This window comes from Cupriavidus sp. GW823-FHT07B10 (genome assembly GCF_058794355.1).
Map to the genome: position 1 here is coordinate 1 of NZ_JBXAGS010000028.1, position 55,363 is coordinate 55,363.

Annotated in this window: 60 protein-coding genes (1 of these 60 cut by a window edge); 29 read left to right on the forward strand and 31 right to left on the reverse strand. The window is 64.1% G+C overall.

Annotated elements, in window-relative coordinates:
- Positions 1-23: 23 nt before the first annotated feature.
- The 7 genes from AC1Q6V_RS32765 to AC1Q6V_RS32795 form a co-directional block, all read right to left on the reverse strand.
- Positions 24-2,534: an SNF2-related protein gene (locus AC1Q6V_RS32765; RefSeq protein WP_284495060.1), complete on the reverse strand. Its 2,511-nt coding sequence runs from the start codon at positions 2,532-2,534 to the stop codon at positions 24-26.
- Positions 2,535-2,600: 66 nt separating this feature from the next.
- A complete protein-coding gene (locus tag AC1Q6V_RS32770; protein WP_284495061.1) occupies positions 2,601-3,308 on the reverse strand; it encodes a hypothetical protein in 708 nt (235 codons plus the stop codon).
- A gap of 62 nt (positions 3,309-3,370) precedes the next feature.
- Positions 3,371-4,156: a hypothetical protein gene (locus AC1Q6V_RS32775; RefSeq protein ID WP_284495062.1), complete on the reverse strand. Its 786-nt coding sequence runs from the start codon at positions 4,154-4,156 to the stop codon at positions 3,371-3,373.
- Between the two features lie 119 nt (positions 4,157-4,275).
- On the reverse strand, positions 4,276-4,758 hold the full coding sequence (locus tag AC1Q6V_RS32780) for a hypothetical protein (RefSeq protein ID WP_284495063.1): 483 nt from the start codon (positions 4,756-4,758) through the stop codon (positions 4,276-4,278).
- A gap of 82 nt (positions 4,759-4,840) precedes the next feature.
- On the reverse strand, positions 4,841-5,083 hold the full coding sequence (locus AC1Q6V_RS32785) for a hypothetical protein (protein WP_284495064.1): 243 nt from the start codon (positions 5,081-5,083) through the stop codon (positions 4,841-4,843).
- A 126-nt stretch (positions 5,084-5,209) separates the two neighbouring features.
- Positions 5,210-5,416: a hypothetical protein gene (locus tag AC1Q6V_RS32790; protein ID WP_284495065.1), complete on the reverse strand. Its 207-nt coding sequence runs from the start codon at positions 5,414-5,416 to the stop codon at positions 5,210-5,212.
- Between the two features lie 157 nt (positions 5,417-5,573).
- On the reverse strand, positions 5,574-6,053 hold the full coding sequence (locus AC1Q6V_RS32795; RefSeq protein ID WP_284495066.1) for a hypothetical protein: 480 nt from the start codon (positions 6,051-6,053) through the stop codon (positions 5,574-5,576).
- A gap of 188 nt (positions 6,054-6,241) precedes the next feature.
- Here AC1Q6V_RS32795 and AC1Q6V_RS32800 point away from each other — a divergent pair, with 188 nt between their 5' ends.
- The 9 genes from AC1Q6V_RS32800 to AC1Q6V_RS32840 all read left to right on the forward strand — a co-directional run bounded on the left by AC1Q6V_RS32800 (position 6,242) and on the right by AC1Q6V_RS32840 (position 12,727).
- Positions 6,242-6,685, forward strand: a complete 444-nt coding sequence (locus AC1Q6V_RS32800; RefSeq protein ID WP_284495067.1) for a hypothetical protein — start codon at positions 6,242-6,244, stop codon at positions 6,683-6,685.
- A gap of 1 nt (position 6,686) precedes the next feature.
- Entirely contained in the window at positions 6,687-8,147 is a 1,461-nt protein-coding gene (locus AC1Q6V_RS32805; protein ID WP_284495068.1) for a 3'-5' exonuclease, read from the forward strand.
- A 24-nt stretch (positions 8,148-8,171) separates the two neighbouring features.
- On the forward strand, positions 8,172-9,377 hold the full coding sequence (locus tag AC1Q6V_RS32810) for a DUF1173 family protein (RefSeq protein WP_284495069.1): 1,206 nt from the start codon (positions 8,172-8,174) through the stop codon (positions 9,375-9,377).
- Between the two features lie 192 nt (positions 9,378-9,569).
- Positions 9,570-10,055 (forward strand): hypothetical protein, encoded by a 486-nt coding sequence (locus tag AC1Q6V_RS32815; protein WP_492344770.1) that lies wholly within the window; start codon positions 9,570-9,572, stop codon positions 10,053-10,055.
- On the forward strand, positions 10,055-10,450 hold the full coding sequence (locus AC1Q6V_RS32820; protein ID WP_284495071.1) for a DNA translocase FtsK: 396 nt from the start codon (positions 10,055-10,057) through the stop codon (positions 10,448-10,450). Before AC1Q6V_RS32815 ends, AC1Q6V_RS32820 begins: the two co-directional genes overlap by 1 nt.
- 12 nt (positions 10,451-10,462) lie before the next feature.
- A complete protein-coding gene (locus AC1Q6V_RS32825) occupies positions 10,463-10,783 on the forward strand; it encodes a hypothetical protein (protein ID WP_284495072.1) in 321 nt (106 codons plus the stop codon).
- Positions 10,784-10,961: 178 nt separating this feature from the next.
- Positions 10,962-11,570: a Lar family restriction alleviation protein gene (locus tag AC1Q6V_RS32830; protein WP_284495073.1), complete on the forward strand. Its 609-nt coding sequence runs from the start codon at positions 10,962-10,964 to the stop codon at positions 11,568-11,570.
- 52 nt (positions 11,571-11,622) lie between these two features.
- Positions 11,623-12,558, forward strand: coding sequence for a DNA/RNA non-specific endonuclease (locus AC1Q6V_RS32835; protein ID WP_284495074.1), 936 nt, complete (start codon positions 11,623-11,625; stop codon positions 12,556-12,558).
- A gap of 13 nt (positions 12,559-12,571) precedes the next feature.
- Complete coding sequence (locus AC1Q6V_RS32840) at positions 12,572-12,727, forward strand: hypothetical protein (RefSeq protein WP_284495075.1); 156 nt, start codon at positions 12,572-12,574, stop codon at positions 12,725-12,727.
- 61 nt (positions 12,728-12,788) lie between these two features.
- Here AC1Q6V_RS32840 and AC1Q6V_RS32845 read toward each other — a convergent pair whose 3' ends face one another.
- Positions 12,789-13,946 carry an integrase domain-containing protein gene (locus AC1Q6V_RS32845; RefSeq protein ID WP_284495076.1) on the reverse strand — a complete coding sequence of 386 codons (1,158 nt, stop codon included), beginning with the start codon at positions 13,944-13,946 and terminating at the stop codon, positions 12,789-12,791.
- 1,129 nt (positions 13,947-15,075) lie between these two features.
- On the opposite strand from AC1Q6V_RS32845, the gene AC1Q6V_RS32850 reads away from it, so the two are divergent.
- Complete coding sequence (locus AC1Q6V_RS32850) at positions 15,076-16,080, forward strand: PRTRC system protein D (protein ID WP_284495077.1); 1,005 nt, start codon at positions 15,076-15,078, stop codon at positions 16,078-16,080.
- Between the two features lie 12 nt (positions 16,081-16,092).
- On the forward strand, positions 16,093-16,518 hold the full coding sequence (locus tag AC1Q6V_RS32855; protein WP_284495078.1) for a hypothetical protein: 426 nt from the start codon (positions 16,093-16,095) through the stop codon (positions 16,516-16,518).
- A gap of 242 nt (positions 16,519-16,760) precedes the next feature.
- Here the strand turns inward: AC1Q6V_RS32855 and AC1Q6V_RS32860 are convergent, their stop codons facing one another.
- The 6 genes from AC1Q6V_RS32860 to AC1Q6V_RS32885 all read right to left on the reverse strand — a co-directional run bounded on the left by AC1Q6V_RS32860 (position 16,761) and on the right by AC1Q6V_RS32885 (position 20,545).
- Positions 16,761-16,979, reverse strand: coding sequence for a hypothetical protein (locus AC1Q6V_RS32860; RefSeq protein WP_284495079.1), 219 nt, complete (start codon positions 16,977-16,979; stop codon positions 16,761-16,763).
- A 111-nt stretch (positions 16,980-17,090) separates the two neighbouring features.
- Positions 17,091-18,164, reverse strand: coding sequence for a DUF7146 domain-containing protein (locus tag AC1Q6V_RS32865; protein ID WP_284495080.1), 1,074 nt, complete (start codon positions 18,162-18,164; stop codon positions 17,091-17,093).
- A gap of 231 nt (positions 18,165-18,395) precedes the next feature.
- A complete protein-coding gene (locus tag AC1Q6V_RS32870; RefSeq protein ID WP_284495081.1) occupies positions 18,396-18,911 on the reverse strand; it encodes a single-stranded DNA-binding protein in 516 nt (171 codons plus the stop codon).
- A gap of 18 nt (positions 18,912-18,929) precedes the next feature.
- Positions 18,930-19,703, reverse strand: coding sequence for a hypothetical protein (locus AC1Q6V_RS32875; RefSeq protein ID WP_284495082.1), 774 nt, complete (start codon positions 19,701-19,703; stop codon positions 18,930-18,932).
- Positions 19,704-19,711: 8 nt separating this feature from the next.
- Complete coding sequence (locus AC1Q6V_RS32880) at positions 19,712-20,140, reverse strand: hypothetical protein (protein ID WP_284495083.1); 429 nt, start codon at positions 20,138-20,140, stop codon at positions 19,712-19,714.
- Positions 20,141-20,239: 99 nt separating this feature from the next.
- Positions 20,240-20,545 (reverse strand): hypothetical protein, encoded by a 306-nt coding sequence (locus tag AC1Q6V_RS32885; RefSeq protein WP_284495084.1) that lies wholly within the window; start codon positions 20,543-20,545, stop codon positions 20,240-20,242.
- Positions 20,546-21,311: 766 nt separating this feature from the next.
- Here AC1Q6V_RS32885 and AC1Q6V_RS32890 point away from each other — a divergent pair.
- From AC1Q6V_RS32890 to AC1Q6V_RS32905, 4 genes are all read left to right on the forward strand, one after another.
- On the forward strand, positions 21,312-22,481 hold the full coding sequence (locus AC1Q6V_RS32890; protein WP_284495085.1) for a coiled-coil domain-containing protein: 1,170 nt from the start codon (positions 21,312-21,314) through the stop codon (positions 22,479-22,481).
- A gap of 10 nt (positions 22,482-22,491) precedes the next feature.
- Entirely contained in the window at positions 22,492-23,676 is a 1,185-nt protein-coding gene (locus AC1Q6V_RS32895; protein ID WP_284495086.1) for a FlhC family transcriptional regulator, read from the forward strand.
- Positions 23,677-23,741: 65 nt separating this feature from the next.
- The gene (locus AC1Q6V_RS32900; protein WP_284495087.1) at positions 23,742-24,071 is read left to right on the forward strand and encodes a hypothetical protein; all 330 of its coding nucleotides are present in this window, start codon (positions 23,742-23,744) and stop codon (positions 24,069-24,071) included.
- A 237-nt stretch (positions 24,072-24,308) separates the two neighbouring features.
- Positions 24,309-25,340 (forward strand): CAP domain-containing protein, encoded by a 1,032-nt coding sequence (locus AC1Q6V_RS32905; RefSeq protein WP_284495088.1) that lies wholly within the window; start codon positions 24,309-24,311, stop codon positions 25,338-25,340.
- Between the two features lie 48 nt (positions 25,341-25,388).
- On the opposite strand, the gene AC1Q6V_RS32910 is transcribed toward AC1Q6V_RS32905, so the two are convergent.
- The 17 genes from AC1Q6V_RS32910 to AC1Q6V_RS32990 form a co-directional block, all read right to left on the reverse strand.
- Positions 25,389-26,714: an IS4 family transposase gene (locus AC1Q6V_RS32910; RefSeq protein ID WP_284495089.1), complete on the reverse strand. Its 1,326-nt coding sequence runs from the start codon at positions 26,712-26,714 to the stop codon at positions 25,389-25,391.
- Between the two features lie 619 nt (positions 26,715-27,333).
- A complete protein-coding gene (pilV, locus tag AC1Q6V_RS32915) occupies positions 27,334-28,581 on the reverse strand; it encodes a shufflon system plasmid conjugative transfer pilus tip adhesin PilV (RefSeq protein WP_284495090.1) in 1,248 nt (415 codons plus the stop codon).
- Positions 28,582-28,588: 7 nt separating this feature from the next.
- Entirely contained in the window at positions 28,589-29,068 is a 480-nt protein-coding gene (locus AC1Q6V_RS32920) for a hypothetical protein (RefSeq protein WP_284495091.1), read from the reverse strand.
- Positions 29,069-29,103: 35 nt separating this feature from the next.
- Entirely contained in the window at positions 29,104-29,604 is a 501-nt protein-coding gene (locus AC1Q6V_RS32925; RefSeq protein ID WP_284495092.1) for a prepilin type IV pili, read from the reverse strand.
- A gap of 92 nt (positions 29,605-29,696) precedes the next feature.
- Positions 29,697-30,197: a prepilin type IV pili gene (locus AC1Q6V_RS32930; RefSeq protein ID WP_284495093.1), complete on the reverse strand. Its 501-nt coding sequence runs from the start codon at positions 30,195-30,197 to the stop codon at positions 29,697-29,699.
- A 34-nt stretch (positions 30,198-30,231) separates the two neighbouring features.
- Positions 30,232-31,272 carry a type II secretion system F family protein gene (locus AC1Q6V_RS32935; RefSeq protein WP_284495094.1) on the reverse strand — a complete coding sequence of 347 codons (1,041 nt, stop codon included), beginning with the start codon at positions 31,270-31,272 and terminating at the stop codon, positions 30,232-30,234.
- The gene (locus AC1Q6V_RS32940) at positions 31,269-33,071 is read right to left on the reverse strand and encodes a GspE/PulE family protein (RefSeq protein WP_284495095.1); all 1,803 of its coding nucleotides are present in this window, start codon (positions 33,069-33,071) and stop codon (positions 31,269-31,271) included. Before AC1Q6V_RS32940 ends, AC1Q6V_RS32935 begins: the two co-directional genes overlap by 4 nt.
- Entirely contained in the window at positions 33,068-34,315 is a 1,248-nt protein-coding gene (gene pilO2, locus AC1Q6V_RS32945; protein WP_284495096.1) for a type 4b pilus protein PilO2, read from the reverse strand. The genes AC1Q6V_RS32940 and pilO2 overlap by 4 nt, the downstream gene beginning before the upstream one ends.
- Positions 34,316-34,318: 3 nt before the next feature.
- Positions 34,319-34,972: a type IV pilus biogenesis protein PilP gene (pilP, locus tag AC1Q6V_RS32950; protein WP_284495097.1), complete on the reverse strand. Its 654-nt coding sequence runs from the start codon at positions 34,970-34,972 to the stop codon at positions 34,319-34,321.
- 16 nt (positions 34,973-34,988) lie between these two features.
- Entirely contained in the window at positions 34,989-36,662 is a 1,674-nt protein-coding gene (locus tag AC1Q6V_RS32955) for a type II secretion system protein GspD (protein ID WP_284495098.1), read from the reverse strand.
- Positions 36,662-37,162, reverse strand: a complete 501-nt coding sequence (locus AC1Q6V_RS32960) for a toxin co-regulated pilus biosynthesis Q family protein (RefSeq protein ID WP_284495099.1) — start codon at positions 37,160-37,162, stop codon at positions 36,662-36,664. Before AC1Q6V_RS32960 ends, AC1Q6V_RS32955 begins: the two co-directional genes overlap by 1 nt.
- Positions 37,163-37,190: 28 nt before the next feature.
- Positions 37,191-37,622, reverse strand: coding sequence for a lytic transglycosylase domain-containing protein (locus AC1Q6V_RS32965; protein ID WP_284495100.1), 432 nt, complete (start codon positions 37,620-37,622; stop codon positions 37,191-37,193).
- Positions 37,619-38,905, reverse strand: coding sequence for a TrbG/VirB9 family P-type conjugative transfer protein (locus tag AC1Q6V_RS32970; RefSeq protein ID WP_284495101.1), 1,287 nt, complete (start codon positions 38,903-38,905; stop codon positions 37,619-37,621). The genes AC1Q6V_RS32965 and AC1Q6V_RS32970 overlap by 4 nt, the downstream gene beginning before the upstream one ends.
- Positions 38,902-39,669: a lysozyme family protein gene (locus AC1Q6V_RS32975; protein WP_284495124.1), complete on the reverse strand. Its 768-nt coding sequence runs from the start codon at positions 39,667-39,669 to the stop codon at positions 38,902-38,904. Before AC1Q6V_RS32975 ends, AC1Q6V_RS32970 begins: the two co-directional genes overlap by 4 nt.
- A 43-nt stretch (positions 39,670-39,712) precedes the next feature.
- A complete protein-coding gene (locus tag AC1Q6V_RS32980) occupies positions 39,713-40,969 on the reverse strand; it encodes a TraB/TrbI/VirB10 family type IV secretion system protein (protein WP_284495102.1) in 1,257 nt (418 codons plus the stop codon).
- Positions 40,970-40,998: 29 nt separating this feature from the next.
- Complete coding sequence (locus AC1Q6V_RS32985) at positions 40,999-41,883, reverse strand: TrbG/VirB9 family P-type conjugative transfer protein (protein ID WP_284495103.1); 885 nt, start codon at positions 41,881-41,883, stop codon at positions 40,999-41,001.
- A gap of 28 nt (positions 41,884-41,911) precedes the next feature.
- A complete protein-coding gene (locus tag AC1Q6V_RS32990) occupies positions 41,912-42,619 on the reverse strand; it encodes a VirB8 family type IV secretion system protein (RefSeq protein ID WP_284495104.1) in 708 nt (235 codons plus the stop codon).
- Between the two features lie 384 nt (positions 42,620-43,003).
- On the opposite strand from AC1Q6V_RS32990, the gene AC1Q6V_RS32995 reads away from it, so the two are divergent.
- From AC1Q6V_RS32995 to AC1Q6V_RS33060, 14 genes are all read left to right on the forward strand, one after another.
- The gene (locus tag AC1Q6V_RS32995) at positions 43,004-44,053 is read left to right on the forward strand and encodes a TadA family conjugal transfer-associated ATPase (protein WP_284495105.1); all 1,050 of its coding nucleotides are present in this window, start codon (positions 43,004-43,006) and stop codon (positions 44,051-44,053) included.
- A 17-nt stretch (positions 44,054-44,070) separates the two neighbouring features.
- A complete protein-coding gene (locus AC1Q6V_RS33000; protein WP_284495106.1) occupies positions 44,071-44,421 on the forward strand; it encodes a TrbC/VirB2 family protein in 351 nt (116 codons plus the stop codon).
- Between the two features lie 6 nt (positions 44,422-44,427).
- Positions 44,428-44,757 carry a conjugal transfer protein gene (locus AC1Q6V_RS33005; RefSeq protein ID WP_284495107.1) on the forward strand — a complete coding sequence of 110 codons (330 nt, stop codon included), beginning with the start codon at positions 44,428-44,430 and terminating at the stop codon, positions 44,755-44,757.
- Positions 44,751-47,198, forward strand: a complete 2,448-nt coding sequence (locus AC1Q6V_RS33010) for a VirB4 family type IV secretion system protein (RefSeq protein ID WP_492344768.1) — start codon at positions 44,751-44,753, stop codon at positions 47,196-47,198. Before AC1Q6V_RS33005 ends, AC1Q6V_RS33010 begins: the two co-directional genes overlap by 7 nt.
- Before the next feature lie 75 nt (positions 47,199-47,273).
- On the forward strand, positions 47,274-47,981 hold the full coding sequence (locus AC1Q6V_RS33015; RefSeq protein WP_492344767.1) for a conjugal transfer protein TrbJ: 708 nt from the start codon (positions 47,274-47,276) through the stop codon (positions 47,979-47,981).
- Positions 47,947-48,969 carry a TrbL/VirB6 family protein gene (locus AC1Q6V_RS33020; RefSeq protein WP_284495110.1) on the forward strand — a complete coding sequence of 341 codons (1,023 nt, stop codon included), beginning with the start codon at positions 47,947-47,949 and terminating at the stop codon, positions 48,967-48,969. Before AC1Q6V_RS33015 ends, AC1Q6V_RS33020 begins: the two co-directional genes overlap by 35 nt.
- Positions 48,969-50,255: a TraI domain-containing protein gene (locus tag AC1Q6V_RS33025; RefSeq protein WP_284495111.1), complete on the forward strand. Its 1,287-nt coding sequence runs from the start codon at positions 48,969-48,971 to the stop codon at positions 50,253-50,255. Before AC1Q6V_RS33020 ends, AC1Q6V_RS33025 begins: the two co-directional genes overlap by 1 nt.
- Positions 50,256-50,259: 4 nt before the next feature.
- A complete protein-coding gene (gene traD / locus AC1Q6V_RS33030; protein ID WP_284495112.1) occupies positions 50,260-52,116 on the forward strand; it encodes a conjugative transfer system coupling protein TraD in 1,857 nt (618 codons plus the stop codon).
- Positions 52,117-52,123: 7 nt separating this feature from the next.
- Positions 52,124-52,630, forward strand: a complete 507-nt coding sequence (locus AC1Q6V_RS33035; RefSeq protein WP_284495113.1) for a hypothetical protein — start codon at positions 52,124-52,126, stop codon at positions 52,628-52,630.
- Positions 52,602-52,847: a hypothetical protein gene (locus AC1Q6V_RS33040; protein WP_284495114.1), complete on the forward strand. Its 246-nt coding sequence runs from the start codon at positions 52,602-52,604 to the stop codon at positions 52,845-52,847. Before AC1Q6V_RS33035 ends, AC1Q6V_RS33040 begins: the two co-directional genes overlap by 29 nt.
- 1 nt (position 52,848) lies before the next feature.
- The gene (locus AC1Q6V_RS33045; RefSeq protein WP_284495115.1) at positions 52,849-53,466 is read left to right on the forward strand and encodes an IncC plasmid conjugative DNA transfer DtrJ family protein; all 618 of its coding nucleotides are present in this window, start codon (positions 52,849-52,851) and stop codon (positions 53,464-53,466) included.
- 79 nt (positions 53,467-53,545) lie between these two features.
- On the forward strand, positions 53,546-54,397 hold the full coding sequence (locus tag AC1Q6V_RS33050; RefSeq protein ID WP_284495116.1) for an ATPase: 852 nt from the start codon (positions 53,546-53,548) through the stop codon (positions 54,395-54,397).
- Between the two features lie 68 nt (positions 54,398-54,465).
- Complete coding sequence (locus tag AC1Q6V_RS33055; protein WP_284495117.1) at positions 54,466-54,648, forward strand: hypothetical protein; 183 nt, start codon at positions 54,466-54,468, stop codon at positions 54,646-54,648.
- Positions 54,641-55,363 carry the 5' end (the start) of an ATP-dependent helicase gene (locus tag AC1Q6V_RS33060; protein WP_284495118.1) on the forward strand. 984 nt of this gene lie beyond the right edge of the window, so only the first 723 of its 1,707 coding nucleotides appear in the window; it begins with the start codon at positions 54,641-54,643; the stop codon falls past the right edge of the window. Before AC1Q6V_RS33055 ends, AC1Q6V_RS33060 begins: the two co-directional genes overlap by 8 nt.

The window sequence follows — 55,363 nt, forward strand, 5'->3', positions numbered from 1 at the left end:
CGGCCGGCAAATCATCCGCTTAACTATGCATGGTTAAGGTACAAGTCATGCTGCGGGTAGTTGGCGGCGAAATGCACGGCACGGATGCGGGCCAGAATGGCGATCAGGTTGTTCGGCCGGCCATCCTTGCGGATCTCCCGGTACCACTGGGCAAACTCGTCGGCGGTGCGCAGGTACAGCGACAGGTGCGCTGGATCCCACGGCGTCTCGACAACTTCGACCGCGGGCGGCTCGATGCGGATATAGCGGGCCACGTCGGGCTCGCATACCAACCGGCGCTTCACGTGCGGTGCCAGCATCTGCCGGTACCGAGGCAGGTTGCCGATCTTGGGCACTTCGCGCTTGGCCCCATCCTGCAGGCTTTCGGCGAATTCCCAGGTCACCCACTCCAGCACCACGAAGTCGCTGCGGAAGCGATCGATGCCGCGCTCGGCGTGCTGCACCGTCGCCAGCCAGTTCGCTTCCAGGTAGCCGCGCCGGTAGCCGTAAGGCTGGGCTGCCGTGCCGTCACCACCGGTGAACGCGATCAGTCCGAAGATATCGCGCGCATAGTTGGCAATCGGGCTGCCGGTCAGGATGAAACGCCGCTTGGCCGACAGCTGCCAGAGCGCGCGGCTCTGGTCGCTGGACGGGTTGGACAGGCGCTCGCCCTCATCGGCCACCAGCAGGCCAATGCGACGACGCAACCGATGCGCGTAGGTGACGCGGCGCGAAGCCTGCCGGTCGACGGGCATGCGCAAGCGCTCATAGGCAATCAGGTTGATGCGGCCAAGCCGCACCAGATCCTCCGGCGACTGAATCACATGCACGTCCGACGCTGGCATGACCTGCTCCAGCTCGGCGCGCATCTCGGCAATGAGGCGGGCCTCCACCACGATCAGCCCGTGCTTGACGCCGGACAGCAGGATCAGACCCGCCGCTAGCCGCGACTTGCCACACCCCTGCTCCCACGCCGCCACCGCGCCGTTGGGCTTGAGCAGCAATTCAACCAGGTCTTCCTGTTGGAATTCCCAGTCCAGCCACCGGTCGATCCCCAGCGCCAGCAGCCGCTTGCGCAGCCGCTCGGCCTGCTCGGGGTAGCGCCTGGCCAGTCCCTCATGGACGATTTCCCACGCCTGCGCCGATTTCTCGACGCTGTAGCGGGTGGTGATCTCGTCCAACGAGACGACGTAGCTCTTGTCGCGCACCGTGTACTGGTACCGGCCATCGGCCTGGCGCTCGAAGCGAACTTCCTGGCCAGCCTTGATGACCGGGCTGCCCCACACCGACGAATCCACGAGGTGCGTCTTCGTCGCCGTGCCGGTGATGGTATCGGCGGCGCCTACGCCGGTCGTCCAGACCGCATGGCGCAACGGCAGCGCCTGCCGCATGCTGCGTCGCAGACGCTGGCGGAAGTGCTCGAGGAAGCCCGGCGCAAACTCCGGCTCGCCGCCGGCGGCTTTCACCATGCCGACGAGTTCACCCAAGGCCCCGATCGGATCGGGCTGCACCAGATAGGCTTCCAGATCCAGCCGGCCCGTGCCCGCGTAGCGAAAGCCACGCGGCAGGCGCTGGCCTTCCAACGACACGATACGACGCTCCAGCACGCGGTTGAGCACCATCGCTTCGACGAACCCGCAGTCGAATCCAAGCACGATGCGGCGCCCGTCGACGGAGAAGCGTACCCGTTTCTGCGAGGTCACCGGACGCGTGATCGCTGGCCCCTCGTCGTCCAGCAGCTGGTGGCCGAGCCGCGGCTCGCCGTAAAGGCGATCCTCAGCTTGCAGTTCCAGCGCGGGCAGCGGTTGGGTCAGATCCGACACGGTTTGCCGCTCGAAATGGCTGGCCCGCATGCGGTAGCGCGCGAACACCGCGATCGAGGTACGCACTTCAGCCCCTTCCTCCCGGAAGGCGCTCGATGGCAGGTCGAACACGCCGACCACACGCCTTGCGGCATCGCTGAACGGCTCGCCGTGAGCGATGACCCGGCCGGCGAACTTGTCGACGAAGGTCGTCGGCAGCAATGCCACCACGACCTGCGCCGCGTCGAGCGCCTGTGCGAGCGCATATTCATGGCTCAGGGCGCTGGTGTTGGCTCCGAACCGGCCCCAGGTGGTGCAGTCGTAGGGCTTCAGGTGCGGCGATTCGAGGTGGATTGAGAACGGCGGGTTGATGACGGCCGCATCGAAGCGCTTCGGATGGATTTCCTCCATGCCGGCGTGCCGGAAGCTGCCGTCAAAACCCGCCGCCTCGACGGCTTGCTGCACCGCCTCGATCGTTGGTTGGTGCACGTCCACTCCATACAGGCTGTGGGTGGCCGGGTCCGCGAACTGCAGCAGGCGGGCCGAACCGACCGAGTTGTCGAGAATCGACACCTTCCGGTTGGGCTGCCAGCTGGCCACCACGCCCCACATCAGGCGGGCAATGGCATCGGGCGTGAAGAACTGGGACAGATGGCGCTGACGCGCCGCATGTAGCTCACCTTGGTGGGCGATCTTCTCGGCCTGAGAGCCAAGACTGACGATCGCCCGCAAGGGCGCGTACCAGATAGACATGATGGGTTCCAGAAAAGAAAAAGCCCCGTCAGTGACGGGGCGTTGAGGGATGCAAGCCGTGGCCGGCTATGCGAACTGAAGTGATATGCCGACGTGCCGCTGGACAAACGCCAGCAGCGCGTCCGCCAACGGCGCGGCGAAGCGCAACTCCCAGTGCTCGTTGTAGTGAATGACGTCGAGGCCTGGGAAGGTGCGCCGCTGCAACCACAGAAACTCATCGGCCGGATGAAACTGCGCAAGGCAGCTCGCCAGCTCGGTATGGCCATTGCTGCGCGCAAAGACGGCGAGCGCGGCGAATGCCTGTGTGACCGGCTCCAACGAGCCGAAATGCAGTTGCCGCATGGGCTGCGTGGCACTGCTCACCGTCTCGGACACCGCCATGAGCCTGAGCCGAACGAAGGCGGCAGAGCGGCGCACGGCCGAACTGCTGGCCAGCCCAAAGGCACGGGCGAGCGTGGTCGCCGTCTGCAACTCGGCCCTCGCCGGCCCATCGGCCTCATAGGTTTTGCGCAGCAGGTTCCAGAAACGATCCAGGTCCGGCACGACACCGGCCCGGATGGCTTCCCAGATATTGGGATAGCCGTCGATGGGCAGGCGTGTCTCGTCGATGGCGATGGGCGCACCGGCGATGCCGAACTCGATCCCGGCCCGCTGGATGATCTCGGCGACCTGCTTGCGGCAGAACCGCTTGAGTTCGGCCGATGCTGGTCCAATAGGCTGGGCTCCGGCCGCTGTTTCCCGGGCGCGGAATGCCCCAATGCGTGCGTTGTACATGTACTGCTACTCCCTGATGACGGAGCGCCCTCAGGCGCTCCCACTGAAAGTTTACATGGCAACTACACGGCTTCCTGCATGAACGCCTCGCCGTACTCGCCGAGGAAGAGCATCAAGTCGTCGGCGACCTGGTGGGAAAATCGAAATTCCCACGCTTCCTTAAAGAACACGATGTCGAGACCGGGGTAGCTGTGCTTCTCGCGGTAGTTGTACTCGACCTGGTGCACGTTCACGCGGTTGAGGCCGCCCGCCAGCATGTGATGGCCGGCCTTGGCCGCAAAGGTGGCGAGGCCAGACAGGCAGTCCGCCGTGCTCTGGCAGCTGTAGTAGCCAACCTTGCGCGCCGAGCGGCCGTAGCAGGCCTCGGAAATGGCGTGCTTGCGCAGCACCACCACCGAGGCGGTGCGCTGGACTTCGCGCTTGCGGTTGAGGCCGAACCCGGAAACGATGCGTTGGGCGGCCTGCTGATAGGCCAGCTCCGCGCCGCCATGTCCACCATAGCGGCGGGCCATCGACGTCCACAGCCCGTCAAGGTCCGGAATCTTCCCGGCCTTCAGGGCCTCGCCGATATCCAGCCCGGCGCGCTCATACTCGTCCTGGTTGTCGATATCGAGCCGGGCGCCAGCGGGGGCGAACTCGCGGCGGGCGCGATTGACGACGCCGCCTGCGACCGAACGGCAGAAGCTCTGCAGCTCTCTCTCCGTGCGGTATTCGCTGCGAAGATCGACCGACAGGTAGTGGTCGGGAACCGCGGCCACGGTCTCTCGTTCGAACGCTGCGGCCGCGGCGTACGCGGCGTGGGCCGCTTTCTGCGCGGCGATGAACTGCTCAATGATTCGGTTGTACATGGAAGGTCTCTCAAGAAAACATGGGAGACCCCCCATCGGGAGTCTCCCGAAGGGGTTGAAAGTTGGGTGACAGGTCGATGCGACCGGCTATGCAGAGGTCGTCGTCCTATCCTCTCGGATCAGTGGAAAGCCAGTGCCGGGCCGCAAGGCATCGGCACGACACCAAGGGCGAGCCAGTGCGCGACCGGATGATCCGGGAACTCCGGAATCGACCCGAGGCGGTACAGCGCCGGCACGTCCTGCGGCTCGCACTCGCCATCCCGCAACAAGCGGCGGTAGCGATAGCTCAGGCGCAGCCAGGCCAGCTCGGCCCGGGCGACGTGATCCCATTGCGCGGGCAAGCGCGATTCATCGAACAGCGCATGGCCTGCCACATTCATGCAGGCCACCACTTCGTGATAGCGACCGAAATCGTGAGGGAAGCTCCTGCGCACGAACGACAGCACTTCGGGCGCGTGCACACCGAAGATCCGGCCCAGTTGGCGGATATATACCGCGCACTCGATGGGCGAGCGCTCGGCGTAGTCATCGCTGCCAACCTGGGCGCAATCCTCCTCGCACGGTGTGGGTCCAACTTCGATTTCGAGGAACTTCTGGAACATGGCATTTCCTTGAATGAGGCAGGGAAACGCCCCACCGGGGAACGTTCCCCAGTGGGTAGGTGAAGAATGACGCGCGTGGCGCTCAGCCTGCGATGCTTGATTCGGCTTCCTGCATCGGTCGCAGCAAACTTTCATCGCGCCGCATTGCGTAGCTGGTGGCAAGCAGCCAACCAACGAACAGTAGCGCGATGAGCAGGATGCAGATGAAGAGTTGGAACGAAAGCAGCCATGCATCCTCGGTGGTCAACAAGAACGCAAAGGCCAAGGCAACGATGAGTCCAAATGCCGAAAAAGCGACAGCGGAAAGACGGTTGATGGTGAACATGAGACAGGCTCCAAAGGGTGAAGACGGAGCCTGCCCATCGGGGACAAGGCCCCAATGGGTGAGAGTGTCGACCGGCAACGCAAGCGCACAGGTCGAGAAGGAGGGCCGCAGAGGCGGCCCGAGGCGTCAGCCCAAAGCTTGGACGGAACGCGTATGCGAGGAATAGGCGACCAACCAGGCCGTGACGATCAGGCTACCGATCATCGCGCCGCAGGCCAGTTGCACGTACAACAGACCTGAGTCGACGGTTGTGACCGTGAAACCCAGTGCGGCAAACAGGTTGAAGATCATGGCCAAAACAGCCATGGGGGTGCCGCGATAGTGGATAAACATGGTGGCTCCTACGAAAGATGGAGCCGTGCCCATGGGGACAAGGCCCCAATGGGTGAGAGAAAAAACTGTGCCGAGGAGTCGGCGGTGTCGATGCGTCAGAGACGCTGAAGTAGCCGGCAGGATACCGCAAAGCGCGCCGACGAGAAAGGCTTTGACGCTACTTCAACTCGATCCCCGCCTTGCGCAGCCGGTTGACGACATTCCAGCGATAGCGCGCCGCCTCGGCCGGATCCTGTATGGATGCGTAGTCGGGCATGCGCTCATTGCCCGGCTTGCCGCCTGGCTTCTCAAAGCTCACGACTTCCACGTCGTGTATCGCCGCTTGAAACTCCGTGAGCGACCAAGACACCTCGTACGTCGCGATGGCGTCCCAACGCGCGGGGATCGAATCCTTGTCGAACCAGGCTTCGCCAATGCCGTCCAGGATGGCCGTGACCGTGTATTGGGTGCCGTCGCCGGTCGGGACGGCGCGGATCTCGAAGCGCAGCACGTCGGCCGGCGGATGCCAGAACACCCGGTCCAGCATCCGCCGATAGGCCTGCGCTTCGATGGTGGCCAGCTCGCGGTAGTACTGCTCACCGGGAGCGGCGAATGCCCGCTCGTCGTGGGGCCGGGTGCCGAGGTCGATTTCCATCATGGAATGCGGTACAGGGGCAGGTTTGCCGGTCAACCGGCGTAAGAGAGGCGAAATGATACGTCATTCGCCGAGTTAGACTGCCCGATTCGCCCCGACAATGGTGACTGCCGCAATGGGTCCGCCCGCCGCCTTGACTTTGCGCAGGGGCGGGTAAGCTGGATTCATTCAGCATCCACCCGATCCAGACCATGCGCTTCACCCGCTACGAACGCCACAACCCGATCGACTTCAACGCCCGCCGCCAGGCCGCCTTCGCCCGTAAGCAGGCACGCGAGCGCGACCGCTATCCGCTGCTCGCCGACCACGTGGCCGCCGAACAGCATTCGGTGGACGACGAGATCGCACGGCGCACGGTGCGCGCCGATTCCTTCGAGCAAAGGATGCGCGCCTTCCAGGCCGGCTGCTGGCGGGACGCCCGCCGCATCTATTTCGCGCAGCCCGAGGCGGTACGCGTCGTCATCCGCACCAAATGGGCCGCCTGGGTCGGTCCGACCACCTCGACCTACTTCGCGTGGATGGTTGATGTTCAAAGCGGCAACCAGGCACGCCGCGTCGCCGCGTGCCGGGCCCGTGACGCCGCGGCACGCGCAGCGCGCCCACCGCAGCCGGTGCAGGAACAGTTGGCGGTCTGACATGCGTCCGACTGAAGAACAACAGGAGGCGGTGGCCGCGGTCACCGCTGGCGGCCCGGTCAAGGTCAAGGCCTACGCCGGCGCGGGCAAGACCACGTTCCTGCGCATGGCCTCCGAAGCGCGCCCGCGCTCGCGCGGCCTGTATCTGGCCTTCAACAAGGACATTGCCCAGGAGGCGCAGCGCAAGTTTCCGGCGAACACCCGCTGCCGCACGGTTCACTCGCTGGCGTTCGGATCGACCTCGCCCGAGATCACCCGCAAGCTGAAATACCCGGTCGAGCCTGCCCACACACTCGCGATGCGCTACGGGCTGGGCCCACTGAAGGTACCGACCACCATCGGCAAGACCGTCGAACTCACCACCGGGAAGTTGGGCCGCATGGTGATGGACGGCGTCGCCCGTTTCTGCTCGTCGGCGCAGGCCGAGCCGCAGGCGTGGCATATCCCGGTCGATCCGCTGATCGACGAGGAACTGGCCGATGCCTTGCGCGACGAGCTGCTGCCGCACGTCCAGACCCTCTGGCGTGAGAGCATTGACCCCAAGGGGGTCGCATCGATCAGTCACGCCACGTACGTAAAGCTTTGGCAGTTGAGCCGCCCGCGCATCCCAGCCGATTTCATCCTCTTCGACGAGGCGCAGGATGCCGACGGCCTGATGCTGTCGGTGCTGCGCGGCCAGTCCGCGCAGGTGGTCTACGTGGGCGACCCGTACCAGCAGATCTATGAATGGCGCGGCGCGGTCAACGCGATGGACCACATCAAGGCGCCGGAGAAGGGGCTCACCGAGTCCTTTCGCTTCGGGTCGGCCATCGCCGGCCTCGCCAGCCGCATGCTGCGCCTGATGGACGAGGAGGTGCCGGTGCGCGGCCAGGCGTCCATCGCCTCGCGCGTGGTGCGCCACGCCGCTCCCGGCGAGATCCGCCCCGACGCCATCCTGTGCCGCAAGAACACGACCCTGCTGGCCAAGGTCGCCGAAGGGTTGCAGCGCGGCCACAAGGTGGCGGCCCGTACCAAGAAGGAAGAACTGGTCGCCTTCATCGACGGCGCCGAGCGCCTGCTCGCCGGCCAGCGCACCCACCATCCCGCCGCCCTGTCGCTGTTCGAGACCTGGCTGGACGTGCAGGAATACGCCGAATCGTTCGCGGGCCGTGACCTGCAGCCGCTAGTGAAGCTGATCGACGAGCAGGGGCCGACCTATCTGCGCCAGCTGCTGGCCGCAGTCGCCCCCGAGGATCAGGCCGACTACGTGGTGTCGACCGTGCACAAGGCCAAGGGACTCGAATGGCCCACCGTCACGCTGGCGGATGACTTCCGCTTCCGGCGCGAGGACAACGGCAACCTGACGCTGCCCAACGACGAAAAGCGCCTGCTGTACGTCGCGCTCACGCGCGCACAGGGCACCCTGGACATTTCCGAAATCGACAGCAGCCTGCAGGCCGTCTTCCGCGATGGCGGTGTCTGACACTATAGATAGGAGTAAAACTGCATGATCACCGTTCGCATTGGCAGCGAGGAACACGACCTGGAACGCGTGCTGGATTCGCCCGCCGACTACGCCCGCGTGCTGGACCGCGCCAAGACCCACCAGGGCTATGCCGAATGCGGCTGCTCCATGGTCTCGCCGCGCCCGAAGCTGGTGATCCGCCGCCACGGCAAAATCTTTATCCTCGCCCGTTGGCCGGACGATCCGCGCCAGCACCGCGATGGCTGCCCGTTCCTCAACCGGTTCAACCGGTTAAACGGCGCAGCCACTGCGCACGATGCCTTCCGGGCCGCCGACGGCACCCACGACGTGCGGCTCGATGTGTCCCTGAAGGTCGCGACCGCCAGCAAGCGCCAGCCGTCCACGTCCGCCTCGCGCAGCCAGCGCCGCGCCGCCCCGCTGCTGGCGTTCCTGCAGTACGCCTGGCAGTCCGCTGGCCTGCACGTCTGGCCGGGCTATGGCCGGCGCGGCTGGAATGCCTGCTGGTCGCGGGTGGTGGCCGAACTCGCCGAGTGCAAGATCAACGGCCGCCCCGGCAGCGAGGTCCTGCATGTGATGGAGCGCTGGGATGAGGCTCGCAAGGCCGAACTGGCGGCCGAACTCGAAGCCTTTCACGACCGCGCCAGTGCCAGCAAGGACGGCTACCAGCGCGGCCTCATCATCGGCGAGGTCGATGCGCTGCAGCCGAGCCCGCACGGTGGCCGGCTCAAGCTGCGCCAGGCGCGCCACTGGTATTTCCTGTCCAACGACCTGTACGAGCAGTTCCAGCGCAAGTACGCGATGGCGCTCACCGGGATCGGGCGGGAGGACAGCCGCTGCGTGGCCGTGCTGGCCTTCGAGAAGTCGCGCCAGGGCTATCTGAACGTGATGGACGTGGCCGCCATGCTCGCCAACGCCCAGTTCATTCCCTGCGATTCGTCCTACGAGGTGGCGATGGCCGACCGCCTGATCGCCGCGGGCCGCGCCTTCGAAAAACCCCTGCGGCACGTCGATGATGCACCGGTGCATCCCGATTTCCGGCTCACGGACACCACGCCAGAGACCGTGATCGAGGTGCTTGGCCTGGCCGGCAATCCGGAGTACGACCAGCGCATGGCCAAGAAGCGCGCCTACTACCGGAAAGCCGGCATTCCCCTCGTTGAATGGGTGCCCGGCACGCAGCCGCTGGACGCGCTCAAGTTGCCGCCGGCGCTGCGCGGCCAGCGGTAGGCCGTGGCCACGGCGACTTGACTTCCGTGCTGGGGCACTACGCTGGTTCAGCCACTTCCCGATGGCAGTGCCCCCGGCGGGCCGCGCCCAACACAACATTGCAATCCATATGCCTCCACTCACCCCCCCCCCGCGGCCACGGCGCTGACGGACGAAGAAATCATCAGTATCGCCATCGATGCAGGCTATGCCGTGCCGGAAAACGAGAGGCATCTGGCGTTCGGGCGGGCCGTAGTCCGCGCCCAGCTCGCCAAAACCGCCCCGAGCGCCATCGCGCAACATGATTGCGGATCGTGCGGATACACCGCTGACCCGTGCGGCCTGCGCCGCGAGGGTCCGGGGCCGAACCCGCTGCGCGCGCCGAGCACATCGCCCGCCACCGACAAGGACGAGGAAATCAGGTTGCTGCGGAAGGATTTGCAGCAGCAGCGCGAACGCAACGATGAGCTGTCGCATGAGCTTGTCGTGCGCACCGTCGCTGTGACACCGCTGGGTCCGATGGCCGCATCGCCCGCCGCACTGACGGATGAGCGGATGGAGGCTGCGGCGTCTATCATCGCCGCGCACCTGCTCGGCCAGCCGCAGCGTGACGACGTCGAATGGGTAGCGCATTCGATCCGCGCCCTGCTCACCGCACCGCCTGCCGACCAGGAAGAGGCTTCGCAGGAGGTCAAGTGATGGACGCCCAAGTCACCAAGCGCGACCTCCACCTATCGACGCCCGAGGCGTTCGATGCCGCCTACGCCGAGGCGATCAGCCTGGTCCACGCCCATCGTGCGGCCTCGGTCCCGCTGGTCCAGCGTCACCTGCGCATTGGCTACGACGCCGCGTGGCGGCTGCTGGCCCGCATGGCCCGCGAAACCACCTTCGTGCGGCCGATGCTGAGCGGCCTCTATATCTATGCCCCCGAGCCGCTGGCCAACGAGCTGAAGTCGCTGCACGGCTTCATCTCCGAAGTGCTGGCCCGCAGCGCCCAAGGCTCGCTTGATCCCGACACCATCCGCGCGCTTGGCGACAAGCACGCGCTGCAGGACTACCTGCACGCCAACGGCAACCAAGAACACCCGGCCTGAACCAATCTGACCATGAATGCCCTCTCCGACGATGATTTCCCCCAATCCGAAACCGTGCTGGCGATCCGCGGCGCCATTGCACTTGGCCGACAGGGCGGGCCCCGGCCTCCCGATGGTTCATGGCTTGCCGAGTTCTGGGAGGTTGGCCACCTCGCCCGCAATGCGTCCGACGCGATATACGAGGCGATCGAGCCGTTCCAGCGCCTGGTCGGCGACGCCACCGCGCACCTGCAGGACCATGTCTGTGCGCTGGAGCGCGTCGCAGCTGCCATCGACGGGATCTACCCTGCCCGGGTTGAGGATGAGCCAATGTCTGCCGATAACCACGGCTGACATGCAACAACTCGCGAACCGATCCATGCAACACGCTATTGCCAGCCTGCTCGCCACGACCGAGCAGTACCTGCAGCTTCCCCTCGTCGCCAGCTGAGCGGGCCGAACCTGCGCCGGCGCGGGCGAGTCGCGGATCTTGGCATAATGCCGGCCAGATTCCCCGCCAACCCGCCCCACTATGGCCGACGACCTTCTTATCTGTGCCCACTGCGGCAGCCAGCCCCGTTTCATCGCCAACCGCTTCGAGGCTGTCATCGCCTGCACCGGATGCGGTATGTCCACCCCGCCCGAATCCCTTGATGCCGGACGCGACCAGGCTCACGCCATTCTGCGCGGCATCTGGAATACCCGCTTGACCCCGCGCCCGACCGAGCAGCACGAGCTATCCGCCATCGTGCGCAAGGAACTGTCCAGCTCCGACCTCGGCACCGTGCTCGCCCTCATTGCCCGCAACGAGGGCGACTGGGAAGCGCGTGGGCCGCTCTTCGCCGCCATGGCCGAGAAGCTGTTGCAGCCCGAACCCTTCCTGCAGCAAATCGTGCCGGCCGAGGCCTTGCTCAAGGATGCCAACCGCTACCGCAAACTCATGCGCCGCGCCAAGATAGTCCACATTGACGGCCGGCCCTGGGTTCACATCGAACCGCTCGACGCACTGCCCGCCACCGTCTCCGAGGAGCTGTTCGGCGGCACGACCATCCTGGAGGAGTTTCTGGGGCGCGTGCTGGATACCACGCCGGAGCCCGGCGAAGCCGTGTTGCCGCCGCTGGGGAAGCAGCCGAAGCCTTGACTTTGGGCGAGCCTTGGCAAGATAGGGGTATCGCCTTTCCGATAAGCCAACCATGCACAAGCCCCTGTTCCTTGCCGCGGCCATCGTCGCAACCTTTGTCGGCAGCACCATCAGCACCGGCCTCAGCACGGCCGCCTACGCCAAAGGCCCCGCGACCGAGTGTCCGCACATCTTCGGCACCAACGGCAAGCCGAGCGTCGCCAACAGTGCCACGGCCAGCCGGACTCAGTTCCTGTGCTTCCGTGGCTATGCCGTGCAGACGTCGGCCACCACCCGCACCGCGCTGTGGTCAGCCGAAAACCTCACGGCCCAGGCGGTGCTGGCCGCCCGTTCCGTCCCGCGTGATAGCGACTTCTACGAGGAAGTCGAGATTCCCGCCGCCGACCGTGCGCGCCTTTCCGACTACGGTCGCGGCACCGGCCTTGATCGCGGGCACCTCGCGCCATCGGGGGACTTCCCCGACCTGGCCTCGCAGGCCGAGAGCTTCAGCCTCGCCAACATCGTGCCGCAGGCCGCAGCCAGCAATCGCCGGCTGTGGAGCCATATCGAAACCTCGACCCGGCGCATGGTGCGTGAGTATGGCCAGGCCTTCGTGGTCACCGGCCCGGCCGACCCCGCCCAGGCCGCCCGCCTCAACGGCCGCATTTCGATCCCGACCTATATGTGGAAGGCGGTCTACGTGCCCGGTGTCGGAGCAGCCGCTTATGTGGCCCGGAACGACGCAACGCCCCGGTATGCCGTCGTGAGCGTCGCCGAGCTGGTCAGTTTTGCCGGCGTCGATCCGTTCCCGCGCCTGGACAGATCCTACCGGGATGCACCGATGACGCTCCTGGCACCGACCCCGCACCCAGGCGAGAAATCGGGCCGCAAGGTCAGCCTCGCCACGCTGACGTCGACGGCCGTTGAGTGGCCGGCCCAGCGCGAAGCACAGGAGCCGCGGCATTCCGGCGTACTGCCATTCGTGCGCGCCGTCTTCACCCACTATTAATCAGGAAACCGCCATGAACCGCATCAAGCAAATCATCCACGTCCTGCGCACCGACAAGGAAGCGCGCATGTACGTCGCCGGCTGCATCGCCCTTGTGCTGTTTGTGTGCTGGTGGGGCGCCACCGGGCACTTTGATAACGACCCGTGGCTGCCGAACTTCCTGCGCTGAGAGCCATGCCGAGCCCATTTAGCCGGTTAAATGGGCGCGGCTTGCCTCCCCCTGTACGGACTTAGCTGCCGGCCGGCAGCTTTGCCAACAGCCGGTACATCGCCTGCCGGGAGATCCCCAACGCCTCTGCGGCCTTGGCCTTCACACCGTCGGCATCCTTCACCGCCTGAGCGGCCATCTCCGGGGTGACAACTGGACGCTGCGCGGCAGCCTGTACTGAGTAGGTCGACAGATATGCGTTGGCCTTCGTCTGCCGGCTATGGCCGGCTGCCTCGACAATCTTGCGCATCGCTTCCTCATGGCGCTCGCGGTCAATGACCTTTCCGCCGCCCTTGATTGCCGCCGCCTGGCCCGCCGTCCGCTCATACATTTGGTGGAAAAACTGGTGCCGCAGGCCGTGGGCCGTCACGCCACACCCATCCTTGGTGACACGGTGTTTTTCCAGCACCGCATAGAATCGTCGTCGCCACTGATCTTGGGTGAACGTCGCGGGTATCAGCGTGCCCCGCTCCGGGTTCGTTCGTACCGCAAGCTCCGCCGCCTCCACCAGCAAGTCGTACTGCCAGGTGAACTCGATAGTGACATGGCGCGGCCTCCCGCCCTTAGTCCCATCCTGAACGTGAAGATGTCCAGATGGCAGCACGTCCCGAATGGGTCGCAGCCGCCAGCTTTCCCTCGCCCGCAAGCCGAACGCCGCCTCCAGCTTCAGCTGTAGCGCCACATGCTTGTCGGTGCCGGCGATCTCCGCGATCTTGGCCAGCGCATCCACCCCGTTACCCTCCCACGACCGATCCTCGCGGGCGATGTAGCTGCGCTTGTAGTTCGCGGGCCGCTGAACATGGTCGTCGATCGATCCGACCATGCTCGCCTTGCCCATCCACGACGCGAGCGCGCGCAGATGTGTCAGGCGCAACTCTACTGTCCCGACGTTCAGCTTCTGCTCCATCACCCAGAATTGGACCAGCCACTGAATATGCTTCTGTCGAAGGCTGTACGGCGAAGTGACAGCGAAGCCGCCCTTGCGCAGGTCGACGAATGCCTTCAGCAAGGCCTGGGCGCGTTGACGTTGCGACAGCTGCGACAGCGACCGGCCGCTGACGCGCGTACCGCTGTGCGGCATATGTAGGTGCTCCGCCGCCAACACTGCGAACGCGGCTTTGAAACTCTCGGGGAGGTTGTACGCGGCCAGTACCGCGCGCAGGTCGATTCCCTTGCTCATTCTCATCGTTGCTCCAACCGCAGGCTCCCGCCACCTTTGCGAGTTGCCCACCTTGCGCCCGCCGGGCGACTTGCTCTGCTCGGTGAGATGCCGCCCCGTACGACACTCCACCACCTGGTGCGCCGGACTACCACATCCAGCTAACCGGCCACCATGCCGGAGTCCACTTCTTCCCGTCCTTTAGCGATGCCAAACCGATCAGCCCTGAGCATGGAAGCAATGCGTCGTGACTGTCCGCTATGCGAACACGCGGGCCTTTGCCTTGCGTGCCGCTGCGCGGCCATCCACCCGGTGCATCGTTTCGATGCCAGCCGTCGTTCGGAGGATTGTTGTCCTCGCGCCCGTGGCCGCTGCCGTGGTGGGTGATTCCTGTTGCGCCGTTCTGGTACCGGTAGCGCCCCCCGGATCGTCATGCTCTCAGAAGCTTGCGTCAGTCACGCTCGTGACCCGCAAACAGCTCCCCGTCCCAAAGCCAGATCATCTCCGCCGCGGTGTGTCGGGCTTCGTGATCCGTGCCCAGCCTGTGGCTGTAGGGACGTGTCTTATCGGCGACGATTCATCGAACACTGTCCAGTGTCCGGCTTCGGAATCGTTCGCACTATGGTCTATTTTCGGAAACAGACCGCCAATCGGCTTGGTATCGCGGTGTCCGGTGTCCTCACTATCCAACACTGTCCACTTGATTTGATTGAAAAAAAACCGGAGCAATTTCCGGCTTGTACATAGAGGCGACCGATGCCCCAATTCTGGCACTGTCGGTGCTTGGTGATGGCCGCCAACGTGGCGGCAAGGTCGATGCGTCGGGGACGCGAGAAGTACGCCAAGCATAGCGAGCCAGGCCTGCCTGCGCAACCCCACGAAAACGCGAAACGTGCATGAAACTGGCGAGCTTTCGATCGTCGCGCAGCACCGAAACAGCCATACAGTAGCTAGGCGGACGATCTGACAGACAGTGGCACTCACGGCGAGTATCTGACACTGTCGGATAGAGGGTTCCACGCCGTGCCCACTAGCAGTATCTGACACCGTCTGACAGTTTCGGTGAGTCACTGCCACAGACTGACAGTGCCCAGATCGCTGCCGCGGCCACCGTTCACCTTGTTATTGCTCTTCAGGAAGCGACCTCTACATGAAAGCCACAGTTTTTGCTACCGACGTTGGATATGGCAACACCAAGAGTGCATTTGCACGCGGCGCCGAGATCGGCCTGCAAATGTTTCCATCCCTCGCCCCCCCTGCAACAAACTCGACTCTCTCCCAACACGGCGGAGGATACCTGAAGGCGCGCGACGTCATCACCGTCACGGTCGATGGGTCCCGCTACGAGGTCGGCCCGGACATCACGCTCACCACTGCCTACGGCGACACGGGCCGTACGCTCTCCGAAGACTTTGTGACGACGCCCAACTACACCGCACTGCTGGCTGGCTCCCTGCAATATGCCGGCGTCACCGAGGTGGACCGTCTGGTGCTCGGTCTGCCGGTGCACACTACCCCGAAATACTCGGACTACCTGCGCGACCGCTACACCGGCGAGTTGGACTTCGGCGACATGCGCATCGTGGTGCGCAACGTCATGCCGCTGCCCCAACCGCTCGGCGCGCTAGTTTCGTTTTCCCAGTACGGCGGGGACCAGTTCGACCCACGCAACTCCCATCTGATCGTGGATGTGGGCTACTTCACGACGGACTGGGTGGTGGCCCGCGGCTTCACCATGGATGACAGCCGCAGCGGCGGCGTCCCAGGTGGCGCAGCGAAGATCTACCAACAGATGGCCGCGCTGATCGGCAAGGCCGAAGGCGAAGCGGTCTCCGGCATCGAACGCATCGACGAATGCCTGCGCGAGAACCTGCCGATGCTCTTCTATGGCAAGGATCTCGACCTGCGCCCCTATTTCGAGGAAGCCCGGTCGCTTTGCCATGCCACGGTTAAGGAGATGCAATCTCGTGTCGGCCGCGCCGAGGACATTCGATCCATCGTCCTGACCGGCGGCGGCGCCGCCATCTATGCCCCGTTCATCAAGGCCGCTTTCCCGCGCACAACGGTGCACATGATGGAGTCGCCCTGCTATGCCAATGTCCGCGGGTTCTACCTGATTGGCTCGGCGCACCAGGCGCGCGGTGGCGGCCGGTAGCGGAGAGAGGTTGTGGGAAAGCTCGAAATCAAAGTCACGATCTCGCCAGCGGCAACACCTGCTCTGTACCGGCGACTTGCCGCCATGGGCGACCCCCGGCAACGTGCCTTCTTCCTGAAGCAGCTCGCCGAGTATGGTGCATGCAATGTTGCCGAGGTGATCGGCATGGCCGTGACGCCTTCCCCCACAGCTTCGTCGGCGCCGACCGTGTCCACCCCGCCGCATCGTAGTACAGCTGAGCCGGTGACCGTGGCGGTGCCGGTGTCGGACGTTCCAACCGGCGAAGCGCCAGCTCCCTCGCTCCCGTTCGCGCCCCCCGACGAACCGACCAACGAGCCGCCAGCACTCGGGGCGTCTGCGCCGGCTGCAGCCGCTGGCGGACTCTCCTCTCTCACACTAGACGCGCTGGTGGCAGCGACAAGTCGCTTCAATGGCTAGGTGCGCGGGCTTGACTTCGCGCGCAGGCGGGTACAGTAGAATCAACCGCAACGCACCAAGAGGGGCCAGAACAATGACCGAATACGAAATCATCCGCTTTTTCAAGTTTCTGCTGACATTCGGCATCGGCTTTTGCCTGTGGGAAGCGGCGCTGAGAGTTGTCATGGCGCTCCGCCAGAAGTGAGCGGACAAAAAAAAACCCGGCAGAATTCGCCGGGTTTTTTCATATGGGGTAGGCACGCTCAGTGCAGCGTAGGCCGGTGCTGGCCGGCGCAGTAGGTAAAAGCGGCATCGAAATCCATTTCGGTGTGCTGAAGCTGGGTGGACCCATCGGCATTGCGACGGTAGACATGGTAGGTCTCGGCATCCGACTGACAGGCCGGTACGGTGCCGGACGCCAGTTCCCGCATGGCGCGGATTTGCAGGCGACCGACGATGACACTGAACCCTTTGAACGACATAGCAGAACTCCAAGAGATGAGCTGCCGCGAGGGTTCTCCCCGGCGGGCAGAACCCGCGGGGCAGTATGAGAAAGAGGTACCGCCCCGAGAGGCGGCAATCACAACGACTGGTTAAGCGCAGACTGCGCGCTCGCCAGCAATGCCTTGCAACCGGTTGGCAGTCAGCCACTGGTCGCAAAAGTCCGTGCCGCGCACCATCGGGCGATGCACGTGAACCGTCAGCCCTTCGTTGCGCACGCGCTTGCCCAGAGCCAGCGCATCAGCCATGCCAGGCGATTTGCGTGTCTTCGGATCGATTGCATCGAAGTCAGCGAAGATATGCAGCGTATGGATGCCCAGACCTTGCGGCACCACGAACCGATTGAGCAGCACGCGATTCAGGCAGTACCAGGTCGGCACGCCGAACAGCATGTGGGCGGCGTATGCCGTTTCCAGCCCCTCGGCCACACCCAGCACTCCATCGCGCGGCGGCATGAGGCGTACTGCCCCGCCGGCGATAGGGAGCGCGGAGACGTCATTGCGCTTGGCCGGCAGGATTTCGCCGTCAGCGCTCACGATGTACGCCTTGGCCGGCTTGACCGGGTCCAGCGCCGTGCGGTGCACCGTGGCCATGCGGCCATCGGGCAGCGTGAGCTGCGCAACGATCGTCGGGTAGCGCCCCATCACCTTGTCGTCGTGGCGGTAGTCCATGGTGGCCAACCGCAGCGCACTTGGGCGAGGGGCAACAAGACCTGGCACCCGAGCGGCGAGATACCGCATCGCGGCATCGCCCGGCACTAGCGGCGTCGCAGTATTCCAGACTCGCTGGATTCGCTTGGCCTTCGCTTCATCCGACATGGCAGCCTTCGGCGACGCCGGCCGCGCTGCTTGCGGCAACGCGCGCGGCGGCCGATTGCCCTCCAGCTCCCTGGCCAGCTCGGCGAAAGACATGCCTGACGAGCGGCGGATAAGTTCCAGGCCATCGCCAGCCATGGGATGGCCGTCATTGCACTGGCGGCAGACCCAATCGCCTCGTCCACGCTTGTTGTCGTAGGTAAATCGGTCATGCCCAAGGCAGATGGGGCACGGGCCTGGCTTGCCGCGCCAGAACTTGTCCGTCAGGACGTTCGCCGGCAGGTACTGCATGATCAGGGCGTCCCATTGGGCGGGCGTCCAATGCTTCACGATATCACTCAGTCTTGTCATGGGATGCCTCCGAACTGGAGTGGTTGGTCGATGCCTGAGACAGGCGGGGAAACTCGCTTGCTCAAAGGACACCCCGGCCGAGCCAGAGGGTCTTTTCAGCATGGCGCATCGCGGTAGGGATGGGGGATGGATGGCCCGGGGCCGGGCTGAGAGAGGAAGGGACCACTGCCGCCGGCGCAAGCCGGCAGCAGTAACGATACAACGTGAGGATGAGGCGCGAAGAATCCCGAGTTAAAACGGAATATCGTCCGAATCCTCATCGAATCCGACCGACGATGCGGGCTGCTGCGGCGGCGCACTCCGGCGCTGCTGGCCACCCTGGTCGCCCTGCGACTGACGAGCCGGCTGCTGACCTTGCGACTGACGCGACGACTGTTGGCCGTAGCCATCATCATCACCGGTGCTACCACCCTGGCGGCTGCCAAGCATCTGCATCTGATCGGCGACGATCTCGGTGCTGTACTTGTCCTGGCCGGACTGGTCCTGCCATTTGCGGGTACGGATGCGGCCCTCGATATAGACCGACGAGCCCTTCTTCAGGTACTGGCCCGCGATCTCCGCGACTTTGCCGAAGAACGAGATCCGGTGCCACTCGGTGGCCTCCTTCATCTCGCCGCTCTGCTTGTCCTTGTAGCGGTCGGTGGTAGCGATGCGAATGTTGGTGACGGCGTCACCGCTGGGCATGTAGCGCACTTCGGGGTCGGCCCCGAGGTTGCCAACGAGAATGACTTTGTTGACGGATGCCATGGAAAATTTCCTTGTTGATTAATGTGAACGGGTAATCGACCACAGCCACTTGTCCCACAGGACTTGCTGGCCGTTGTCATCGAGCTTTGGCTTTCCCGATCTACGGTGGAAGGCAGGAACCTTTACCTTCTGCAGCCGCCGCACTTCCACCTGGTCGCCGAGCTGGCAACCGGCTTCCGCGATGGCGTCCTTGAGGCCCTCGCCTTGCAGCGTATCAACGCCTGTCGCCGTGTCCAGCTTCAGTGCGAACGAAGTGTAGGTGCGGCCGGGGCGATTGCGGTCAGGGAATTCTGCCTCGCCCCAGAAGGAGATCGTGCCACGATGCACCGCGGAGCCTGGCTCGCGCCGCGCCGATGCCTTGGGCGTCGCGGGTGCCGCTTGCTGGGAACCGGGCTGGGCCTCATGCGTGGACTGGCCTGCGCCGTTGTCGCCCTGCACGTCCAAACGCGCCGCCGGCGAGGCGTGAGCGCGGATAGCCGCGGCGATGACGCCGGATATTTTCGCGCCGGGATGCTCCCCTGCCACGCTCCAGTAGGGAACCGGGTCGGGCAATAGCTTCTGGCCGAAGCGCGTGGCGGTCGGGCGGGGGTCGAAGGCTGCGACAAAGTGAACGATGCGTTCGCCTTCATCGCGGAAGAGATTCGGCACGCCGCCGATCTCGATGTGAACCTCGTTGCGCGAGCCGGTACCGACCGCTTGCGCGCTCGCCGGCGCTGACTCTGCCGGAGGTGGGTGCAGGGCGTCCTGCAGGGCGTCCTGCAGGGCGCCAAGGAGTCGCTGGATGAATGCCACGGCAGCTCCTACAGCAGCGTGCCACAGCGCATCCGGCGAACTTCCTCCAGGTCGCGCTTGAGGCGGGGATGATTGAGGATGATGTCCTGCAGGACTTCGGGATCGACGCCGGTGACGGCGCAGACATAGGCATAGGGCAATGCCCCATCCCAGTAGCCGAAGATCCAGCCAAGCGTCATATCGAAGTCGTCCTTCTCGACGGCTTTGCCTTGCATGCGCGCTCGCAGCAGATCGGCGCAGTCAGCCAGCGACTCGGGCAGGTTGTCGCCGCGACGGCTGTCGCAGGCCAGACTGATGAGCGCGTCGATCATCTGGTCGCGCACGGACTCGCTCCAATATATCGGGTCGGGCAGCGGGTCGCGCTTGGGGGGATCGTTCACAACAGGCGCGGCGTCCCCGAAGAAATCGAGTTGCCAGCCGGCGGGTTTCATTTCCATTGGGTTCTCCGAGCGGGAACCCTATTGCCCACCTGCCGGTGGGAACGAGGTTCCCACGACAGGTGGATAGGGCCGCCCTCATCACGAGGGCGGTACAGGTCAGGCGCTGCGACGGGCAGCGTCCTGACGTTTCAACGGTACAACAACAGGGGACTTCGCATACACAGGCGCTTGCGGCGACTGCGATTGCGCAGATTCCGCGGCATCAGCTTGCGACTTGGGCATCACCACATCCCGCGGCGTCGGCACAGCGTGCTTACGGCCGAAGACCTTGTGATAGCACCACGACACCCCGACGATTGCGAGGAAGAGACTGCAGACTACGGATTGTGTTGCCACGTAAATCGCCATCAGCGTGAAAAACAGGCGGACGGGCGAGCGCAGCAGATTGGCCAAGGATTCCATGGTTTTCTCTCTTGAAAACAGTAAATGGGATTTCCCGACAGGAAGGTCGGGCGATTATTCGATGCTCAAGTGAGCAAGGAATCCTTGGAGCGGCAACGCGCTTGCCGGATGCAGGGGCATCGAGCAAAGGCGCTGAGCAAAGGGATATCGCAAGGGAAGGAACTACGGGACGAAGCAAGCCCAGGTAGGCGTGGCACTGCTTGTCGGAGTCGATGCGTCAGGGACGCGAGAAGTGGGGCCCATAGTAGCGCGAAACCCGGGCACCAGCAAGGGCTCGCCGGCAGCGACGCGGGATCACGGCGGCCGCGCATGGCCCGCCCCCCCCGAGCACATGAGTCCACCCTATTTGCGGTAACGCAGGCGAATTCGCTCTGTTATCACTAGTAGGGTGGACTCATGTGCTCGCCTCCCTCCCTCCCTCACGTGCACGCAATGGCGGCCAACGCTCGATCCATCACGTACACAACTCCGCTTCGCGATTCGCCCACTCCATACCCCACGAAAGTCGTATGAGTGTTAATACCTATACAGGTTGAGTCGTTAAAAGAGAGGTGAAAACTGCCTCGTTTCACCCATTGACTTCGTAAGGAATGCGAAATACGTGAGCTTATGACGGCAAAGTGCGCGGAATTTGACGCTAATCTCTTGCCACTCACTTCCCTTGCCGGCCATGCAGCCAGCGTTGCCTTGACATCGTTTGCTTGCCGCTAGGCTCGGTGGAGGGTCTTGCTCACTTATCGGCCCGCCTTCCTCGAACAAAAAAATCATGGACAAAAAAAGCAAATTCGAACTCACTGATAGCCCCCGCCAGCCGTCCATTCTGGACCTCGCACGCGAGCAACTAGCGCCATTCCTTGACCAGACCGCAATCGCACGAATCGTCCAGGCGGGCGAAGAGATTGCCATTGCGCGCGAGCGAATCTTCTCAGAGCACATCATGATCGGCTCGCGGCTCGTACAGATTCAGCACATCATGTGCACGTCGCTGACCGCTCACCGCGCCGACCCGGCTCAGGCTGCAAACGAAGCCCGGACGCTGCTGTACCGTTTTGCGGATCACTCACTCAAGATCCCCAAGTGGTCGGCCAAGCGCTATGTGCAGATCTACGAGCGGTTCATGCACAACAACGATGCGCTGACTTTCCTGAATGTCGGCGAGCTGAGCATCCTCAAACGGCATGACATCACGGCGGACGAAGTTGCGCTCGTCGTCAAGGCTAAGAAGGCAAACGAGTCGTTCAGCCGGACCGAAATCCTGCCCTTCATCGACCGCTACCGTGCGCTGGCCGCGGAAATGGAGACGCTGGAGACCCAGCTGGCGGGCACCGAGGAAGAGCTTTCGGCCAGCATGGCGCAGCAGGATCAATACCAGTTCGAGCTGAAGTACCTGAAGGAGCAAATCGCCGCCGCCAGCAAGAACACGGACGCCCAGCAGGCGGCACTGGTTGAAGCGCAGTCCGCCCTCGCCTCGCAGAGCGCCAACGTTGACGCCCTGCTGATGGCAGTCGACAAGGTCAACCGAGAGAAATCCGAACTGCAACGGCAGATGGCAGAGATGAAGATCCGCGTCGACGTCAAGGAGGTGCCGGTGGTCCCGGAGGGCTATGCGTCCGTGACCAAGGCCATCGAGGACGCCCAGGCCAGGCTACAACAGGTAACCAGCGAGCTTAAGGCGTCCGAGGCCCAACTCGCCAGCGCGCGGGAGGCCATCGCTGCCAACGAATCTCCTGCTCCGGCGCACACCACACCGCGTGCGGATCGCCATATCGGCCTGCGCCTGGACGGCCTCGTTGCCGACTTCGACGCGCTCCGCGGAAAGTTCCAGTCTTGCCAACAGGCTCGCGAGCTGCGCGACCATCGCGGCACACTTTCCTCGCTGGCCGCTTCGGTGGCCACCTTCCACCAGGAACTGCTTGCCGCAGCAAAGACCGCTTGAGAGAGATAGCATGACACGACGCCACACCAGAAAGGTTCACGAACAATTCCTGCATCCCGCATGGGTGCAGGATCGCACTCTGTCGGCGAACCTGCGCCTGTCCACGGCAATGGTCAATACCCTCACCGTAAAGCCGATGTTCGAGGCGATTTTTGGCGCCAGGAAGGACGACATTCAGGCATTGCGAGACAGCGTCGAACTGTCTTCGACAGTGTTCGGCTCGCCGTTTCTCGCCTTCGCGCCTACCCTGGAGACTGCAGCAGACTGGGCATCTTTTACCGAAGGATCCACGTCAACGCTGAGCTTCGACAGGTTGGCGATGGCGACGCCAGATCTGACGCCGGTAGACCGGATGCTGCTGGAGCAATACAACCGGCTCTACGTGGGCGCCCTGTACGACGTACTCAATATGTCGGTGCTCGCCGCGCCACTCCTGGGTATCTCCAACGACCTGGCCGACTACCTGCGCACGCTGCCGCAGCACCGCGTGGAACTCGCGATCTCGTCTCGGGCGATCCCGCTGTTCAAGTGGCGCTTTCCCAATCCCACGTTCTGGACCGAAGCCGGCGCTGGTCGCCTGTCCAGTGAACTCATGGCTCACTACCTGATGGAGCACTCTCCAGTGAAAGCCGACAAGCTGCCTCACTCCGGCGCTTGGGGTGGACTCAGGATGGCGCGTCCGCTGCAGGAAGCCTATGCCGAGACGTTCGTCTATTTCAAGTGCCGGGCCAAAGGCGTAGCGTCGTTGTTTAACATGAACGTCACGACAGTGCGCCAGATGTATCTGCGCATCCATGGCGAATCCTCACCGTCCGGGCATTCGCCAACCTCCTCCGGCTGGTACCTAGATTCGGCTGGCAAGCGATTGCAATCAACGTTTCATCTCTTGCTGTTTCGTTCGGCTTTGGCGACTGAAGCCTCTATCCCCGAAGCGTTCATTGCCGCTGTCGATATCGCAAAGCGCATGTTCGGCGAGGAGGCGAAGGTTCCCGCCGAGCGGGCATTCCACCTGTTGCGCTCAATGGCAACCGAGCATGATCTGGACGTGCGCGCGTGCCGCACCTGCGGCACCGCATACCTGACGGCGAACGGCGACCTGGCGCATTCTGTGCTGTGCCCATGCTGTAGCGGTACACTCTCGTCCCCGAACGTGGGGCGGGTCGGGCGGCTCCGGCCGCGCAAGAAGAAGCGCTGACACCCTCCCCAACCAACATGGCGTGCCCTGGCACGCCGTGTCACCAGCATACGAAGCGAGGTCTCTTGAACTACGGATTCTGGGTCTTTCAAGGCCTGTGCATGCTCTGCACGGCTTATCTTGCCCACCGGCGCGGCAGGAATCCCTGGATTTGGGGCGCACTGGCGTACGTGCTGACCTTTCTGACGCCCTTTGTGCTCCTGTTTGTCACCCGCCAGAAGCGCGTCTTGTTGAAGGACTATCTGGCGAAGTACCCCCATTGCCGCACGAAGCGGGGAATCGCCTGCGCCCACTGCAATTCCGGGAGCATTCGGATGTGGCGCAACAGTGGACTGCTGTCCAATCGCGACCAGCACCTTTGTAACCACTGCGGCTCCTACCTGTACGACAGCTAAGGCCAACCGTGGAGATTTCCAACGAGGCGGGCAAGCGGACTTGACTCGCCCCGTTCTCAAGTCTTGCAGCCATGGCGCCGTTATGCCGATCAACTCCAATTGTCCCGCCACGGCTGCCGGCGTCATTGGCTCGCGGCCGGTGCCGTGCCCTTGACTTCTGATTCAGGTCGGTATTATGAAATCACACGCTCCGATGTGAGCGCGCCACTCAAAAATCAAGTGAAGGAAAATACAACAATGAAAACGCTGATGAAGCCTGGTCTCTCCGCACTCGCCCTCGCCTCGCTGCTCGCTCTGGCCGCATGCGGCGGTGGCGGTGGTGGTGACGGTGGTTCCAAGCAAGAGCCGAGCACTCCGCCCACGACGCCGACGACTCCTCAAGATCCAGCCTCGGTGCCGCCATCCACCACTGCACCGCCCTCGTCCTACCCGGCCGGAGATCAGCGGCTCGCAGCCCTTGATGCTATGAATGCTGTTCGCCTCAAGATGGGGGTTGGCGCTCTCAAGCAAGACGAAAAACTTGACACTGCCGCCGACAATCACCTGGCCTACATGAAGGCGAATAGCGCAACCGGGCACCTGGAAATTGCCGGGAACCTTGGATTCACGGGCGCCAATCCCTATGACCAAGTGGTTGCAACTGGAGGGTCGAAGAGCCAATGGATCGGCCAGGAAGTCTCAAGCGGCGCGCCGGACGCACTTTCCTGCGTCGGAGGATTTATGCGGTCCGTTTATCACCTTCAGGGCATCTCCAGCAATCAGGAAACCGTCGGTATCTCGGTGCGCGACAACCGCTGCGTAATCAACTTTGGCGTAGTTACGGGAGCTAAGGGCGGGGGTTACGGCCTTGCACAATGGGGTGGCCAACAGATGGCAGCAAGTGCGATGGCATATTACCCCGCGGACAGCGACAGGGTATTCGGGACCTTCTTCCCCGGTGCTGAATCGCCCAATCCCGCGCCCGACCTTTCTTCAGCAGGTCACCCCATCATGTTCCGCGTGCCGGCACCGGAAGCCAATGATGTGCTAACGGTCACCAGCTTCACACTAATTGGCCCCGGCGGCACGTCTATCCCCGTTCGGGTGTTGGTTCCGTCAAAGGCTAAGGCCGGCTCCGTGGCCAGCGCCATTGAAGACGTGAACATCTACGCTGGCGTTGCCTTCATGCTTCCGACGCAACCCCTGGGCGCTGGAACTTACACCGCCACCTTCAACGGCGCCCGAAATGGCGTCCCAGTTACTAAGTCGTGGAGCTTCACGGCTTTCTAAGGCAGCAATCACACGTAAGAGAAAGGCCCGCTTCGGCGGTAATGCCGTTCAGTTATGGTCCCTGTTGAGGAACCGAACGGCGTAGCGTGAAGGGCGGGACTTGACGACCCGGCCGCATGAGCGGCCGGGTCGTTTCACATTGGGCAGCGACTTTAGGCGCTCGCGTAGGCGCCGCAGGCAGGCGGGCAATTTTGCGTAGGCTGGCGTGACGGCTGCCCACATCATCTCGTGCTGGATGACATGGAAGGCGCGCACGAAGCTCATGTCGGTCGGCGCGAGCTTCGCTTCTCGGGCGGCGCTGGCCATCTCACGGCGAATCAGGTTGTAGGCGATCAAGGCGCCCCAGATCTCCTGGCATACCCCATCGACGGTCCGGCTGCGCAAGGTCAGCTCCATGCCAAGCATCGACTGCTTCAGTTCCCGGTAGCTTGTTTCGACCTGCCAGCGACGTTCGTAACAGGCGACGATGTCAGCAGGTTTGAAGCGTCGGCGATCGAACAGCGACGTCAGCAGAATTCGGCTACGTCCGCGTGCATCGATCGTGCGGATCGCCCGCGCCTGCCAGAACTCCGGCAGCGCCGGACACTTCTTGCGTGCCTGCGGCGAGACACGCATGCGTACCGTGGCGTCCTCGGCCGTGCCGGCCGTAACCTCCCAGCACGTGTTGGATTTGGCCGGAATCAGGAAGTGGCGGTTGTGCCCGCCCATCGTCAGGCCGCACAGGATCTCGGCAGCCAGGAAGCCTTTGTCGAATACCGTGAGCGAATCATCCGGTATTTGCGGCAACAAGCCTTTGGCGTACACCATCTCATTGCTGTCATAGCGACCGAAGCTGGCGCCTGCCACCAGATGCGTAGGGATCGCAGTCAGCGTCACCATGCGCACCTGCGGATAGCTGGCGACCCTGCGAGCGTAAGCTTGGGCGCCGAAGTGCTCGCGGTTGGCGGGGCTGTCGGTCGTGCGTAGCGTCGTGCCATCCATCGCCCACAAGCTGAGTCCCTTGAAGGCGTAGTCGCTGGCGTCCTGCAGACTCCAGGCGCGCGCAGTTCGTTCGAACAGCCAGGCCAGCGGCGCCTCGCCAACGCGCTGGCGGGCTTGTGCCGCCGCGCTTTTGCTGACGAACGGCGCCACCTCATCAGGCAGTGCCAGCTCCAGATTGTCGAGCACTTCGCTGATCGACCAATGGCGGTACATCGCCAGCGCAATCACCAGCCATACCACCTGTTCAGCGGGCAACCGACGGCGACGGATACTTGCCGTTCCCGTCGCCTCTACCGCGCGCTCGATCCACTCATACGGAAGATGCTCGGCCAGCCGACTTAAGTCGGCCGGCTGTTGTGCCTCGAGCAGGAAGGTCAGGTGACTGGAGAGCATCGCGCCCGAAAGTTAACACCTCGGCGCAACGTTTACAACTTCCTCTGACGCTACATACAAAAATGCCGTTCAGCTCTTAACTGAACGGCATTTCCGCTTCGGCGGGCTTTTCTCTTCGGAATACTACCTGCAGGCTTCAAAAAAATTGACATCGCCGGCGTTCCCGTTGCCACCGACAACTCCCTTCCACGCGCCTACCTGATACCCCCTCCCAGGAATGGCAGCCTTTGCCCTCTGCAGAAGATCAGTCGGATCGATATACCCAGTCCACATCTCTCTCGCGACAATAGCGCCTCCCCACGCGACCGTGTATCCGTTGCCTTCACATCCGCCATCTGCGGAGCATTGCCCCATTGGCCCGATCCAGACGCCGAAGCGATTTGGCTCGTAATAGCATGTCGGACCAGGCGGCGGGGGCGGAGGTGGGGGCGGAGGTGGGGGATCATCAACGCGGCAATACGGAAGATTTATGCCATCCCGATACCAATGGTGACCAGGCCTGCAGTCGGCAACCGTCATCGGTGGCGCCGGAAAGGAGTAGAGCTGTGCGTTAGCCGCAGCAGCCTCGACTATGAGAAGGCTGGCGAGAATGAAGTGCTTCATGGATTGATCCCAGATTTTAGAACATGCAACCAGTGGTGACCGTGCCAACGAGTTGCCCGCCGAGCGCAGCCGTATCATTGCCGCTGTACCACGCTGCGGGCGAAATGGCGTTTGCCCGCGCGTACCAGTAGGTGCCATAGTCGTCCATCGAAAAATACGTTCCTTGGATAGGCGGCATAACGTGCCCAGTGATGTTGACCATTTCTTGTTTTGGTGTGTAAAGCGCCCAAGCGCTTCCGCCAGGACAGGTATCCTTGGAGAACGTCATTCCGTCCGTTACGTTCTCGAATTTCCGCGTGATCGACAAATTGCCCAGCGCGTTGTTTATCGCGATGTATCGATTGCCCTTGCAGATGAAGCCAACATTGGTCGCGCTCGTTGCAATCTGGCTATTGTTGCCACACCACATACCTTCGTAGATGTTTGCCACCGCCGTACCGATCGACTGCCAAACGCCCCCGGAGCAGATGACATGCCCTGTCCCGCTCATGCTTCTGCGAGTCGAGGTCTCGACGTTGCATGCAGTGCCGGGGACGCCGGTACTGGTCAAATAGGTGTCTCCACCGCTGGTCAATGCGGTGGTCGCCGTCACCCGCCGCGCGTTGTTGACATCGTTGCCGCCCATGTCAATCGAGGTCTGCATCCGATTGAGTTCGGGATGGCCCGGAACCTGCACCCGATACAAATAGCCGTTGTTGGCCTGCGTACCCGTAAAGGCGAGCAACGACGCGAGCCGGCCGCTCCCGGGGTTCGTAAAGTTGGTAAGGGGCACCTGCCACGCGCCGTACGCGCCGTAGGCCCGCGTTGCGACCATCGTCGGATCGCCGTTCTGTCCCGGGTAGGGCACGAAACCACCCTGCGCACCGGCCTGCGCAGCGCTCTGCACGAGCTGGCGCGTGTCAGTGATGGGCCGACCGCCTTGCGACGTGACCAGCGCCTGCAGATTGTTCGGCGTTGGCTGCAGGACCTGAAGCAACCAGGTCTGTCCGAATACGTTGGTCGCCGAGAATCCGGCAGGCAGATAGCCGCCGTTGATCAGCATGGCCGGCGTAACGTTGACGTGCACGGTTGGGGTGGTCTGCGCGACCAATGTCGCCGCCTCATCCTGCACGAATTGCAGCGCCGCCTTGTCGAACACAAGCATCTGGCTCGCCGCCGCTGCGGTCTGCACGTTCGTCACACCTGCCTTCGCCCACGTCATAAAGCCCGCAACGCTCAGTGTCGAGAGCATCAATGCGATGAGATATCCGAGTATGGCTTCCATGCGATTCTTAGGTGTTCAACTGGACCCAATGAACCAGCGCCCCAACGGGGATGGTCGATGGCACGCTGTATGCGATGCCGGTGGAGAGGTTGATGGCCGTTCCCTGACTACGGACACGGAACCACGCCAGACCGCCTTGCGTGCTCCCAAGCAGCGCGGCGCCCGCGCCAGACGAAACGCGCACATAGCCGTACACGTCGCGCCCGCCGCCCGAGTTGGCGACGGCCATGCACCCCGCGCCGTTGGGCGCCACCATCCCGGACGGCAGCGCCGGGAGCAGGCTCGCGCCAACCAGGCCTGGCGCCGCGTCCGCCGTCGACACGCATGCCGCCCCATAGGCCTGCGCCTGCTGCGCGGTGACCGTTGCGACGGATTCCATGCGCCCGGGCACGCCCGCCCCCGGCGCTGCTTGGGACAGTTGCCAGCCTTGCGCCACGATGCCAAGGCTGAACAGGACCGTCGCGATCGGCAAGATGAGATAGCCCATGGCTCCCCCTCAGAAGGTGACGACAGCGCCGGAGCTCACTGGAACGTGAGCGTGAAGCTGGCAGTCGCGCTACACGCGGTGCCAGCGGTCGCCTGGTCAGGCAGATTCGCCTGCGTAAACGTGGTGGTGCCCACAACGAGCGAGACGTAGTCCTTGAGGCCCATGGCCGTGCTGACACACTGCTTCGCAGTCTGGGCATTTCCGCCGCCGAATCGGATCACGCCTTGCGACCCGGCGCTTGCAGCAGACAGCGTGACGGCGTTGCCCCACGGGTCCAGGAGCGTGGTGCCGCGCACCATATCGGAAGGGAACATCCCGCCGGTGATCATTGCCGGGATGTTTGCGGTAGTGAAGTTGGTGTATCCGTTGCTTCCCTGAGAGAAGCCTGCACGGGCGTTCGTGATCAACTGCGACATGTTGGTCGCCACCACGCTCGCCTTGTGGTTCTGAAAGCCGTTATAGCCGGCATAGGCAATACCAGAGAGCGCCAGCAGACCCAGCACAATGGCGACGATTCGCCCAAGAATCCCATCCATGTCATTTCCCCAATCAATGCACGCCCTGATCTGCGACGCCTCGCCATCGTGGACGCGATACCGATGGCGAGGCGTGGTTGCCGATGCTTGGCTTACTGGAACGTCAGGGTGAAGGTGGCCGTGGCGCTGCAGGCCGCACCCGCGGTGGCCTGGTCGGGCAGGTTGGTCTGGTTGAAGGTCGTCGATCCGACCACCAGCGTCACATAGTCCTTGAGACCAAGCGCCGTGCTGACGCACTGCTTCGCCGTCTGCGCGTTGCCGCCGCCGAAGGTGATGACCCCTTGCGATCCGCTATTCGCCGACGCGAGCGTGACGGCATTGCCCCAGGGATCGATCAGCGTCGTGCCGCGCACCATGTCGGACGGGAACATGCCGCTCGTGATCAGCGAAGCCACGTTTGCCGTAGTGAAGTTCGTATAGCCGTTGTTGCCCTGCGAGAAGCCGGCGCGAGCATTCGTGATCAGCTGCGCGATGTTGGTCACCGCCACACTGGCCTTGTGGTTCTGAAAGCCGTTGTAGCCCGCGTAGGCAATCCCAGCCAGTGCGAGAAGGCCCAAGACAATAGCGACGATGCGCCCGAGAATGCCATCCATGAAATGCTCCTAATGTGTATGAATACGGCGGTTGTTAGAACTGGCCCATCGAAGAAGTGAGAATCGACGAGAGTGAGTTAGAGCCTAGCTGCAGCACCACGAAAGCAAGGAACATCAGGCCCGTGAAGACCGCCGACATTGCCATCCCTTTGGCGAGCAACTGGCGTTCGATCACCTGAGCGTTCTGCCGCACGGCCACCGTGATCTTTTCGGTGAAGTCGTCAAAGCCCGCATACGCGCCGATCTCGTCGATCAGGTCGAGCGACGGAAAGCCGTTGCCTGTCTGTCGCATGGCTTCGGCCAGGTCCAGACCGTCGGCCAGTCCGAGGCGAATCGGCCTCAGGCGCGAGGCCAGCCATGGCGACGCAGAGCCGATCTGAGCCTCCAGCGCGGCGATGTCCGGGACCTTTGCCCGCAACAGCGCCACAAACGACATCGCCCAGGTAAAGCCGGTGATTTCGCGGTACGCCGTGAACGGGAACACGTGCTGGTCGCAAAACCGCCTGCCCGGCCCGCTCCACCGCGGCAGCGCCCACCAGCTCCAGACGGCATAAGCGCCGAGACTCCCGAAGATCACCGGTGCCGGCCATCCCACGGCCAACTGGCCCATCCAGTACATGGCGTAGGCCCAGTCGGTCCACTTCTCGATCGGCAGGATGTCGAGGAATTGCGGCACGATGTAGCCGCCGATCAACAGCAGGACGACGTACAGTGTGATGAGATACACCGTGGGCGCAAAGAAGCTCGCCTGCAGCTTCTGGCGCATCCGCGTGGTCAGCTCGCGCACGTCCAGTACCAGCCGCATGGCGTCCGGCAACTGCCCAGCCTTCTCCCCTGCGTCCAGTACGCTGCGTTCCAGATCGCTGAGGCTCGCGCCCATCGCCGCCATCAGCGTCTTGCCATCGCGCACCTGGCGCCCGACCTCGTGCGCGGCCTCGGCTGCGCGCTTGCGGCCTCGCCTGTCTTGCCGCTCCCGGAAGTCCTCAATGACTTGCGCGAGGGTCAGCCCGTTTTCCAGTTGGCTCGATGCCTGTTGATACAGGCGCCGGCGCATTGCCCAAGACAATCCGCTCATAGGTGCTCCCTCATCGGAATGGCGTCAACGCTCCCCTCAGCGTCAACCGGGCTCAAACGGCCGGCCAGCACGAGATCCATGGCGTGCGCGATCATGGGCTTGTCCGAACCCTGCCGGCGCCGATGATTGCGCCGCGCGGCCAAGACACCGTCGTTGATGAAGTCCTGCATCAGCTGCTCGCTGGTCACGACCACCTCAGCAGCCGCCTGTTGACCCATGATGGCTTGGCCGTGGCAGTGATCGCAGCCGGCCCCGCGAACGCGCACGTCGGACAAATCCCCCCACGAGCGCATCGCCTTGAGCATGTACTCTGGCAGCGGCTCGGGTGCCTTGTCGAGCGTGACCGAGCATTTCGGGCACAGCAGCGGCACGATCCGCTGCGCAATCAGGCCGATGATCTGGGTGTGATTGGCGATCACCTCCATTGCCAGGCGAACGTGGTCGAGCATCACCAGTCGGGAGAACGTCTCGAAGGGATCGGTCACGTGCAGCGTCGTGAGCACCTGGTGCCCGGTCGCCGCGGCCTGCAGCGTCGCGATTGCCTCCTCGACGCCCCGGATCTCGCCCAGCAGCACCGCATCCGGGTCCATCCGCAGGGTCATGCGCAGCATCTCCGGGAACCGCTCACTTTCCGTCGTGAGCTGGATCGCCCAATCCATCGGATACTCGGTCGGATTCTCGATCGTGATAAGCCGCTTTTGAGGGAAGAGGCGCGCCTGGTGCCGCGTGCACTCAAATAGAGTCGTGGTCTTGCCGCTCCCGGTAGGGCCGGTGACGACGATCACGCCCATGGGGCGGCGCAGCAGCTGCGAGATGAGTTCCACCTGCAGCGGCGTGTAGCCCATCTGCCCCAGCTTGAAGTCGCCGCCCGGCGCCTTCGGCGTGCGCAGATCCAGCCGTTTGGCCGCATCGACGGCGTCCGCCTTCAGTGCGCCTTCGTGGTGCTCCCGGTATTGCAGCCGCGCAACGAGGAAGCCCCCGCCGCCCTCCACCGGGTAAGCCGGTCCGCGCACGATCCGCACACTGGACAGCCCCGTGCCCGGCAGCGCGTCGCCCGCGATCTGGGCGTCCTGCACGTCCAGCGGGTTGTAGGTGGCTGCCTTCACCGTGGCGAGGCCGGTGTACATGGCACGGATCAGGCGTTCGCCCTCCTCGCGGCGCATTGACTGGGCGGAAACCGTTCGTAGATCACCCTTGATTCGTACCTGGATCTCGGTATGGTCCTCGCGAACCAGGATGTGAATGTCCGAAGCAACCAGCATGGCGCAATCCGCGATCAGCCGGCGCGCGAGGGTCAGGGTCTGCAGGTCGGTGTCCTGCTGCTGGCCGGCGCCGCGCTGCTGACGCAGCACGGCAAGCTCCTGCGCAGAGACCTTGCGCATTTGGGGCGCTGCGCCGCAGCGGCGCAACTTGGCTTCCCAGGTCAGAAGCCGCGGCGTGCCAAAATGTCGGGCATCCACATAGACGTCGCAGCCGTGCACCGCCAGGACTTGCTGCACGTTGTCATCGGTCAGACCCAGCTCCTTGGCGACGTCCTCCACGTGCAGCCCGCTCTCCGCGACGCGCTGACGCAGCGCCGCCGCCTGGTCGGCCGTCAGATGATCCAGGTTGCAGGCAACACGCTCGAAGGTGGCCAGCAGGTTGCGCGGATAGAGGATATGCGGCTCAAGCACCTCCGGAGGCTTCGGCAACGCCAGCGCTTCGGACTTCACCGACGGCTCGGCCCGGGTTGCAAATGCGGTGCCTCGTGCCGACTCACTGCGTGGATTGCGCCACAGACGGGAGATCGTCGCGATCATTGTTGATGACTCCTAGCAGGCGGCACTGCGCCGTCCCGCATTGCGTATAGCTTTCCGGTTCCCTTCCAAGCCTGGGCGGCGGCTTCATAGCTGACTTCCGTCAGTCGCAGACCCGCCACGGCGTCCATCCCCGCGCCCACGCCCAACCACGGCGGTGCGCCGAAGCCGATGTCCGCCGTCATGGCAAGCCATGGATCAACCGGCGTGTTGCCATCGGCCGGCAGTAGCGGCGGCGGCGACGTGAGTTGCAAGACCACGCCGTTACCCTGTGCATACGTCCACATCGAACGCTGCGCTTCGGTTGGCGTATTGACCGCCCGCGACGAAGGCAGGAATGCCGCCGGCGCATTCGCGGTCGCCGTCGCCTGATTGCCGTCGGTGAAAAGCACACCCGGCGCGTTGGCGGCCAAGCCGCCCTCCCGCCGCCAGGTGGTTTCGATCGTCAGGGTCGTCGACGTGGCTGGCTTGCAGCGCCAGCTGGAGAGCGTCCAGCCCGCGTCCGCGAGGGCCTGGCGGTCCCACGCGCGGCGGCACGCCTGCAGAAAGGCGGTCGGCGCAGCTTCCTCGACCCAGGGTACCGCCAGCTGCCGAGCCGCCTCATTGGCACGCTGCGCGGCAGCGATCGCGCGCTGGCGCATCAATTGCGCCTCGCGCTCAGCCTCCTGCTGCTGGTCGTACCAGTACCAGCCTCCCGCAAGAAGGGTCGCCACGCCTGCCGTCGCAGCTACCGCGTAGGAGGTAGATTTCCAAGGCCCGCTCAGGACGTCTCGCATGGGCGACACGCCCTTCGAGGCCCGCGCCATATTGGCGAGGTCCCGAACCGTTCCCTCAACCTCCGTCCATTCACCCAGGGCACGATGGCGCTCGCGGACCGGTGTCAGCTCCTCAAGCGTGCCCACCCGGTCGCCACCGGCAATGACGGCGTGCCCCTGACGGACGGCGATGTACCAGTAGATGCTCCCCTGCAGATGGAAGAGTCCCATCCACGGCTGGCGGTGCTGGCCGGCCACAATCGCGGCGAGCGGCTTCAGCCCGGCTGGCTTGGCGCCAGCAAGCGCCTCGCAGAAGCCAGTCTGGATGGCGCCTTCCGCGCTTTCATGCACGACGCCCCAGCGGACATTGCGGCCGAGTTCCAACGCTCTCGCGCGCAGAACCCCCTTGCTCGGCTGCTTTTCCTCGTGTTGCCAGGTCAGCCCGATGGCAAAGCCGCCCTTCAGTCCGGGGAATGACAGGATCTCAGCCATCGCTCACGGCCTCAGGGTGCGCACGCGCTTGCCGTTGGCAAGCTTTACCCCGCCGCCGTCGATGCTCACGACCTTCCAGCCACCGTCCAGCGTGTCGCCAGCCTGAACCGGCATCGTGCGGCCGCTGACATCCACTACGGCGTTGTAGTGGCCATCGAACGCGCGCAACGACACCAGCCGGGGCGCTTCCGCCGCGAGCCGCGGGGCGCGCTCGGCGGCGCCGCCCGCCGGCATTGGGCCAGCCAGCGAGATCGACGCCACGCCGGCGCCCGGCGTCGCCCCGGCAGGAGCGGCAACCAGCGAGTCATCGGCGCGCTTGACTTCCGCCTTGTACTTGGCGATTTCGGCCTTTGCCTTCCACAGTGCCAACTGGGACTGCAACACCGCCAGTTCCGACGACTCAGTGGCGCGCGACGGTTGCGCCGTCTCCACCGGGGGCGTGGTGGCCGCTGTGGGCGTCCCGCCCGCAGCCGCTGGGGTGGCAGCGCCAGTCCCCGCTTGCGCCGTCACTGCGCCGCCCCCGGCCGATGCGATCGCCGCCGCAGCAGGGTTCGAAATCGACGCCGCATGGGAAGGGTCGGTCGCCGAAAGGCCAACGATAGCGGCAATGGCCAGCGCGGCCGAGGTCCAACGAAGATGGAATGCGCGATTCTGCATGGAATGGGTCTCTGTGTTACAGCAAACGGGCCGAGATCATAATGGCGATGACCGTGTCTCCCTTGAGCGCACCGACCCCGCCGCCGAGCGCAGCCATCCACGGCTCACCGACACCGTTGTTGGTCGTGGACGCCTTCTGGTTACGCAGGCCGGTGAGCACCAGTGATTCGCCGGGCTTGAGGGTGATCGACTGCGTGAACCGGTTGGTCGGCATGGTGCGCAGCTGCACGCTGGTCTGGTTCGCATCGCCGCCCGAGTTGAATCGCTGCAGCGGCAGCAGGTCGGACAGCGTCATGTCGAAATTCATCAGAATTCGCCCATCGACAACCTTCGGCAGGAAGTTGCTGGTGAAGCCATAGGTCACCGTCCCGGTTTGGATGGAACTGGTGGAACCCACGTTGGCGGCCAGCGTCGTTTGCGACTGCGCGACGTAGTCCTGCAGCGTGGCGGTCTGCAAGGCAAGCACCTTGCCGTTTTGCGTCACGCCCGAGCGCGACACCACCTGCGACACATTGCCAAGCGTCGACAGCGCTTGCACCACGGCCTTACTGCCGGCAAACGGGCCGCTCATGATCGACGCGCCCAGGTTCATAGGGGTGGCGCCGCCGGAGATCGTTGGCGTGCTGACGGAACTGAACGAGACGTCCGGCTTACCGCTGGAGCTTTGGTAGGCAAGCGACAGGTTCAGGCCATAGTTGTCCTCGCGCGTGACGCGCACCTCGTAGACCTGGACGTCGATGGCGACCTGCTTGCCATACATGGCAACAAGGCTCTTGACGAACTGCTCAATGCGGTCGCACTGCACGGGGTCGCCGGTGACCGTCAGGGTGCCCAGGTTCTTGTCAACCACGACCTCGGCGCTCGCGCCCGCGACTGCCTTCGCGGTCGCCTGCAGCGTCTCCCATGGCTTCATCTCGGTCGACATCGTCATGGACTGGCCGCTTCGTCCCGCCCCGCTTCCACCAGACCCGCTGCCATTGCTGCCGACGCCGGCCGTGCCGCCGGAACTGCTGTCCGACGTGGTGATCGAGCCGTTCATTGACGACGAATCCGCGAGGCTCGGCAGCATGAAGGTCCGGGTTTCCGTCCTGAAGAACGACACCGTGCCGTCGTTGTAGCGGGACCAAACGCCGAAATGGGCCTCGACCGCATCCAGGAAGCCCTTGAAGCTGCCTTCGTACCTAAGGGTCAGCGGCATAGTCATCGCTATGCCAGCACCCTGGCCCGACGCAGACGCGCCAGCCAGCGAGGTGGCCAGGTCCACGCGCGGCGTGCCACCCATCGGGATCGGGCCGGTCGGACGCGTTGCGGCGGCCGGCTGGGTCGGCGCCGCACCCGACACAGCAGGTGCAACGGCCGAGGCGTCCACGGTCGCACGCACGCCGACACTCTGTGCGATCCAACTCGCCGCTTCGGTCAGCGAGCCAAGCGTGCCCTTGAACACCACGTGCTTGTTGTAGATGTCCGGCTGCGGCTTGCTGGCGCGGATCTTCTCCCCCATCAGCCAGGCGCCTTCATGCACCCGAAAAACCGGGCGGCTCCGCGGCGCGTCGGCGTAGGCCGCATGGGCTTCGCTGCCGATGGCGTTCTGTACGTTGCGCGTTTCCATGACGCCGCAGCCCGACAGCAACGTGGCGACCGCCACGGCGGCCGCGGTGTAGCGCGCCGCATTCCTCTTCTTTCGCATCATCACTGCACCATCCCGTTTTGGCTGATAATCACCGTACGATTGCCGCGCCAGCTATCGCCCACCACGTCCGCACCGTTGTTGGCCAGCTCCTCGACCACGCGCTTCACGGCGCTTTCGAAGTCACTGCCGTAGTCCTTGTCGCCGGGCACAATCCAGCCGTCCGGGACATTCCATGCGACGGTCCAACCGGCCCGATTCGCCCAGTTCTGAAGCTGCTGTTGCAGCGCCTCCCCTTTGACAAGCCGGAACACGGCACCGACTGCCGGCGCGACGCTCGACACTGCCGGCGTGTTCGCCTTGCTCGGCGCCGCAGCCACGGAGGGCGTATTTGCGGCCAGCAACGTCTGGCCGACAGCCTCTTTGGCGGCACGGGGCGGCTGCAGGGTCTGCCAGCCGTCATTCGACAGCTGCGAGGCGTGCACCTCTGGCATAAGGATCAGGCCGCTCAGCAGTGACGCTGCGGCGACGGCAACGCGGGTGGTTCGGTTGGATTGGCACATAGCTATGCGTTCGGTTGAGGTGAAGGAACTACCGCAAGGCGGCGCGCTGCAGCGCCTGCCACCGCGCATGAATCTGGTTGGCGTAGCGCAACTGCTTGTCGGGTGAGGAAGCGTTGTAAGCTCCGACTGCTTTCCACGTCGGCCCGAAGCGCTGGATGTTCTCGCGCAGAATCCACGCGCCGACGTAGGCATTGATGCATCCATCAAACAGGTGGGCACGCGTGATGCCATACCGACCCAGACGCGGCAGGTGGATCGAGTTGATCTGCATAAGACCGATATCCTCCGAGCCGTTGGCATTGCGATTCGTGACCCCTGGCCGCATCCCAGACTCCTGCATGGCGATGCTGCGCAGCAGAGACGGGCTCACACCATGAAATACCGCGGCATCATCCAGGCAGTCGGCATGGGCAGCGCCGGTGAGCAAGATGCACAGGAACCCGATTGCTCCGATCCTCACAGCGCCACCTTTCCGGGCTGCTCTTTGAACCGCACCCGAGGCACACGATCCACATAGACCACGCTGCCGTCGGCGATCACCGTCAGGCGCGCGGCAATGCCGTCGAACCTGTAATAGCGGTCCTTCTGCTCGCCGTTGCGCTGGTGGTCGTCGCCAAACACGGACACGCTCACCATCGACTTGGCAAAGCTCAGGTAGGTGGCGCCATCCTTCTCGAAGACCATCTCCAGGCCGGCGCTGTTCTCTCGGGGAAACGCATAGTCGATTTCCGGGGTGCGCTTCACCTCCACCGCTTTGCCCTCCGCGGTCGCGGTGAACCGGTCAACCGTGGCAAACGACAGCACGCGCTGCGTCTCATCCCACTTCGTCCAGATCTTGCTATCGGCGTCGTCGCGCAGGACCAACTCCGTAGGCTCCTGCTCGAACCGGATCTCAATCCGGCCTTGCTTGTTATCGCGGATCGCCAGCGCGCCAAACGCCGAGGCTAACGTCGCACCCTCAGGCAGCGGCGTGCCGGCGACCGACATCGGCGCCGGTGCGCTGTCGGCCGGTACGATCGGTGCGGCCGATGCTGCAGCTGCTGTCCCGACGGAGGCCTGGAGCGCGCCGCCCGGCGCGGCGCCGCTCGCCTGCTGGCCTACCACCGAGAAGCCCTTCGGCGGCGCGGCGCGCAGCGCGATGTTGTTACGGGTGAAGTCCACTTCGGCGTAAAGGTCGCGACGATCGAGCACGCGTACCAGCGCCTGCAGCCAGTTCTCGCCGCCGCTCAGCTCGACCGTGACATCCTCGGTCAACGGAATGTCCTTCTGCGCTGTTCCAGTCCAGCCCGCCGGGGCGATGGATTTGACCAACTGAGCCAGCGGCAGCGACGACCGCCCTGCGCGCACCACCGGCAGCGTGGTGTATCCGCCGATTAGCGCCAGCCGACCCGAGATGCCGGCCTGGCGCGGGAGATCGCCGGTCGGGTTCGCCGGCTCGGACGTGAAGGCGTTGGCGCGCTTCCAGCGAGCGACCACGTTCTGACCATTCACGCTGTAGCGCACCACGTCCGGTACGCCATCAATCACCCAGTAGGGGCCGTTCTGCTGCGCGCCATCGGCCGACACGACCTGGCCGCCACGCGGCTGGATATAGGTAGACAGGCCATCATTGAAGATCAGGGCCGGACGGTCGCTCGCGCGTGCCACCACCTGATAGTCAAAGTCCAGCGGATCGGTGTCCGCCGCGACGGCAGCGCCGCTCGCCGCCAGGGCCAGCACGGAGATCAGAAGCGGCTTCATCATGGTTGGGGAGCCTTCAGTTGCTGGAAGTGATTCAGGAATCGGGCGTAATACGGGCCGCCGCGCGCCGGGTTGGCACTGTGGTACCAGGCCACGGCCTTCATCGCGGAGCCAGTGCGCTGCAGGTTGTCGATCAGGATCGCTTCGGCCGCGCCGATATTGGATGCGGGACTGAGCGCATCCCACGCCGACGCGAAGCGCTTGCCGTGGTAGCACCAGTTGATCTGCATGATCCCGACATCGAAATCGCAGCGCCGGGCGGCCAGCAGGCGCTCGATCGCGGCGTGTGCGTCCTCGCGCGTGGCGAAATACATACCCCGTCCGGCGACATTGAGCGTCCACGGCCACGGGCGCCCCCGATAGGCCGACTCGTTCATGGCGATGCCAGCGAGGATGCGCGGATCGACCTTGGTGCTCATCTGTGCGAAGGCTGCGATCTTGGGCGCGCACGCCCAGCCGCCGCGCCGCTCGACCAGCGCAATCTGCGCGTCGTCGTCGAGCCGCTCGGGGCGCAGCCAGCCGTCGCGGGCAAGCAAGGTGGTCAGCGCCAGCCGCTGGCCGTGCGCCTCGACTTCCGCGTCCTTGCCCTGCTCAAGGTGAAGCGCCGCGCCAATCAACCGCGCCGACCAGCCGAGAAACGGGTCCAGCCCGCAGTAGAGGACGGGCTTGCCCGGCAGCGACACCACGCGTGCCGCACCGCCCTCGCGCACCAGCACTGCAGTAGGGCTCACCATCGCCGCAACGGTCTGCGCACCGGCACAGGTCATGGCCAGCGCGAGCAGCGTGGCCAGGGCAAGTTTGCTCACCGGGCTAGTCACGGTAGGGCTCCAGCACGATGTCGTGCTTGACCTGCACCAGCATCTTCTGCCCAGGCTTGGTGGTAATAGTCGGGCGGATGTTCTGATTGCGGTTCAGCATCGTCTGCGCCGTTTGCGCAGCGACCTGCCCGGCAGTATTGCCATACGTGGTGATGCCTGCAGGGCCCGCCGTCGTGGCCGTGGCCGTATCGTTAAAGCGCTGCTCCAGCACGCCGATAATCAGGGCACCGGTGAAAATCTTGAAGAAATGATTGTTGACGTCGCCGCTGATGCCGGCGTAGCCGTTCGGGTCAGCTCCGCCCATGCCGAGCAACGGCACCCACTTGCCGTTGGGCAGTTGCATACGCACGAAGGCTGCCAGGATGCGCTCCTGCCCGATGGCGATGTCGCTGCTGTACGTGCCGACCAGCGTCGATCCTGCCGGAATCGCTTTGCAGGTGCCGTTGACCGTGTCATACACATCATTGCTGACGGTCGCGCGGAATTCGCCCGGCTTGTCCGAGTTCAGGCCACCCACGAAAGTAGCTGGAATGACGAAACCCTGGCTCACCGTGCACGGCGCGAGCTTGCCGGCGAAGCCGGTGCGGGTAAAGGTCGTCGCCGCCGCGCCGCGCAGGAATTGCTTGTCGCTCGACTGAGGGCCGGGATCGGCGCCGCCCGTGGCACCCGCGGCGCCCGTGCCAGCCACACCAGCCACGCCAGCCGCATAGGCCCCGCCACCGCCCATGCCCGCAACGGCGGCCTGCTGCTGAGCCCGCATCTGCGCCGGGTCGATCACGCCGCTCATATCCGGCTGCCGCCTGCCCGAATCGCGACGCATGGCCTTGCCATCCGACTTGAAGATGGGCGAATTCATGATGGTATTCATGTCGTTCGCCTTCGCCAGCTCGCCAGAAGGCGCGGTCGTGGACTGCTGCACGAAGTCCTTCGCCGTCATGACCGGCACCTTGCCGGTCGGCTCAGGCGTGCCGCCGTCGGCCACTTGCTGTGCCGCGAGCCTCCGCGCGTCCTCCTGCTGCTGTCGGATCAGCTGATCCAGCCCGCCGTTGTCCGGGTTGCTGGTGCGCTCCTGCAGCTTCTTGGCCTTCTTCTCTTCGGCTTCCTTGGCCAGGTCCGACTCCATGCCGCTCTGGTAGAAGTAGCCGAGCGTGCCCACCACGACCGCGGCCACCACGCCGAGGGTCACGACGATGTTGCGCGGCACTTTGCCACTGGTGAGGCGCTCTTGCGCGTCGGAGACGTCAGTCACGGGCTGTTGCTTCACGGGATGCGCCTCGCTCAGAACACGCCCAGGAAGCGCCGCCGGCCGCGCTGTACGGTCACTTCGGTATCGCCTGAGCGCAGTGCCACCTCCTCGGCCAGACGCTGCAGCACGAGGAAGTCACCGCGCCGAATGAAGTTCGCCACCACGTAGTCGCTGCCGTCCTTGACCAGCGCCACCGGCCAGTCAGCCGTCTTCGGCATCCGCATCCAGATCGCCTTGCCGTCATCGAACACGGTCTCTGGCTTGAAGTTCGCGCTACCCGACACGCCATAGTCGAAGTTCAGCTTGTCCGGAGACACGGCCACCGCATCGGGCATGGGAGCACCGGCTTCACGCTCGTCCTGCGCCTGATCGGCGCGAGCCTTCGCCTTGGCGCCAAACGGCTGTTGCACCCGGAAGCGCACCTTCTGATAGAAGATGCCGCCCAAGGGCGAGGACACCAGCGTGAATTCGTAGCTGCGCTTGTTGGTGTTGACTGACAGCGTGTTGACCAGCCCGGACCCACTCGGCTTCACGTAAATGTGATTGGCGCCGTCGGTCTCGAAGCTCCAGCGAATGTTCTCGCCCCAGGCAGGCTCGCCAACAATCTGCTCGTCGGCACCAAACTCGATCGTGGTGACCTTGAGCGGCGCGGTCAGCACGCGGAAGATCTGGTCTGCGCTGTAGGGGAAGACCACCAGGCGCGAATCGCCGGGCAACGCCACCGGCTCGACCCCACCATTAAACGGGTTCATCGGGTTCATTGCATCGGCCATGTCGCCAATGCCGAGCATCGGCAACGGCGGCGGGGCCTTGCGCGAGGGCTTGTCGGCCGAAAAGCCCGGGCCTGCCGACAGCATGAGGCAAAGGGCGGCAGTGAGGCCAACGACAGTAAGTTTGGGACGCAGGGATTGGGACATGGCTTCGGTGGCGAACGCAGACGGCGACTCAGCCGGCTGACTTCTGGATGCTGAAGAACACGGGATAGATGCCAAACGGATTCGAGCTCAGTGCGGCGTCACTCTTCGGCGGGTCAATCTGATAACGGAAGGTCATCGCGTAGCGCTGCTTGCGCGGCTTCGAGCCTTCGTCGCGGGTAGAGGTGACGAACTCCACCGCCACGGTGTTATCCGGCAGCAAGGCGATGTTGGTGACCTGGACCTCGCGCACCAGCGATGGGCTTTGGGCGATGGCTCGAAACGGCGCGTCTTCGGCCAGCCAGTCCTCGAACTGCTTGCGCGCCGCACCCACCATCTGCTTCTTCACGCCATTGATGTTCTGGAAGATGCGGGAGTTCTCGATCTCCGGCGTGAGTACCGGCTCGATGGTGAACATGCGCGTGACCACGTCGCGGAAGGCGACCTGGATCTCCAGCGCCTTGGGCTGGTAGGCATCCAGTTCACGCGCCAGCGGCTTGCCGTTCACATCCGCCGAGACGCCCACCACACGCACCACCGGCTCCGGCGGCTGGCGCGTCATCACCGCCGCCACCGCCACCAGCGCGGCCACAAGGGTCGCCAGCTTCCAGTGATTGCGCTCGACCACCACCCGGGCGGTGCGGTCGAACAGGAATTGCGTGACGTCCTCACCGGCATACATGCCCGGCGCGGGCGATAGGGCTTTCTTCGATTCGTTGCGGCGTGAGAACAGTGGCATGCGGCACCTGTTTGGATGCCGCCTATTGAACCAGCGAATCGGTACTCACTGCGCCGCGAAAGGTACGCGATTTTTGACAGCTTTTAATTTTTCTAACATCACTGGTGCTGTGGCTCCACGCCTGCCATCACCTGCTCCGATTTCGCTTGACCGTGGCATGCACTTCGGGCTGCGTTCACTGACCACCCCGAGCACATGAGTCCACCCTACTTGCAGTAACGCGTGCGAATTCGCTCTGTTATCGCTAGTAGGGTGGACTCATGTGCTCGCCCCCTATCTGTCAGGGGCGGCCTCTGCAGTGCGATCCTGGAATTCTTTGAAAGCTCACGAAAATCGCATATTTCTTGGCCGCACACGCGCGCGCCGAACGAGAACAATAGCGGCATGTCTGCACCTGCCGCCCCCTCCCCCCTGCAATTCGACCAGCTCGAAGCGAGCGCGGTCGCGATGTTCTTCGAGGCGCTTGGTCCCATCAAGAACTATGTCGAAGCGCCGGACATTGCCGAGGTCATGATCAACCACGCCGAAAGCGTCTGGATTGAGCGCCACGGCGAACTGCTCCAGCTCGATATCCGGCTCGATCCGGCCATGCTCGAAGGCGCGGTGCGGGCGCTGGCCGCCTCGGTGCAGAAGTCAGCGGTGCGCGGCACCGACCAGGGCATCATCAACGCCGGCTACAAGGGCATGCGGATTGCTGCCGTCATGCAGCCCACCGCCATGGACGGCAACGCGCTCAGTATCCGTCGCCATCGCGAGAAGAACCTGTCGCTGGCGGATTATGTGGCGATGGGCGCGTTCTCCGCGCGCGTGGCACGCAACACCGCCGACGACAAACCGATCTTTGACGGTCCGGTGGAGGACGAATCGCTCAAGGCCGCGCTCACCCAACTCGTCGTGCAGCGCAAGAACATCCTGGTCGCCGGCGGCACATCGTCGGGTAAGACGACGCTCCTGAATGCGCTGGTGGCCGAGATCCCCCACAGCGAGCGCGTGCTGTCCATCGAGGACACGATGGAACTGAAGCTGGCGGTGCCCAACAAAGTGCGCCTGCTGTCTAACGCCGACACCCGCGTGACCACCCAGCAGCTGGTCGCCCTGTCGCTGCGCTTTCGCCCCGATCGCATCCTCGTTGGCGAGGTGCGCGGCGGCGAGGCCTTCGACCTGCTGCAAGCGCTCAACACCGGCCATGACGGCGGCATGGCCTCGCTGCACGCCAACAACGCCCGCTCGGCCCTGTCGCGGCTGGAGAGCCTGGCGATGCTCGGCATCCCGGCCGGCTCCCGCTGGGAGCTGGACGATATGCGCAAGCTCATCGCCGAATGCTTCCACTACGTCCTGCACCTGCGCCGCACCGGCGAGATGCGGCACGTCTCGGAAATCCTGGAAATCCAGGGCTTCAAGAACAACGACTACGTCGTCAATCGCGTTTTCTAACCGGAGTTCAACCACCCATGTTCCGCCCCAATCCGCAACCGCGCCTGCCACTCGACGCCGCACGTACCCATAGCCAGCGCACTGCCCTGCTGTTGGGCGCGGCGATGCTGCTGTGCGCGCAGAGCGCCTTCGCTGCCGATCTCGGCATGTTCAGCGGCCTGACCAACATGATCTGCTCGATAATGGCACTGGTCAGCGGTCCCGTCATCTTCGTGATTGGCGTGGTGGTCATCATCCTGGGCGCGATCGGCATTGCCAACTCCGAATCGACCATCGTGAAAGTCGTCATGACGGCCATCGTTGGCATCGGGATCGCAGCGGCCGCCATCCCGATCGCCAAGAACATGGGCCTCGCCGCGTACTGCTGATCGACCATGCGCCAGCACGCCGTCAGCCGCTCGCTCTCCCTGCCCCGCATGCTCGGCGGTGCCGTGCGCGGGCTCGCCATTGCCAACGGAACCATCACCGCCCTGCTGTGCTACGCCACCTACTCGGGCGGCATCTGGACGGTGGGCGGCTTCTTCCTGTTCGGCCTGTGCGTCCATCTCTTCCTGCGCTGGCTCACCACCAGCGACCCGTGGTGGAACCTCGTGCTGAACGTCTACAACCACTACGGCGATGTGTACGAGTCGACGCCGTGGCATGGCAAATTCAGCCCGCGCTTTCGGCGCCCCTACGGTTTCGATAGCGACCTGCCATGCTGACACGCCGCCCCATGCAAGAAATCGCACCGTGGATGACGCTCGTCACCCCCGATCTGGTGCTCAACAAGGACGGCTCGCTGCTGGCCACCTACGTGTTCGACGGCATCGATGCGGACAGCCCCAACAAGCACGACGTGTCCTCGGCCCGCGACCAGCTCGACCAGGCCTGTCGCAGCTTTGACAGCCGCGTGACCGCATGGTGGCGCCTGCGCCATCGCCGCACCCGCGAGTACATCGGGGGCAGCTTCCCCGCGGCTTCCGACGCCCGGCTCGACGCGCTCAACCGGGCGAACATGGCCAGCGGCAAGTACTTCCAGAACTCGCATTCGCTCGCCCTGGCCTACACGCCGGAGAACGGCATCGACAAGGTGTTCGAGCGCATGGCCTATCACATGACGGTCGGAGCCAAGAACTTCGCCGTGGCCGCCTTCGAGACCGCCAAGGACGTGCTGTTGGCCCGCAACGCCTTCGCCTTCGACCTGCAGCGCACCGAAGCCGACGCCAAGCGCTTTGAGTCGATGCTCGATGCCTTCGCGGGCGGTGCGACCCGACTCGGCCTGTCGCGACTGTCGATGCAGGACAGCCTCGCAGCCCTGCACCAGACCGCCAATCCGACCGTGCCGCCGCGCCGCGTGCGCTTCCCGGTGACGCTGCTGGACTCGCATCTGACCGAATCGGAGGTGACCGGCGGCTCCGACAAACTGCTGTTCGAATCAGCCCACGGCAAACGCTATGCCGCCATCGTGGCCGTCAAGGAATGGATGGGCTTTCAGGAAGCGGCGCTCGACGTGCTCACGCAACTCGACGTCGAACTGGACATTTGCATTCTCTATCGCTTCCTCGACACCCATAAGGCCACCAACTACATCGAGAAGATCCGCCGCTTCTACAAGATGGCGAGCTTCAACCTCTGGTCGATCGTCAAGCAGATGGCCGCGAAGGAGGAAGCGGAGAACGACGAGGGCCGCCAGCAGTTGGCTGCGGAAGCGGGCGACGCGCTGCGCCGCCTCACCGCCGAAGGCCAGCAACACGGCTTCGTCAACATCTCCGTGATCGTCTACGGCGACACCGAAGCCGAGTGCGAGGATGCCGTCAGCGAGGTGGTGGGCGCCATCACCAACGCGGGGTTCGGCCCGATCCGCGAGAAGGCCAACCTGCTGCCGGCCTGGAACAGCACCCTGCCCGGCCGTTGGGACAAGCAGCGCCGCCTGCAGTTCGTGGAAACACCGGCCGTCTCCGACATTGCCCCGCTGCGCTCGGTGCGCCCTGGTCCGACCCGCAACAACTGGCTCACCAACCTGTCGGGGGTGGAGACGCCGCCGCTGACCTGCCTGCCGACCCGCCATCGCACCGCGCAACGGGTAGACCTGCACCAGCCCGGTGGCAACGGCCACCTGCTCGTGCTGGGGCCCATTGGTGCTGGCAAGTCAGTCATGCTCAACTTCCTCGTCACCCAGGCGGGCCGCCAGGGCGCGCGGCGCATCCGCTTCGACAAGGACCGCTCGACCCGGATACCGACGCTGCTGGCGGGCGGCAAGTTCGTTGACGTGACCGGCCGCTTCCAGGGCGCCACGCAGACCAATCCGCTGTCGCTGCTGGGCAACCCGGACAACCACGCCTACGTTACCGACTGGCTGGTGCTCGCCATCGAGGACGACGATTTCCGGGTCACGCCGCAGCAGCGCACCGACCTCCATCAGGCCGTGCAGATCCTGTCGCGCTTCCCGCGGGAGCGCTGGACGCTGTCGAATCTGTGCACGCAGTTGCACGCTTCGCTGCGAGAGCGGCTGCAAATCTGGGTACAGGGCGGACAGTACGGACACTTCTTCGATCACGTCGAGGATGCCTTCGAAGTCAGTGATGACCTGTCGATCGAAATGGGCGACCTGTTCAGCAACTTCCCGCGCGCGGCGGCCCTCTTCATGGACTATGCGTTCTACCGCATCAGCCAGTCGATGGGGGGCACGCGCTACACCATCATCGAGGTGGAGGAAGCCGGCTTCTTCTTCACCAATCCGCGCTTCTACGCCCGGCTGGAAACCTGGATCGTGACGATCCGAAAGCTTAACGGCGCGATCTGGATGGCGACGCAGTCCCTGCAGCAAGTTGCCCGCGTGGCCGACTTCGAGATCCTCAAGGACAACATCGCCAACATCCTCTACCTGCCCAACAGCCAGGCCGTCACCAGCAAGGATCTGTACTGCGACGTGTTCGGCCTCACCGTCGACCAGGTGAAGCTGATTGCCGAGGCCGTGCCGAACCGGGACTACTACTGGACCACCAAGACCCAGAGCCGGATGCTGCAAACCGCGTTCAACAAGGAAATGGTCGCCATGCTGCGCTCGGACGGCTACGCGCAGGAAGTGCTCGATCGCCACTACGCCTCCGGGCATCCCGAGTGGCAAGACCGGTACGTGCGCGAAGTGCTGGCGCGTGCCTAACGAATCCCCTCCCCCACTATTAGGAACCGTCTTATGAAGAAAGCTCTCGCCGGCGCACTGGCTTCGGCAACGTTCATGGCATCGTCGCTCGCCCACGCCAGCGGCTGGCCGGTGTTCGACGCGGCCAACTTCGTCAAGAATACGATGACCGCCGCGCAGGCTCTCAAAACAGAGATCTACGAGAACACGAACATCGTCTACCAGAACAAGATGATGCTCAACCAGCTCCAGCAAGCGGTTGGCCTCGACGTTGTGGCGATGGCCAAGCAGGCAGAGGGCATCCAGGAAGACATCGCAAAGTATCAGCGCTACGGCAAGACACTGAAGGACCTGTATGGAAGCGTTGCCGACACGGCCGACTTCCTATCCAACGTGCAGGGTCTGATGGCAACTTCCGGCAAGTCGCCCGACCAGTGGTTCCGCGACCAGCGCACGCTGCTCGAAACCGGCGACAAGACGGCCAAGCGCCTGTTTGGGCTCGGCCAGGCCGTGGCCAGTAACAACCAGAAGCTCGCCAAGCGCCGGCGCGACCTGCAGTCCGACCTGGAACTGAACCAGACTGCGCAGGCCACGGCGCAACTCACTAACCAGATGCTCGATGTCATGGCCGGGCAGAACGCCGACCTGTTGCAGCTCATCGGCGCGAAGACGGAAGCCGATGCGGTCAAGGATCAGAGAGCCAATACGCAGGAAACCGAGCGCAACGACTCCGGCGAGAAACTCCAGCGCGACCGCGAGGTCCAGCTGCGTGAACTGGAAAACCGTGTCTTCGGCAAGCGCTGAGGCCGGCACCATGTCGATGAAGCATGTTCTGCGCACACTGCTGGCCTGCCTGTTTGCCTGGTGGCTGGTATCGCACGGCGCGTTCGCCGAAACCGGCACCTCTGGGTCAGACGCGACTCGAGGGCTAAAGAACGCGATCGATCAAACCACCAACATCACCAGCGGACTGATTGGTTCCGCTATTGGTCTTAGCCACAAGGTGACCCCCGAGGCCAACAAGCTGGCCTTCGCCCTCGCCGTCATTACGCTGACCCTGGCCAGCATCCGTTTCATGGGCGCGATGCACCCGATCGGCGCGTGGGTCAATCTGATTGAGACGTTGTCTATCGTCGGCATATTTGCAGCCATCTATCTCGGCTACGACAGCTTTGCCACGGGCCTGTATGAGTGGTTCAGAGCCCTGGCCGCCAGCCTTAGCGGCGATGACAAACTGAGCATCGCCAGCACGCTGGCGACGACCGCCGGCAAGCTGTGGGCTGCCGTCGGGCGTGTGGTCCTGGCCGGTGAGCTTCTGCAGGGCATCGTGACCGCCCTAGTTCTCTTCTTCGCCTTCGTGGTCGTGGCACTGACGGCCTTCGTGTACGCCTTCTTCATGATGCTCGGTGAAATCCAGGTCGCCATCGGCATCGTCCTGGGCCCGATCGCCGTCGCGCTGGCGCTCTCCGACTACACGCGCCGCTACTTCATGTCCTGGCTCGACTTCATGATCGGCAGCTGCATGTATGTCGTGATCGCCGCGGTCCTCGCCAACCTTATCGGCGGCACCATGGAGCCGAGTCTGAGCAAGATGAACAATATCGGTACCGATACCGTCGCAGCGGCTGCCTACGCGCTTGGGATCGCAATCATGCTCTTCATGGTATCGCTGGAGATTCCGAAGCTGGCCGGGGCCGTGTTCGGCAGTGGCGCCGGCGCATCCGGCAGCGGGCCGCTGACCGCTGCGGGGAAGGGCGCATGGAAACTCGGCGCAAAACTGGCGGGCAAATAATGAACCAGCACCTCCCCCAGGATGCCGAAACACTGCTCGCCTCCCACAGCCAGCGCATCGCCCTGATCCGCCAATACGCCAACGAGGCCAACCCAGCCGACTTCGAGGCAAAGTGGCTCGCGGTGCTGCGCGCATGCGCAAACTGGTTCTCGACCATGCCGCTGCAGCCCGAGCAGCACGCGGAGCCGGGCGGTGCGTTCCGCGCCACGGTTGAAGTGGCCTACTTCGCCATGCGCCTGTCGGGCGGGCAGAAATTCGCCGCCGACCAGCCCTCGGAGCGTCGCCGCCGGCTTGAGCCGCAGTACCTGTACGCGCTGTTTCTGGCCGCCTGCTGTTCGTGGCTCGATGAACCATGCCGGCACTTCCATTTCGTGCGCGATGATACCGGCGAGCAGTGGATGCCCGCCGCGCACGGCGCGTTTCAGCCGTGGCTCGATGGAAATCCCTACCGCGTGATCCGGCTGGTATCCGCGCTGCCGGTGGAGCGCATGCGCAGCGCCCTGCTGGCCCGCTCGATCCTTGGCGCCGAGTCGCTGTCGTGGCTGGAAGGCCCGGTGCTGTCGGAACTCTTCGGCGCCATCAACCCGGCCCCGATGCCGAGCGGATTCGAGGCGCAGCTGCACAAGATCGTGCGCCAGGCCGTTGCCGCCGCCCGCGACTACGAGCAGAAGGCACGCCGGGCCGTCTTCGCCCCCGACCCCACCACCCCGCCGTCGGCCGAGCAGCTCGCCGCCGCACCCATGCCTGGGGCGCAGACGGCAAGCGCCAAGGCCGTCGCCACCGCGCAGGCCCCGGAGTCCGTCGCGCCGACCCTGAGCGCAGCGGCGGGCGCAGCCGCCCTGTTCCAGCCCGCCGCCCCGGCCGTGCCGGCTGCCGAACCTGCAGTCGCGAGCCCGCCGGCAGCCGCTGCACACGCCGCACCGCCGGCTGCGCCAGTTCCAGCACCGAGCACGTCCGCACCGCCCGCCATCGACGCCGCCGCGCTTGGCCGATCCCGCCGCGATACACCCGATCCGTTCACCGTGTTGCTGGGCGGCTCGCGCATGATGAGCGAGTTCTTTCGCGCGCTCGCCCAGGACGTGACGGCGGGCAAGGTCAAGGTCGCTTGGGGCCAAAAGGGCCTCGTGCTGCCCAAGAAGATGATCGGCAACTACGGCATCGCCAGCGACACCTTGATCGACAACCTGCGCAAGCTGTCGCTGCTGTACGGCGTCGAAGGGCCCGACCTGGTCCTCACCGAGCGTATCGGTGCGCTGATCCTGCCCCGCCCCAACACCCCGGCCTGATCCCATGGTTCGCTATATCAATCACTTCCGCCCGATGTTCGAGGCACGCGCCGCTGCCGGCTGGGCGCTGGGCCTGGTGCTGATCGCTGCTTCGGGCATGCCGCACGCGGGCTACTTCGCCGCGCTATGCGCTGTCATGCTGCTGCTGCGTGGCACCCAGGTATGGCGGGCGCTGGCTTTCCGCATGGCGATATCCACGAAGTGGCTCGCCAAGATCCGCATAGACCAGTTACTCGGAGAGAGCGCCAAGCTGCGCAAGAGCGACGACGCCATGTACCTCGGAACAGGCTTCGAATGGACACAGAAGCATTGCCAGATCGCACACGACATTCTGCGCATGCCCTCCACCGAGATTCCGGGCCTGCCGCGCTGGCTGCCCACGCCAGTTGCCAGGGCCATCGAAGCCAGGTTCGGCCCCGCCCATAGCATTCGCGACCTGACGCCGCAGGGTCAGTCCTGGATTCACGGCATGGAACCGACGAAGGTTCGCGTGCCGTTGCACTACAAGGCGCTCGGCGGCCACACGGCCGTTGGCGGCACCACCGGCGCGGGCAAGACCCGTACCTATGAGGTCATCGCGACGCAGGTGATCCATAACGCCGAAGACGTTTTGATCATCATCGACCCGAAGAACGACCGCGACCTAAAGGACCGCGTCAAGAGGGAGTGCGAACGCACTGGACGCAAGTTCCTGTACTGGAAGCAGGCCGCCCCGTCCGAGTCGATCCGCTTGAATCCGCTGGAAAACTGGTCGCAGCCATCCGAAATCCCCAGCCGCATCGCGCAGCTGATGGAAGAAGGCCCATTCCGCGACTTCGCCTTCCTCTTCATCGACCGTGCGGTCAAGGGCGAGCTGTATGTGGGCGACAAGCCCAACCTGCGCTCGATCCTCAACTACGCCCAATCCGGCATCAACAGCCTGCTGGAGCGCTGCCTGAAGCGGTTCTTCCCCGAAGCCGGCATGGCCGACTGGGAAGACGAGGTCAACGGCTTTATGCAGAAGCTTGGCCAGACGAAAGGCGCGACGCTGCTCGACGGTATGGTGCAGCTCTACCTGCAGCGCTTTGCCAACGTCGGGCGCGGCCACGAATCGCTCGATGGCCTGGTCTCGACCTTCACGCACGACCGCGAGCACTACATGCGCATCATCGCGTCGGCGCTGCCGCTGCTGCAGATGCTGGCGACCGGCGAGACCGGCCTGATGCTCGCACCGAAGGCCGACGACTTCGAGGACGACCGGGAGATCTGGAACATCGACAAGATCATCAAGCAGAAGGCGGTGCTGTGCGTCGGGCTCGATTCCATGTCCAACAGCATCGTCGCCAAGGCCATCGCCTCGATGATCCTGTCCGATATCGCATCGGTGGCCGGCACCATCTACAACTTCTATGACAAGCCTCCCGGCGTCGTGCTCATCATCGACGAGGTCGCCGAGGCCATCAACGAGCAGGTGATCCAGATTCTCAACAAGGGGCGCGGTGCGGGCTTCAAGGCGTTCGTCGCATTCCAGAGCCGGTCGGATTTGGAGGCCAAACTCGGTAACGCAGCAAAAATGCTGCAGGTTTTGGCGAACTTAAACAACCAGATCATCTTACGATTGGAGGACACCGACACGGCGCAGTGGTTCTCCGACAAGGTGGGCGAAACCGGCATCACCAACATCGTCCAATCCAGCACCACCAGCACCGGCAGCGAGGCCCATGTGGGCGAGTTCAGCGGGTCGGTGTCCCGTTCACGGCAACTGGAGAAGGTGCCCCTGATTCCCGTCCGGCTGATTACCCAGTTGCCCAACCTCCAATATTTCCTGCGCGTCTCCGGTGGCGCCGTCTACCAGGGTCGCATTCCCATCATCGAAGGATAAGTTTCACATGACCAGCCTGTTTCGCCAGATCGTCAAGGAGCACAAGCTCTCGGCCAAGCTGTCGCCCGTCTTCATCTGCTTTCCCGAGCTCGACGACGTCTGCACGCGGCTTGTGGACTTCATCGGCCTGAACTTCATCGTGCGCGACGAGCCGCTGGTGAAGGAGATGCTGGTGGACGCCCTGGCCGGCTTCAAGGCCGATCGCAAGGAAGGCCAGGCCAACGTCGCCTTCATGCGCGGCCTGTTCGGGCGTGCGCATGAACTGTATGCCAAGCGTTACGCCGCCTTCAAGGGCGAGAAGTACGTCGTCTGGGCGCCGTTCCTGGAACCGATCCCGCTATTCGAAGCACGGCAGGCACCCGGCTATGTGTGCCGCATGGTCGATGAGCCCTGCCCCGAGCCCATCACGCCGCGCAGCGCCGCATTCCAGCTCGCCGCCCGTGTCCTCAGGGGACCGACCTTCCGCCGCTACTTCGAGGAGTACGATGCCACTAGCCAGCTCGGTCATTGCTAAGCTCGCCCGCGTCGCGCCGGACCAGGTTGCCGACATGCGCGCATGGGTGCGTGCCAACGAACCCGACGCGGAGGCGCCGGCGCAGTTTGCCCAGGGCCGTCAGGCATTCGCGATGGCACTGGTGAAGCTCGAACAGACCCGTCCCGCCCAGTTCTGGGGCGGCCTGCTCGCCTTCATCGCCATCCCGTGCCTCGCCCTCCATTCGCTGCTGCGCTGATATGTCGAACAGTCGATTCGTTTCCCACCTGCGCCTGTGGCTGATTGTCACGCCCGTGCTGCTGGCCACGCTCGCGCCGATGCTGCCCGATGACGGGCACTTCGAGGTCGACGCGGCCGAACTGGCCTCGGTCGAAGCGTTGTTCGGAGAGGACGGGGCCGACCACCTTGCCAGCCGCGCCAACGAGCGGTTCCGGGAATGGTTTGTCGACTCCGGGGCGATCCGCCGCTCCTACGCCGGCTCGGCCAATCAGTCCCTCATCACCGATGGTGGCACTGCCGGCATTGCCTCGGCGTGGCTGCGACATCTCTGGATGGAGCTGTACCGCGCCATCTACCGAGCCACGGTCGCCGGCAACTGGACATGGGGGGCGCTTTTCTTCGTGGCCGCCATGCTCAACGACGGCGCGGTGCAGCGGCGTATCCGGGCCGCCGCGGCCGGGGTTGCAAGCCCCTTGGGATTCCACCTTGCCGCGCACGGTTTGCTGCTTTCGTTTGGCGTCTGCGCTTCGGCCCTGCTGCTGCCGGTGTCGCTGCCGGCCGGCGTCTGGACAATGGCCGCCGCCTGCGTCGGTGCCCTGGCCTGGCGCCTGGCCGCCTCGTTCCATGTGAACCGGTAGCTGGATTCACCCTCACCACAACCTCAAGCATTCAACGCGGATCACCCCACGTACGGGAGTCCATTCAGGAGAAAACCGCATGACCACCACCACCGACACCAACGCCGTTGCCACCATCCAGGACGACGTACTGCTTGCTGCCGAGCCTGCCACCCTGGCCGTCGCCGCCCCCGGCGTTACCGACGGTGCTGACGATGGCTCGCTCGAGCGCGAACTGCTGGAGATGGATGCGGCGGCGGAGACGCTGCGCAAGGAGGGCCTGATCTCGCCGGCGGAGGCCGAAGAGAAGAAAGCGGAGGTCGCCAATACCCGCAAGCGCTTCCGCGAGCTGAAGCCGGAGGATCGCGCAGCGATCATTCGCCGCCGCCGCGAGATCGGTGTCCAGATCCTGACGCGCCAACTCGCCGGCGCCGCGGTGGTGCCGGTCGCCATCAAGCTGAACCACACCCGCCTGCGCCCGTTGTTCGAACAATGGTGGCCGTTCATGAACCGCATGAGCATCAACCTGCAACGCTTTGGCGGCGCCACGTACAGCAAGGCCGAGCTGGCTACCGTCGAAGCGTATTTCGAGAGCGCCCTCTCGCGGCTGGAGGACTACGTCGACGAGCAGCTGCGCGTGGCCGAGGCGCTGCGCACCCAGCGCGAATCCGAGATGCGCGCGAAGAACGACATTGTGTTCGAGCCGTCGGTCACCCTGCCGTCGTTGAACCTGACGGTCGAAGCCTACTCCCGCTTCTCGATGCGCGTGCTGGGCGTGCTGGCAAAGTTCGACCGCACGATGGATCAGTTCGACTTCATGGTGTGGAATGGCATCCGTGACCAGACCGATATCAACGACGAGGTGGCGCGCTTCCTGCGCACCTTCCACCCGCTCGGCCTGCGCAGCTACATGACCCACCTGAAGCTGATGACGACCGTTCGAGGCGTCTGAACTGGCTGGCCGGTCATCCTATGGTCGGTCACTCCTCTGCAACATCTACCGATTTACTGGATAGGAACATGAAAGATGCTTGGGTCAAGTTTGAAATCGATCTGAACTCCTTCGGCGAAGGCCTCGTGATCGCACATGACGAGGCCACTGGGGACCTGGTCATCCGCGACGCCAACGGCATCCATTGGTGGGGCGTCGAGGACCATATCGAGCTCATCGAACAACCGACTGCACGCGCCGTCAATGCTTGAGGAACTGAATCCGGCCCAGCGTGAAGTGGTGCAACTGCGGCGGCACTGCGTCGCTATAGCGTGCCCGGGCGCTGGCAAAACGAAAACCATTGCCACCAAGGCCGCGATGTTGCTGGCTGAACCCAATGCCACGGTGGGCGCGGTGACCTTCAGCAAGGATGCGGCAGTTGAATTACGAGACCGTATTGCTACGCTGGCCGGCGCTGGCGCCAAGAGGCGCCTCTTGGCCGGGACGTTCCATTCACTCGCTTATAAGCAACTCAGCGGCGGTGTTGATAGTCGGCGCGACATTGCCACGGACGGCGATCGCATTGGATTGCTAACGCAGGCGCTTTCGGACGCCGGGTTGGACTGGAAGGTTGAGGACGCTATTACCGCGATCGAAGCCATCAAGACGAACTTTGGCCATGTACAGGCGGGCACGGCCGAGGAAGCCCTGTATCGCGCTTACCAGGACTCGCTGGAGCGCAATGGGAAAATTGACTTCCAGGACATGCTCAGGCTCGCTGTTGAGGGGATGCAACAGGGCACGATCGCACCATACCCCGTTACATATCTGCTCGTTGATGAGTTCCAGGACACCGACCCATTGCAATACCAATGGATTGCGCTGCATGCTCAGGCCGGCACGATCGTGACTGTCGTTGGCGACGACGATCAAAGCATCTATGGATTCCGCTCGGCGCTTGGATTTCGGGGAATGGAGTCGTTCATC

Excerpts from the sequence above, each read along its gene's own strand:
- AC1Q6V_RS32765 (WP_284495060.1), bottom strand. The coding sequence starts at position 2,534 with ATGTCTATCTGGTACGCGCCCTTGCGGGCGATCGTCAGTCTTGGCTCT.
- AC1Q6V_RS32770 (WP_284495061.1), bottom strand. The coding sequence starts at position 3,308 with ATGTACAACGCACGCATTGGGGCATTCCGCGCCCGGGAAACAGCGGCC.
- AC1Q6V_RS32775 (WP_284495062.1), bottom strand. The coding sequence starts at position 4,156 with ATGTACAACCGAATCATTGAGCAGTTCATCGCCGCGCAGAAAGCGGCC.
- AC1Q6V_RS32780 (WP_284495063.1), bottom strand. The coding sequence starts at position 4,758 with ATGTTCCAGAAGTTCCTCGAAATCGAAGTTGGACCCACACCGTGCGAG.
- AC1Q6V_RS32785 (WP_284495064.1), bottom strand. The coding sequence starts at position 5,083 with ATGTTCACCATCAACCGTCTTTCCGCTGTCGCTTTTTCGGCATTTGGA.
- AC1Q6V_RS32790 (WP_284495065.1), bottom strand. The coding sequence starts at position 5,416 with ATGTTTATCCACTATCGCGGCACCCCCATGGCTGTTTTGGCCATGATC.
- AC1Q6V_RS32795 (WP_284495066.1), bottom strand. The coding sequence starts at position 6,053 with ATGATGGAAATCGACCTCGGCACCCGGCCCCACGACGAGCGGGCATTC.
- AC1Q6V_RS32800 (WP_284495067.1), top strand. The coding sequence starts at position 6,242 with ATGCGCTTCACCCGCTACGAACGCCACAACCCGATCGACTTCAACGCC.
- AC1Q6V_RS32805 (WP_284495068.1), top strand. The coding sequence starts at position 6,687 with ATGCGTCCGACTGAAGAACAACAGGAGGCGGTGGCCGCGGTCACCGCT.
- AC1Q6V_RS32810 (WP_284495069.1), top strand. The coding sequence starts at position 8,172 with ATGATCACCGTTCGCATTGGCAGCGAGGAACACGACCTGGAACGCGTG.
- AC1Q6V_RS32820 (WP_284495071.1), top strand. The coding sequence starts at position 10,055 with ATGGACGCCCAAGTCACCAAGCGCGACCTCCACCTATCGACGCCCGAG.
- AC1Q6V_RS32825 (WP_284495072.1), top strand. The coding sequence starts at position 10,463 with ATGAATGCCCTCTCCGACGATGATTTCCCCCAATCCGAAACCGTGCTG.
- AC1Q6V_RS32830 (WP_284495073.1), top strand. The coding sequence starts at position 10,962 with ATGGCCGACGACCTTCTTATCTGTGCCCACTGCGGCAGCCAGCCCCGT.
- AC1Q6V_RS32835 (WP_284495074.1), top strand. The coding sequence starts at position 11,623 with ATGCACAAGCCCCTGTTCCTTGCCGCGGCCATCGTCGCAACCTTTGTC.
- AC1Q6V_RS32840 (WP_284495075.1), top strand. The coding sequence starts at position 12,572 with ATGAACCGCATCAAGCAAATCATCCACGTCCTGCGCACCGACAAGGAA.
- AC1Q6V_RS32845 (WP_284495076.1), bottom strand. The coding sequence starts at position 13,946 with ATGAGCAAGGGAATCGACCTGCGCGCGGTACTGGCCGCGTACAACCTC.
- AC1Q6V_RS32850 (WP_284495077.1), top strand. The coding sequence starts at position 15,076 with ATGAAAGCCACAGTTTTTGCTACCGACGTTGGATATGGCAACACCAAG.
- AC1Q6V_RS32860 (WP_284495079.1), bottom strand. The coding sequence starts at position 16,979 with ATGTCGTTCAAAGGGTTCAGTGTCATCGTCGGTCGCCTGCAAATCCGC.
- AC1Q6V_RS32865 (WP_284495080.1), bottom strand. The coding sequence starts at position 18,164 with ATGACAAGACTGAGTGATATCGTGAAGCATTGGACGCCCGCCCAATGG.
- AC1Q6V_RS32870 (WP_284495081.1), bottom strand. The coding sequence starts at position 18,911 with ATGGCATCCGTCAACAAAGTCATTCTCGTTGGCAACCTCGGGGCCGAC.
- AC1Q6V_RS32880 (WP_284495083.1), bottom strand. The coding sequence starts at position 20,140 with ATGGAAATGAAACCCGCCGGCTGGCAACTCGATTTCTTCGGGGACGCC.
- AC1Q6V_RS32885 (WP_284495084.1), bottom strand. The coding sequence starts at position 20,545 with ATGGAATCCTTGGCCAATCTGCTGCGCTCGCCCGTCCGCCTGTTTTTC.
- AC1Q6V_RS32890 (WP_284495085.1), top strand. The coding sequence starts at position 21,312 with ATGGACAAAAAAAGCAAATTCGAACTCACTGATAGCCCCCGCCAGCCG.
- AC1Q6V_RS32895 (WP_284495086.1), top strand. The coding sequence starts at position 22,492 with ATGACACGACGCCACACCAGAAAGGTTCACGAACAATTCCTGCATCCC.
- AC1Q6V_RS32905 (WP_284495088.1), top strand. The coding sequence starts at position 24,309 with ATGAAAACGCTGATGAAGCCTGGTCTCTCCGCACTCGCCCTCGCCTCG.
- AC1Q6V_RS32910 (WP_284495089.1), bottom strand. The coding sequence starts at position 26,714 with ATGCTCTCCAGTCACCTGACCTTCCTGCTCGAGGCACAACAGCCGGCC.
- pilV (WP_284495090.1), bottom strand. The coding sequence starts at position 28,581 with ATGGAAGCCATACTCGGATATCTCATCGCATTGATGCTCTCGACACTG.
- AC1Q6V_RS32920 (WP_284495091.1), bottom strand. The coding sequence starts at position 29,068 with ATGGGCTATCTCATCTTGCCGATCGCGACGGTCCTGTTCAGCCTTGGC.
- AC1Q6V_RS32925 (WP_284495092.1), bottom strand. The coding sequence starts at position 29,604 with ATGGATGGGATTCTTGGGCGAATCGTCGCCATTGTGCTGGGTCTGCTG.
- AC1Q6V_RS32930 (WP_284495093.1), bottom strand. The coding sequence starts at position 30,197 with ATGGATGGCATTCTCGGGCGCATCGTCGCTATTGTCTTGGGCCTTCTC.
- AC1Q6V_RS32935 (WP_284495094.1), bottom strand. The coding sequence starts at position 31,272 with ATGAGCGGATTGTCTTGGGCAATGCGCCGGCGCCTGTATCAACAGGCA.
- AC1Q6V_RS32940 (WP_284495095.1), bottom strand. The coding sequence starts at position 33,071 with ATGATCGCGACGATCTCCCGTCTGTGGCGCAATCCACGCAGTGAGTCG.
- pilO2 (WP_284495096.1), bottom strand. The coding sequence starts at position 34,315 with ATGGCTGAGATCCTGTCATTCCCCGGACTGAAGGGCGGCTTTGCCATC.
- pilP (WP_284495097.1), bottom strand. The coding sequence starts at position 34,972 with ATGCAGAATCGCGCATTCCATCTTCGTTGGACCTCGGCCGCGCTGGCC.
- AC1Q6V_RS32955 (WP_284495098.1), bottom strand. The coding sequence starts at position 36,662 with ATGATGCGAAAGAAGAGGAATGCGGCGCGCTACACCGCGGCCGCCGTG.
- AC1Q6V_RS32960 (WP_284495099.1), bottom strand. The coding sequence starts at position 37,162 with ATGTGCCAATCCAACCGAACCACCCGCGTTGCCGTCGCCGCAGCGTCA.
- AC1Q6V_RS32970 (WP_284495101.1), bottom strand. The coding sequence starts at position 38,905 with ATGATGAAGCCGCTTCTGATCTCCGTGCTGGCCCTGGCGGCGAGCGGC.
- AC1Q6V_RS32975 (WP_284495124.1), bottom strand. The coding sequence starts at position 39,669 with ATGACCTGTGCCGGTGCGCAGACCGTTGCGGCGATGGTGAGCCCTACT.
- AC1Q6V_RS32985 (WP_284495103.1), bottom strand. The coding sequence starts at position 41,883 with ATGTCCCAATCCCTGCGTCCCAAACTTACTGTCGTTGGCCTCACTGCC.
- AC1Q6V_RS32990 (WP_284495104.1), bottom strand. The coding sequence starts at position 42,619 with ATGCCACTGTTCTCACGCCGCAACGAATCGAAGAAAGCCCTATCGCCC.
- AC1Q6V_RS32995 (WP_284495105.1), top strand. The coding sequence starts at position 43,004 with ATGTCTGCACCTGCCGCCCCCTCCCCCCTGCAATTCGACCAGCTCGAA.
- AC1Q6V_RS33000 (WP_284495106.1), top strand. The coding sequence starts at position 44,071 with ATGTTCCGCCCCAATCCGCAACCGCGCCTGCCACTCGACGCCGCACGT.
- AC1Q6V_RS33005 (WP_284495107.1), top strand. The coding sequence starts at position 44,428 with ATGCGCCAGCACGCCGTCAGCCGCTCGCTCTCCCTGCCCCGCATGCTC.
- AC1Q6V_RS33010 (WP_492344768.1), top strand. The coding sequence starts at position 44,751 with ATGCTGACACGCCGCCCCATGCAAGAAATCGCACCGTGGATGACGCTC.
- AC1Q6V_RS33015 (WP_492344767.1), top strand. The coding sequence starts at position 47,274 with ATGGCATCGTCGCTCGCCCACGCCAGCGGCTGGCCGGTGTTCGACGCG.
- AC1Q6V_RS33025 (WP_284495111.1), top strand. The coding sequence starts at position 48,969 with ATGAACCAGCACCTCCCCCAGGATGCCGAAACACTGCTCGCCTCCCAC.
- traD (WP_284495112.1), top strand. The coding sequence starts at position 50,260 with ATGGTTCGCTATATCAATCACTTCCGCCCGATGTTCGAGGCACGCGCC.
- AC1Q6V_RS33035 (WP_284495113.1), top strand. The coding sequence starts at position 52,124 with ATGACCAGCCTGTTTCGCCAGATCGTCAAGGAGCACAAGCTCTCGGCC.
- AC1Q6V_RS33040 (WP_284495114.1), top strand. The coding sequence starts at position 52,602 with ATGCCACTAGCCAGCTCGGTCATTGCTAAGCTCGCCCGCGTCGCGCCG.
- AC1Q6V_RS33045 (WP_284495115.1), top strand. The coding sequence starts at position 52,849 with ATGTCGAACAGTCGATTCGTTTCCCACCTGCGCCTGTGGCTGATTGTC.
- AC1Q6V_RS33050 (WP_284495116.1), top strand. The coding sequence starts at position 53,546 with ATGACCACCACCACCGACACCAACGCCGTTGCCACCATCCAGGACGAC.
- AC1Q6V_RS33055 (WP_284495117.1), top strand. The coding sequence starts at position 54,466 with ATGAAAGATGCTTGGGTCAAGTTTGAAATCGATCTGAACTCCTTCGGC.